The 56,213-nt window shown below is 41.4% G+C and carries 61 protein-coding genes, 2 tRNA genes and 1 pseudogene (2 of these 64 running past the window's edge); 16 read left to right on the top strand and 48 right to left on the bottom strand.

Annotation, left to right across the window (positions count from 1 at the left end; genetic code table 11):
- The 3 genes in view from AC4HAN_RS06625 to AC4HAN_RS06615 are tightly spaced (at most 9 nt apart) and all read right to left on the bottom strand, a layout consistent with a single transcriptional unit that may run on beyond the window.
- On the bottom strand, positions 1-1,384 hold the 5' portion of the coding sequence (locus AC4HAN_RS06625; protein WP_491091796.1) for an ImmA/IrrE family metallo-endopeptidase. The gene continues 446 nt to the left of window position 1, outside the view; 1,384 of the gene's 1,830 nt are visible here — the first part of the coding sequence; its start codon is at positions 1,382-1,384; its stop codon lies off the left edge, out of view.
- Positions 1,385-1,393: 9 nt separating this feature from the next.
- A complete protein-coding gene (locus AC4HAN_RS06620; RefSeq protein WP_491091795.1) occupies positions 1,394-3,619 on the bottom strand; it encodes a DEAD/DEAH box helicase in 2,226 nt (741 codons plus the stop codon).
- Positions 3,616-5,388: a site-specific DNA-methyltransferase gene (locus AC4HAN_RS06615; protein ID WP_491091794.1), complete on the bottom strand. Its 1,773-nt coding sequence runs from the start codon at positions 5,386-5,388 to the stop codon at positions 3,616-3,618. Before AC4HAN_RS06615 ends, AC4HAN_RS06620 begins: the two co-directional genes overlap by 4 nt.
- A gap of 462 nt (positions 5,389-5,850) precedes the next feature.
- Between AC4HAN_RS06615 and AC4HAN_RS06610 the strand changes: the two genes are divergently transcribed.
- The 7 genes from AC4HAN_RS06610 (at position 5,851) to AC4HAN_RS06580 (ending at position 10,355) form a co-directional block, all read left to right on the top strand.
- Positions 5,851-6,165 (top strand): hypothetical protein, encoded by a 315-nt coding sequence (locus AC4HAN_RS06610; protein WP_408536834.1) that lies wholly within the window; start codon positions 5,851-5,853, stop codon positions 6,163-6,165.
- A complete protein-coding gene (locus tag AC4HAN_RS06605) occupies positions 6,165-7,241 on the top strand; it encodes an ATP-binding cassette domain-containing protein (protein WP_491091793.1) in 1,077 nt (358 codons plus the stop codon). Before AC4HAN_RS06610 ends, AC4HAN_RS06605 begins: the two co-directional genes overlap by 1 nt.
- A complete protein-coding gene (locus tag AC4HAN_RS06600) occupies positions 7,241-7,855 on the top strand; it encodes a hypothetical protein (protein ID WP_491091792.1) in 615 nt (204 codons plus the stop codon). The genes AC4HAN_RS06605 and AC4HAN_RS06600 overlap by 1 nt, the downstream gene beginning before the upstream one ends.
- 130 nt (positions 7,856-7,985) lie before the next feature.
- Complete coding sequence (locus AC4HAN_RS06595; RefSeq protein WP_491091791.1) at positions 7,986-8,582, top strand: replication protein; 597 nt, start codon at positions 7,986-7,988, stop codon at positions 8,580-8,582.
- Positions 8,575-8,829: a DUF3173 family protein gene (locus tag AC4HAN_RS06590; RefSeq protein ID WP_027975872.1), complete on the top strand. Its 255-nt coding sequence runs from the start codon at positions 8,575-8,577 to the stop codon at positions 8,827-8,829. Before AC4HAN_RS06595 ends, AC4HAN_RS06590 begins: the two co-directional genes overlap by 8 nt.
- The gene (locus tag AC4HAN_RS06585) at positions 8,826-9,977 is read left to right on the top strand and encodes a site-specific integrase (protein WP_491091790.1); all 1,152 of its coding nucleotides are present in this window, start codon (positions 8,826-8,828) and stop codon (positions 9,975-9,977) included. Before AC4HAN_RS06590 ends, AC4HAN_RS06585 begins: the two co-directional genes overlap by 4 nt.
- A gap of 78 nt (positions 9,978-10,055) precedes the next feature.
- Positions 10,056-10,355 (top strand): YbaB/EbfC family nucleoid-associated protein, encoded by a 300-nt coding sequence (locus AC4HAN_RS06580; protein ID WP_491091789.1) that lies wholly within the window; start codon positions 10,056-10,058, stop codon positions 10,353-10,355.
- A 104-nt stretch (positions 10,356-10,459) separates the two neighbouring features.
- Here AC4HAN_RS06580 and AC4HAN_RS06575 read toward each other — a convergent pair whose 3' ends face one another.
- A complete protein-coding gene (locus tag AC4HAN_RS06575) occupies positions 10,460-11,731 on the bottom strand; it encodes a 2-hydroxycarboxylate transporter family protein (protein ID WP_491091788.1) in 1,272 nt (423 codons plus the stop codon).
- A gap of 17 nt (positions 11,732-11,748) precedes the next feature.
- Positions 11,749-13,371 carry a malolactic enzyme gene (locus AC4HAN_RS06570; protein ID WP_491091787.1) on the bottom strand — a complete coding sequence of 541 codons (1,623 nt, stop codon included), beginning with the start codon at positions 13,369-13,371 and terminating at the stop codon, positions 11,749-11,751.
- A gap of 139 nt (positions 13,372-13,510) precedes the next feature.
- On the opposite strand from AC4HAN_RS06570, the gene AC4HAN_RS06565 reads away from it, so the two are divergent.
- Positions 13,511-14,392 (top strand): LysR family transcriptional regulator, encoded by an 882-nt coding sequence (locus AC4HAN_RS06565; protein ID WP_491091786.1) that lies wholly within the window; start codon positions 13,511-13,513, stop codon positions 14,390-14,392.
- A gap of 221 nt (positions 14,393-14,613) precedes the next feature.
- Here AC4HAN_RS06565 and AC4HAN_RS06560 read toward each other — a convergent pair whose 3' ends face one another.
- Positions 14,614-15,126 (bottom strand): DUF536 domain-containing protein, encoded by a 513-nt coding sequence (locus tag AC4HAN_RS06560; protein ID WP_491091785.1) that lies wholly within the window; start codon positions 15,124-15,126, stop codon positions 14,614-14,616.
- A gap of 133 nt (positions 15,127-15,259) precedes the next feature.
- Here AC4HAN_RS06560 and aao point away from each other — a divergent pair, with 133 nt between their 5' ends.
- Positions 15,260-16,432: an aminoacetone oxidase gene (gene aao, locus AC4HAN_RS06555; RefSeq protein WP_491091784.1), complete on the top strand. Its 1,173-nt coding sequence runs from the start codon at positions 15,260-15,262 to the stop codon at positions 16,430-16,432.
- Positions 16,433-16,600: 168 nt separating this feature from the next.
- Here the strand turns inward: aao and AC4HAN_RS06550 are convergent, their stop codons facing one another.
- The 13 genes from AC4HAN_RS06550 to AC4HAN_RS06490 form a co-directional block, all read right to left on the bottom strand.
- Positions 16,601-17,377, bottom strand: a complete 777-nt coding sequence (locus tag AC4HAN_RS06550) for a DUF4931 domain-containing protein (protein WP_491091783.1) — start codon at positions 17,375-17,377, stop codon at positions 16,601-16,603.
- A 128-nt stretch (positions 17,378-17,505) separates the two neighbouring features.
- Positions 17,506-18,021: an O-acetyl-ADP-ribose deacetylase gene (locus tag AC4HAN_RS06545; protein WP_491091782.1), complete on the bottom strand. Its 516-nt coding sequence runs from the start codon at positions 18,019-18,021 to the stop codon at positions 17,506-17,508.
- Positions 18,022-18,089: 68 nt separating this feature from the next.
- A complete protein-coding gene (locus AC4HAN_RS06540) occupies positions 18,090-18,416 on the bottom strand; it encodes an AzlD domain-containing protein (RefSeq protein WP_491091781.1) in 327 nt (108 codons plus the stop codon).
- Positions 18,406-19,104: an AzlC family ABC transporter permease gene (locus tag AC4HAN_RS06535; protein ID WP_491091780.1), complete on the bottom strand. Its 699-nt coding sequence runs from the start codon at positions 19,102-19,104 to the stop codon at positions 18,406-18,408. The genes AC4HAN_RS06540 and AC4HAN_RS06535 overlap by 11 nt, the downstream gene beginning before the upstream one ends.
- Before the next feature lie 90 nt (positions 19,105-19,194).
- The gene (rpiB, locus tag AC4HAN_RS06530) at positions 19,195-19,644 is read right to left on the bottom strand and encodes a ribose 5-phosphate isomerase B (RefSeq protein WP_491091779.1); all 450 of its coding nucleotides are present in this window, start codon (positions 19,642-19,644) and stop codon (positions 19,195-19,197) included.
- Complete coding sequence (locus tag AC4HAN_RS06525; protein WP_491091778.1) at positions 19,641-20,291, bottom strand: ribulose-phosphate 3-epimerase; 651 nt, start codon at positions 20,289-20,291, stop codon at positions 19,641-19,643. Before AC4HAN_RS06525 ends, rpiB begins: the two co-directional genes overlap by 4 nt.
- 142 nt (positions 20,292-20,433) lie before the next feature.
- Complete coding sequence (locus AC4HAN_RS06520) at positions 20,434-21,171, bottom strand: DeoR/GlpR family DNA-binding transcription regulator (RefSeq protein ID WP_027975842.1); 738 nt, start codon at positions 21,169-21,171, stop codon at positions 20,434-20,436.
- A 56-nt stretch (positions 21,172-21,227) separates the two neighbouring features.
- Positions 21,228-22,598, bottom strand: coding sequence for a PTS transporter subunit EIIC (locus tag AC4HAN_RS06515; protein WP_491091777.1), 1,371 nt, complete (start codon positions 22,596-22,598; stop codon positions 21,228-21,230).
- A gap of 27 nt (positions 22,599-22,625) precedes the next feature.
- Positions 22,626-23,558 carry a sugar phosphate isomerase/epimerase family protein gene (locus AC4HAN_RS06510; protein WP_491091776.1) on the bottom strand — a complete coding sequence of 311 codons (933 nt, stop codon included), beginning with the start codon at positions 23,556-23,558 and terminating at the stop codon, positions 22,626-22,628.
- Positions 23,559-23,750: 192 nt separating this feature from the next.
- Entirely contained in the window at positions 23,751-24,761 is a 1,011-nt protein-coding gene (gene tsaD / locus AC4HAN_RS06505; protein WP_491091775.1) for a tRNA (adenosine(37)-N6)-threonylcarbamoyltransferase complex transferase subunit TsaD, read from the bottom strand.
- A 26-nt stretch (positions 24,762-24,787) separates the two neighbouring features.
- Complete coding sequence (rimI, locus tag AC4HAN_RS06500) at positions 24,788-25,228, bottom strand: ribosomal protein S18-alanine N-acetyltransferase (protein ID WP_491091774.1); 441 nt, start codon at positions 25,226-25,228, stop codon at positions 24,788-24,790.
- Positions 25,228-25,914, bottom strand: a complete 687-nt coding sequence (gene tsaB, locus AC4HAN_RS06495) for a tRNA (adenosine(37)-N6)-threonylcarbamoyltransferase complex dimerization subunit type 1 TsaB (protein ID WP_491091773.1) — start codon at positions 25,912-25,914, stop codon at positions 25,228-25,230. Before tsaB ends, rimI begins: the two co-directional genes overlap by 1 nt.
- Positions 25,915-25,924: 10 nt before the next feature.
- Entirely contained in the window at positions 25,925-26,386 is a 462-nt protein-coding gene (locus AC4HAN_RS06490) for a MarR family winged helix-turn-helix transcriptional regulator (RefSeq protein ID WP_027975836.1), read from the bottom strand.
- Positions 26,387-26,560: 174 nt separating this feature from the next.
- Between AC4HAN_RS06490 and AC4HAN_RS06485 the strand changes: the two genes are divergently transcribed.
- Together AC4HAN_RS06485 and AC4HAN_RS06480 are read left to right on the top strand one after the other, a co-directional pair.
- Positions 26,561-27,616: an SDR family oxidoreductase gene (locus AC4HAN_RS06485; protein ID WP_491091772.1), complete on the top strand. Its 1,056-nt coding sequence runs from the start codon at positions 26,561-26,563 to the stop codon at positions 27,614-27,616.
- A 19-nt stretch (positions 27,617-27,635) separates the two neighbouring features.
- Positions 27,636-27,863: pseudogene (locus tag AC4HAN_RS06480) on the top strand (aldo/keto reductase); the annotation flags it as partial.
- Between the two features lie 472 nt (positions 27,864-28,335).
- Here the strand turns inward: AC4HAN_RS06480 and AC4HAN_RS06475 are convergent.
- The gene (locus tag AC4HAN_RS06475; protein WP_491091771.1) at positions 28,336-28,512 is read right to left on the bottom strand and encodes a hypothetical protein; all 177 of its coding nucleotides are present in this window, start codon (positions 28,510-28,512) and stop codon (positions 28,336-28,338) included.
- A gap of 717 nt (positions 28,513-29,229) precedes the next feature.
- On the opposite strand from AC4HAN_RS06475, the gene AC4HAN_RS06470 reads away from it, so the two are divergent.
- Both AC4HAN_RS06470 and rnjA read left to right on the top strand, forming a co-directional pair.
- A complete protein-coding gene (locus AC4HAN_RS06470) occupies positions 29,230-29,460 on the top strand; it encodes a DNA-dependent RNA polymerase subunit epsilon (protein WP_491091770.1) in 231 nt (76 codons plus the stop codon).
- Position 29,461: 1 nt separating this feature from the next.
- Positions 29,462-31,144, top strand: coding sequence for a ribonuclease J1 (gene rnjA, locus AC4HAN_RS06465; protein WP_491091769.1), 1,683 nt, complete (start codon positions 29,462-29,464; stop codon positions 31,142-31,144).
- Between the two features lie 255 nt (positions 31,145-31,399).
- Here the strand turns inward: rnjA and AC4HAN_RS06460 are convergent, their stop codons facing one another.
- The 18 genes from AC4HAN_RS06460 to rsgA all read right to left on the bottom strand — a co-directional run bounded on the left by AC4HAN_RS06460 (position 31,400) and on the right by rsgA (position 49,557).
- Positions 31,400-32,056 carry a COG3942 and LysM peptidoglycan-binding domain-containing protein gene (locus AC4HAN_RS06460; RefSeq protein WP_491091768.1) on the bottom strand — a complete coding sequence of 219 codons (657 nt, stop codon included), beginning with the start codon at positions 32,054-32,056 and terminating at the stop codon, positions 31,400-31,402.
- A gap of 165 nt (positions 32,057-32,221) precedes the next feature.
- Entirely contained in the window at positions 32,222-33,565 is a 1,344-nt protein-coding gene (glnA, locus tag AC4HAN_RS06455) for a type I glutamate--ammonia ligase (protein WP_491091767.1), read from the bottom strand.
- A 47-nt stretch (positions 33,566-33,612) separates the two neighbouring features.
- A complete protein-coding gene (locus AC4HAN_RS06450) occupies positions 33,613-33,984 on the bottom strand; it encodes a MerR family transcriptional regulator (protein ID WP_491091766.1) in 372 nt (123 codons plus the stop codon).
- 88 nt (positions 33,985-34,072) lie between these two features.
- On the bottom strand, positions 34,073-34,591 hold the full coding sequence (locus AC4HAN_RS06445) for an FUSC family protein (protein ID WP_491091816.1): 519 nt from the start codon (positions 34,589-34,591) through the stop codon (positions 34,073-34,075).
- Between the two features lie 393 nt (positions 34,592-34,984).
- Complete coding sequence (locus AC4HAN_RS06440; protein ID WP_491091765.1) at positions 34,985-36,181, bottom strand: phosphoglycerate kinase; 1,197 nt, start codon at positions 36,179-36,181, stop codon at positions 34,985-34,987.
- A 217-nt stretch (positions 36,182-36,398) separates the two neighbouring features.
- On the bottom strand, positions 36,399-37,241 hold the full coding sequence (locus AC4HAN_RS06435; protein ID WP_491091764.1) for an aldo/keto reductase: 843 nt from the start codon (positions 37,239-37,241) through the stop codon (positions 36,399-36,401).
- Between the two features lie 14 nt (positions 37,242-37,255).
- Complete coding sequence (locus AC4HAN_RS06430; protein WP_491091763.1) at positions 37,256-38,452, bottom strand: iron-containing alcohol dehydrogenase; 1,197 nt, start codon at positions 38,450-38,452, stop codon at positions 37,256-37,258.
- A 13-nt stretch (positions 38,453-38,465) separates the two neighbouring features.
- Positions 38,466-39,125 (bottom strand): GntR family transcriptional regulator, encoded by a 660-nt coding sequence (locus AC4HAN_RS06425; protein WP_491091815.1) that lies wholly within the window; start codon positions 39,123-39,125, stop codon positions 38,466-38,468.
- Positions 39,126-39,332: 207 nt separating this feature from the next.
- Positions 39,333-40,346 carry a type I glyceraldehyde-3-phosphate dehydrogenase gene (gene gap, locus AC4HAN_RS06420; protein WP_491091762.1) on the bottom strand — a complete coding sequence of 338 codons (1,014 nt, stop codon included), beginning with the start codon at positions 40,344-40,346 and terminating at the stop codon, positions 39,333-39,335.
- Between the two features lie 241 nt (positions 40,347-40,587).
- Positions 40,588-42,669 (bottom strand): elongation factor G, encoded by a 2,082-nt coding sequence (fusA, locus tag AC4HAN_RS06415; RefSeq protein WP_491091761.1) that lies wholly within the window; start codon positions 42,667-42,669, stop codon positions 40,588-40,590.
- A gap of 311 nt (positions 42,670-42,980) precedes the next feature.
- The gene (gene rpsG, locus AC4HAN_RS06410; protein ID WP_027975824.1) at positions 42,981-43,451 is read right to left on the bottom strand and encodes a 30S ribosomal protein S7; all 471 of its coding nucleotides are present in this window, start codon (positions 43,449-43,451) and stop codon (positions 42,981-42,983) included.
- Between the two features lie 17 nt (positions 43,452-43,468).
- The gene (gene rpsL / locus AC4HAN_RS06405; protein WP_057489967.1) at positions 43,469-43,882 is read right to left on the bottom strand and encodes a 30S ribosomal protein S12; all 414 of its coding nucleotides are present in this window, start codon (positions 43,880-43,882) and stop codon (positions 43,469-43,471) included.
- Between the two features lie 386 nt (positions 43,883-44,268).
- Complete coding sequence (gene purR / locus AC4HAN_RS06400) at positions 44,269-45,084, bottom strand: pur operon repressor (protein ID WP_491091760.1); 816 nt, start codon at positions 45,082-45,084, stop codon at positions 44,269-44,271.
- Positions 45,085-45,176: 92 nt separating this feature from the next.
- Positions 45,177-46,121, bottom strand: a complete 945-nt coding sequence (locus AC4HAN_RS06395; RefSeq protein ID WP_491091759.1) for a 3'-5' exoribonuclease YhaM family protein — start codon at positions 46,119-46,121, stop codon at positions 45,177-45,179.
- Complete coding sequence (locus tag AC4HAN_RS06390; RefSeq protein WP_491091758.1) at positions 46,111-47,385, bottom strand: DNA recombination protein RmuC; 1,275 nt, start codon at positions 47,383-47,385, stop codon at positions 46,111-46,113. Before AC4HAN_RS06390 ends, AC4HAN_RS06395 begins: the two co-directional genes overlap by 11 nt.
- Before the next feature lie 6 nt (positions 47,386-47,391).
- Complete coding sequence (locus AC4HAN_RS06385) at positions 47,392-48,024, bottom strand: thiamine diphosphokinase (RefSeq protein WP_491091757.1); 633 nt, start codon at positions 48,022-48,024, stop codon at positions 47,392-47,394.
- Positions 48,017-48,676 carry a ribulose-phosphate 3-epimerase gene (gene rpe, locus AC4HAN_RS06380; protein WP_491091756.1) on the bottom strand — a complete coding sequence of 220 codons (660 nt, stop codon included), beginning with the start codon at positions 48,674-48,676 and terminating at the stop codon, positions 48,017-48,019. The genes AC4HAN_RS06385 and rpe overlap by 8 nt, the downstream gene beginning before the upstream one ends.
- An 8-nt stretch (positions 48,677-48,684) precedes the next feature.
- On the bottom strand, positions 48,685-49,557 hold the full coding sequence (gene rsgA / locus AC4HAN_RS06375; protein WP_491091755.1) for a ribosome small subunit-dependent GTPase A: 873 nt from the start codon (positions 49,555-49,557) through the stop codon (positions 48,685-48,687).
- A gap of 117 nt (positions 49,558-49,674) precedes the next feature.
- Here rsgA and AC4HAN_RS06370 point away from each other — a divergent pair.
- Positions 49,675-49,758, top strand: a tRNA-Leu gene (locus AC4HAN_RS06370).
- 92 nt (positions 49,759-49,850) lie between these two features.
- A tRNA-Ser gene (locus tag AC4HAN_RS06365) sits at positions 49,851-49,939 on the top strand.
- A gap of 387 nt (positions 49,940-50,326) precedes the next feature.
- Here AC4HAN_RS06365 and AC4HAN_RS06360 read toward each other — a convergent pair.
- Positions 50,327-50,614, bottom strand: coding sequence for a hypothetical protein (locus AC4HAN_RS06360; RefSeq protein WP_491091754.1), 288 nt, complete (start codon positions 50,612-50,614; stop codon positions 50,327-50,329).
- Positions 50,615-50,652: 38 nt separating this feature from the next.
- Positions 50,653-50,835: a ComC/BlpC family peptide pheromone/bacteriocin gene (locus AC4HAN_RS06355; RefSeq protein ID WP_491091753.1), complete on the bottom strand. Its 183-nt coding sequence runs from the start codon at positions 50,833-50,835 to the stop codon at positions 50,653-50,655.
- A gap of 264 nt (positions 50,836-51,099) precedes the next feature.
- Between AC4HAN_RS06355 and AC4HAN_RS06350 the strand changes: the two genes are divergently transcribed.
- Positions 51,100-51,294 carry a hypothetical protein gene (locus tag AC4HAN_RS06350; protein ID WP_491091752.1) on the top strand — a complete coding sequence of 65 codons (195 nt, stop codon included), beginning with the start codon at positions 51,100-51,102 and terminating at the stop codon, positions 51,292-51,294.
- 56 nt (positions 51,295-51,350) lie between these two features.
- On the opposite strand, the gene rsmA is transcribed toward AC4HAN_RS06350, so the two are convergent.
- From rsmA to AC4HAN_RS06310, 8 genes are all read right to left on the bottom strand, one after another.
- Positions 51,351-52,223, bottom strand: a complete 873-nt coding sequence (gene rsmA, locus AC4HAN_RS06345; RefSeq protein WP_491091751.1) for a 16S rRNA (adenine(1518)-N(6)/adenine(1519)-N(6))-dimethyltransferase RsmA — start codon at positions 52,221-52,223, stop codon at positions 51,351-51,353.
- 302 nt (positions 52,224-52,525) lie between these two features.
- Positions 52,526-52,726 carry a CsbD family protein gene (locus tag AC4HAN_RS06340; protein WP_491091750.1) on the bottom strand — a complete coding sequence of 67 codons (201 nt, stop codon included), beginning with the start codon at positions 52,724-52,726 and terminating at the stop codon, positions 52,526-52,528.
- Between the two features lie 78 nt (positions 52,727-52,804).
- On the bottom strand, positions 52,805-53,044 hold the full coding sequence (locus tag AC4HAN_RS06335; protein ID WP_491091749.1) for a GlsB/YeaQ/YmgE family stress response membrane protein: 240 nt from the start codon (positions 53,042-53,044) through the stop codon (positions 52,805-52,807).
- A gap of 242 nt (positions 53,045-53,286) precedes the next feature.
- Positions 53,287-53,811: a DUF1697 domain-containing protein gene (locus tag AC4HAN_RS06330; protein WP_491091748.1), complete on the bottom strand. Its 525-nt coding sequence runs from the start codon at positions 53,809-53,811 to the stop codon at positions 53,287-53,289.
- Between the two features lie 276 nt (positions 53,812-54,087).
- Positions 54,088-54,462: a hypothetical protein gene (locus AC4HAN_RS06325; RefSeq protein WP_491091747.1), complete on the bottom strand. Its 375-nt coding sequence runs from the start codon at positions 54,460-54,462 to the stop codon at positions 54,088-54,090.
- Between the two features lie 18 nt (positions 54,463-54,480).
- A complete protein-coding gene (locus tag AC4HAN_RS06320; RefSeq protein WP_491091818.1) occupies positions 54,481-54,822 on the bottom strand; it encodes a hypothetical protein in 342 nt (113 codons plus the stop codon).
- 16 nt (positions 54,823-54,838) lie between these two features.
- Positions 54,839-55,411, bottom strand: coding sequence for a ribonuclease M5 (rnmV, locus tag AC4HAN_RS06315; protein ID WP_491091746.1), 573 nt, complete (start codon positions 55,409-55,411; stop codon positions 54,839-54,841).
- 187 nt (positions 55,412-55,598) lie between these two features.
- Positions 55,599-56,213 carry the 3' portion of a TatD family hydrolase gene (locus tag AC4HAN_RS06310; protein WP_491091745.1) on the bottom strand. 159 nt of this gene lie beyond the right edge of the window, so 615 of the gene's 774 nt are visible here — the last part of the coding sequence; its start codon lies beyond the right edge, outside the window — the gene reads right to left on this strand; it ends in the stop codon at positions 55,599-55,601.

The raw sequence follows: 56,213 nt of genomic DNA, 5'->3' as shown, positions 1-56,213 counted from the left end.
TAAATTGAATATCAGAATCAGCATCTCGATTAAGTAACAGAGTCAGGGCAGTTGAATTTCCTGTTCGGTTTATTGGAACAATATTAAACACTATACAGCACTCATCCATATGATGCCGTGCATAAAGAGTTAAAAACGGATTACCTGCAATGTCATAAGAAATATACTTCGCATCATTTATGCAGAGATGCGACTCTACACAAAGTAATTCACCCTTATCAACACGTTCTTTCAAATTTGGCTGGGATAACAGTTGTAAACCAAGCTGAATCAGATTTATTGAAAATGTCTGTGTATCTTCTAAATAGCCGTTTTTCCATTTATGAGTTGGAACATATTTATCATCTAGGTAGATGAATGTTCCCTTTACTAAATCAAAACCACATTCTGCTAACCGAACTTTGGCAGATAGGCGTGACACTCCAAAAAACAAGGCTAGCTCATCAATCCACTTCTCAACAATTTCAAGTTCATCTTGCGTTTCACTAAACTCAAGGAGCCTTTGCTGTCTCACTCTTGCTTCTTGAACGAACATCTCTTTGGGCATCAAGATTTTGGGGGCTATGGATTCAGCATGCCACTCCATCCAACTAATCATATCGGACGAGTTTTCCTCTTTTATATCTTCGGTAGTGGAAAGAACAGATAGTTCTTCTTTCTCAGCTCGTGCTAACTCTAAAGCATAGCGGTGCAATTCCCAGTGAACACATTCGTGAATAATCGTATTTCTAACAACCCCAGCATTCCGTAGTTGGGATAACTTTTTTTCAATGACTACTGTCCCTGCTGGAATCCCATTTTCAAGATTATCCTGAAAATAGATTTGTCCGAAAATCGAATTATCTGATGTGATAGTTTCGTACTTGATTTGCAACCCCATCTGTTTGACTATGGTTTCGGGTTCAATTCTAGTCGGAGTCAACAAGGCACTGGGTTCATATTTTTTCAACATTGCTTCGGCAACCTTATCCAAATCATCTTTCCAAATGAATGGAACCAGTTTATCAGAAAGAGGATATTTGAAGGTACTAAATGTTCCTTTCTCGTAAGCATCAACTTTTGCCACTCTAAAGTTTTTGATTCCTGCATCAGGTTTTCCTGCGCATGAGACACGAAGCCAACGATTCTTTTCGACCTCATCTTCACGGTAATAGGTAGTTTCAGAAACAGTTGCATAAACATTGGTTAAAATATCTATATCAATTTCACCGTCACCACGGTGACCTGCATAAACATTCCTAACTTCAACATCTATAACTTCTACCTCACCATCATAATTATTAGTGATTCCCAAATCTTCAAGATGGTCTAAGAAGTAATTCTCGCTTGCTTCATAGATTTCATTATAGAATGTTTTCTCAATATACTTACTAAAAGAAATCAAATTTTCCTCCTAAAATCCAAACAATTCATCAATAGGGTACCAGTCGGCTATATCATCTCTCCATTCACCCTCGTTCAGATATCGGAGAGTTCCAGCAATATCACGAACAAAAGCACCTTTCAGATGATACTTTTTAAGATAGGCTTTCAATGCTTCATATTTCAATGGTGCATAATCATCAATATTCTTATCCTTACCTTTAGCATCTTCTCCCCCCTTAGTCTCAACAATATAAACATCACCATTCTTCATTTTGATGATATAGTCAGGGTAGAAATGATGAGAAGAACTTGCTGTACGGTAAACCAAAGAAAAATACTGACTTCCTTTATCACCGTTCTTATAAAGAAAATCAACAACATCCTCATGTGATTCAATATAGTCCTCAAAGATTCGCTCTGCTTCACTTTCCTTAATAACACTGCTCGGATAACCATCATACACATTGGTTACTGTATCAGTATATTCCAACTTCGGATTATATAAATAGCGTTCCGTCATCGGAATGTAGAAATCATTTTCCTGAATATTTACCCGTCGCATACTGGTTTCTGGCTGAATATCTGCCTGTCTGAAAACTTCACGAAATACTCTCCAGTTATTCAAAATGAAGGCTGTCCACTCATTAGCTTCCAATTTCAAGAGCTTCTGTTTATTTGGCCGTTTATCATCCATAAAGAAACGTTTCAATAAAGCCTCAACTTGACTCATTCTTAAGTGAGCCACTCGGTCAAGTTCATGAAAAGCATGAAGTAAATCAATACGATTACCGTGATAATCAGCTTCTACTCGTCTTTCTCTATCTTGAAGACGGTCTGAATGTTCCAGCGTATCAAAGCGACCTTGTTTATAGGTGTTGACAATGGAACTTCCAAATTGAAGCCCCTGATTCTCTAACTTTTGTTTATTAGATTCCACGTCATCTGTCAAGTTCCATTCACGAACCAATCCTTGATAAAGATTTTCACGCAGGCCTTTTTCGCTTTGTCCCTCATGTAAGTCCAATTTTCGCTCACTGATTAGATGAAAATCTTTCGCGACCTCTTTGCGTTTCAAGAGTGGCGTTGGTACTCCAACTCCTTTTTGTGCAAATGCGCCATTCAGGAAGTCTACATCAAAGGTATAAAGGTAAGCATTATCCAATACATCAACATCATAATGACCTTTGAAAGGTTCGGGCATCCTACGGATACGACCAATCGTCTGAATGGTAAAAGCTTCACCCATGTTTTCACGAATCTTAATTAGAATTTTAGCTCGTGGGGCATCCCAACCTGTGGCAATTGCCTGTTTGATAATGAGATATTCTACTTCATTATCAAGTTCTTGCACATTGAGATAGTTTCGTTTCTGGTCTGCCAACCAAATACCGAGTTTTCCATCCTCATAAGTTTTATGAAGTTTTTCTTGGATATAGGTTTCAATACGACTTACTAACTCGGGCTCTGAATCTGATTTATCAGGCAATTGAACCAACACTAAGGGATTGACTCCAGTTACACCATGTTCAGCATAGCTCTGAACAATTTCTTTCCGTTTTTGCTCTGCACTTTCAAAGAGAAGTTCAAATTCTGCACTGATATTCTGATTGTCATCAAGATAATTTTCAAGCCCTTCATTAACGACCACTGATTTTGTAATCAAACCTGATGCAATAACTTCCTCTTCGGTAACTTCATAGAATTCTACCTTATCAGGCATATTGGGGTCTTCAATGGTCGCTGACACTTTGACGGTCTTATCAGCCTTAAAGCGTGAAATAATTTCCTTGGCTTTAACTGTGTCATTACTATGTGCTTCATCAATGATGAGGATAAAATGGCGGTCTGCTTCAAAGGCTTTGTCAATCTTGTCAATAAGATTATCTCGCTCACTATCCGTCAGCATCGCTTTTTTATTTTTACCTACAACCGACTCGTAGTTGATAAAAGTTGCTGTACCTTGGTCGAATCCTTGACTAAGTGCATCTGACAGTGATTGTACCTTGATAGAAGAGAAATTCCTCGCTTTATCCTGACTCTGTTCTTCCAGCTCTCCTGCACCAGGCGTAAACCAGACAAAAGCAACATTATCATGAGTACTTGCAATATAGGTATTCACCCAATCAAGAAGTGTAATAGTTTTACCTGAACCTGTTGGCGATTTAATAATTAGTTCATCAACACCATATTCAGGGGCTGTAAATTTTAATAGTTTATCGACCAGATTTTGTTGAAAATTTTTTAATTCAATCATGACCAAATATCCTTTCCAAAGTAGTAATCTGGAATCTCTTGTTTTGTGATGTTTTTCTCACGAAGAATGCGTTCTTGCTTGCTATCAAAGAAAACCTCAGGGTGAATAAAGAGGGTAGAATTTTCAATGAAGTCTGATTCCTTCATATTATCTAACTGTTCTTCTGACAAGATAACCTGTACTTTAGGATTAGAAATATCCACTCCAAATTCTAGCTCCACAAGTGGAGTCACATAGTTAAGCAATTCATATTCAAGCGTAACATCAGGAAATTCTTCCTTAACCACAAAATCTGTCTTGAAGTATTTAAGGTTATGAGGTAGCTCTTCCTGAATATTGATTAAACGCTTGTATGTCACCTCTTCACAGATATTATTTTCATTATTGGTGCAGAGAATGTACTTGCGATTACCTCCGTCCTCTTTATTGAGTTGGGCAACGGCGTGACCAGTCGTACCAGAGCCAGCGAAAAAATCAAGGATGGAGGCATTCTTATTTGTCAGCATCTTTATAATGCGCTTTACAAGTAGTATTGGTTTTTTACCGTTTTTGAAGATAATATCACCTTGTTTATCAAGCCTCCCCCACGAGATATCTGCCCATAAATTACCTAATTGACTTATTTTATATATGCCGTCTTTGGTTTTAACAGCACTGTCTGAAAACCAAACAACCAGAGTTTGATTCCAAACAAATTTACTAATTTGTTTCCCTTTAAACTTCCCTGATTTAGGAACATAGTCATAAGAAATTAACTTTCCTTTCTCTGAAATTATATTATTTACTTTAGTCAGCAGCGATGTCTGAGCATTAGTAACCATGAAAATCCTATCAAAATATTTATAATACACTTCATCTAGACTAAGTTTTTCGCTTGTCATTTTCTCCTTTACTGTAGAAAATTTGAAATTTCTATGCTCAAAAACTTTCATATTTTCATCATTGCTTACCAGTAACCTATCTCCAAAATCCTCTACAATTCTTGTGTAATAAAAACCAATCTTATTTTCTTTATGTTCCCTTATATACTCTGATATTTTTACACTGAAAGTTGGTGTTTCAAATACAGTCTGTTCTTTAGATTTAGAATATAGCAAAAGAAACTCAGTATTTTTCTTAAGACGTTTATCCTCACCACCTCCACTTGCCCCTGAGCTAGTTTTGGCTTTTATCACAATGGTGTTCAAATAATTTCTAGCACCAAAAATTTCATCCATTAAAAGCTTTAATTGACTTTGCTCATTATCATCAATAGAAACAAATATTAGACCAGAATCACTTAAAAGTTCTTTAGCCATTTTAAGCCGCTTACTCATAAAACTCAGCCATTTTGAATGTGAGTATCCGTCTTTTTTATCTACAATCTTATCATTATAAACAAAATCCTTGTTGCCTGTATTATAGGGTGGGTCAATGTAGATAACATCAATCGCCCCCGCATGGGTCTTCTGGAGAAGGTGCAAACTATGAAGATTGTCGCCTTCCAAAAGGAAATTATAATCTTCTGACTCTGGATTTCCCACAATTTTCTTGGTCTCGTCTTCAATGAAAACCGGAATCTTGGTTTTCATCTCTTCCTCGACCAATTCAGCATGTTCCTCCCAAACAAGACCATACTTTTTGGTATTAAGCAGACGGATAAGATTGTCCAATTTCTCAACATCGTCATTCCGTCTATCCTCACGAGCCTGTTTTAGAAGTTCCTGCACATAGGCAATCGCCCCTTCCTTCTCATTCTTATGAGGGCGTTCAATAAAGTTTTGAGACATTACAAAACACCCCCATTCTCAGCAACTGAGGGTGTTTTTGTGCACGCAGAAAAGAGGTAGAAAACTACCTTATCGTTGCTCGTTGCTCGTTGCTCGTTGCTCGTTGCTCGTTGCTCGTTGCTCGTTGCTCGTTGCTCGTTGCTAATGGTATCAAGTTCTAAATCTCCTTGTCAAGTGGTTTTATTCACTATTCTATTATACCACGAACGACTGCTTAAAAAATTTAATATTGTAAAAAAATGTCCCATCAAGTCTTTTTTTAGGGTGTTTTAAGTCATCATTTCAGAGCAAATAGCTAAAAAACGTTAATATATCAATCTTAATTATAGTGACTTGGTAAGTTATATATTTATATCTTAATCGGGATTAGAATGAGAATGTACTTAGCTAAGACAGTCCAGCTCATGACTAAAACCGAGCTACTTCACCTAACTCAATAGCAAACAATGAAAGGTAATTGATATGAAAACACATAACCGTAAAGGCGGCTATTCAGCCAATACTGCAAATGAATACATTGACAATAAGCAAGCTATTTACTGCTTAAGCACAGAACTCGAACCACAGCTTAAGTTTGAAGACAACCAGCCAACTGGAGAGATTATCGCTTATAAAGCTTGGTTTACTCAAAAAGGACTTCCGCCATTTCAAGTAAAATTTGAATCAGAAGTAGAATTGCCTGCTTATATGACAATGGTGCAATTTGATAATCTTCAAGCCTGCGAGGTAGGCTTCAATGTTTACTTCAAAGCCGACAATCTCAAGGAGGTCAAATAATGACTAAGCAAGAACTGGCACAATACCTGCTTCAAAGCCTCAATATGGGGCTTGGAGCACTGATGCAGGGAGAGACCAGCTATACCAATAGTTTTGATGTCAAGATTATGTCTGATGGTTTTCTCTTTATTCCAAGGCTTCCAGCAGGTTATATTATTGATGACGACCTCTATCAGAAAATCTTCTTAATTGCCAATGCTGCACTCTATCCACGTTACACACTTTTAAAACAAAATTCTGCCTATTTTATGGCACTTGATACTGATGACATTCATGTACAGCGTGGACTCTTCTTCCCTTGGAAAAAAGGTGTTTCTGAACGGCTGGTTATTCCGGATTTGGAAGAATTCACAGTCTCCCAAAAGGACACCTTCATTCCCATTATGAAGAATCTAGTCCTTGATTATAATAAGGTGACCTCTCTAGCTATCGCTGGGAACAGCGGTTCTGGGAAGTCCTATGCTTTGACTTACTTCTTAAGTCTTTTGCAGCCTATTTCTGATCTTATCATTGTAGACCCTAAGTTTGACACCCCGTCACGTTGGGCTCGTGAGAAGGGCATCGCCGTGATTCATCCTCAGAAAAACCGCTCTAAGTCAGATTTTGTTTCAGAAGTCAATGAAAATCTTAGCGCCTGTTTAGGACTCATTCAGCAGCGGCAAGAGATTCTCTATGATAATTCTGAACATCAATTTGAACATCTGACAATTGTCATTGATGAAGTCTTAGCACTCTCAGAAGGAGTCAATAGGGCTATTAAAGAGTCATTCTTTTCTCTCTTATCACAAATTGCTCTGCTTGGACGAGCTACCAAAGTCCATCTGCTCTTAGTGAGCCAGCGTTTTGACCACAACACCATTCCTATCTCAGTTCGTGAACAGCTCAATTTCCTCATTCAGATTGGCAATATTAACAAGAAAACAACGCAATTTCTTTTTCCTGACCTTGATCCTGAAGGAATTGTCATTCCAATAGGTAAAGGAACAGGGCTGATTCAGATTATTGATAATGAACACCCTTATCAGGTCTTACCGCTGCTTTGCCCAACCTACTTCACAAAGAAAGGCATTCTATAATGAAAAGAACTTTCTTTCAAAAAACATTTAATCTCAATGTCACTCTTTTAGTGCTTAGCTCCTTGTGCTTCTTCTTGAAATTTAGCCTGAGTCTCCTTATTCAATTGCTCGAAACTTCTAGACTAGCAGCTGCTTATGATGTCTTTAGCTTTATTAGTGAGAAGTTAAGTCTCCTTGCACACTATATTCAGCTAGGCGCCCTCTGTCTTGTCCTAATCCCAATCTTTTTGATTGGCATTGAACTCATTCAGCGGCTGACGAAAGATTCACTTTGGAACTATGTCAAGTCTATTTATCAGACCTTTCGCATGCGACAATTCCTCAAACAATCTAAACAGTCTGAACCTATTATCACTGTTGAAAATCAGACCGTTACCTGCTTCAACCCGATTTTGAAGGGCTTTAATCAAGCAGTTTCAAAATGCACTGTGGACGTGAGGAAAGAGTCTGTCAATCTCTTTATCAAGATGCCAAGAACCCAGCAGGCACAGAAACTTTTAAAAGAGATGGAAGGGCATATCAAGGAAGAAATTGCCAGCCGTAATCCGAGCTATTATTTTTCATCTGCTCATCGGGTCAAACAGACGCTTTGGTTCACAGGAGCTAAACGCTAAGGAAAAGGCGGTGCTTGGCTCACGCAGTGAGAGCCAGAAGTACCGCCTTTTTAAACCCTATCGCAACCATGTAATGGGGTTACTACGACCCCCATTACACCAATAATCACCAATCAAAGAAAGGAAGACAATGACAAAAGAAAGACGCTCAAATAAATGGGCATTCCTGCTCTATCAGGAAAGTGCCCCTGATAACTATTTAGAAATTTTGGAAAGCATGCACGTGCCATTTGTACTCAGTCCATGGCATGACAAAGATATCAATAAAGAAACAGGAGAATTTAAAAAAGCTCATAAACATGGAGCACTCTTCTTTGAGTCACTCAAAAGCTACTCGCAAGTCTCAGAATTATTAACTGAACACTTGAACACTCCAGCACACGTGGAAATCGTCATGAGCCCTAAAGGCATGTACGATTATTTCACCCATGCGGAAAATCCAGAAAAGACCCTCTATGACATCAATGACATTGAATTCGGCTGCGGGTTTGAATTAGATAAATTTCTCCTCAGCAATAACAATAATCAATTCCTCACAACTGTTATTGACATCATCGAAGAACATAACTTTACAGAGTTTAATCATTTAGTCAGGTATGCAAGAACTGAGAATCCTCAACTCCTTAATTTAATTATGAATAAAACTTATTTCTTCGCTAAGTATTTGGACTCACGGCGACATAGCTCTCAGCAGAAACAAGCAATTAAAGGAGAGTATGATGATTGATATTGTAGACAAAAACGACCTAATGACATTAACCGGCTATTCACAAAGTCAGTGCGCGAAATTGATTAGAACCGCAAAAATCAAGTTGGTTTCAGAGGGTTTCTCTTGGTATGATAATAAGCGTGTTGGACGTGTTCCACTCAAGACTATTGAAGACATTCTCGGCTTTCGGTTATCTCAGAAAAATGATATAATTTATGATGTACTTCAAAATGCTGGTCTACATGATACAGGAGAACAGCAATGACAGTTACAAAACTTAAAAACGGAAAATGGCTTGTAGATATAAGTGATGGTTACAGTCACTTAACAGGAGACCGCATTCGTCACCGTAAAAAAGGATTTAGGACTCGCAAGGAAGCTGAACGATATGAAGCCGATTATCGAATCAATCAGCTTCATCAGTTTAAAACGAAAGACCGTCTGAGTATCGACTACCTCTATTCTCTGGTTCGTCAAGAAGATGAATTGAGAGGAAACAAAAGAGGAACAATTGATACACAAGAATCCTATTATACCCAATATGTTTCCAAATTCTTCGCTAATGCTGATATGAAACTGGTCACCGTCAACGATATTAAGGAATATCGTGACTGGCTCATCCAGACACCAAGCGTAAAAGGAGGAACATTGTCAAACAGTCATATCAATCAACAGATGATTTTCATTCATAAGCTGTTTGAGGTAGCGATTGCTAAACGATTCAGAAATGATAACCCTTGTAGTGGACTCAAGCGTTTGCCTGAGCAACACAAGGAAATGTCCTACTACACACCTGAACAGTTTAAAATCTTTGATAGTTGTTTTACCGAAGGTGAATATCGCTATCAGCTACTTTATCGGGTATTGATGTTCACAGGTGCACGGCTTGGTGAAGCCTTGGCTCTTACTTGGAATAATGTAAATCTTACTGAACATTACATTGATATTGTTTATAGTGCATACTATCGTAAAAATCAAGTTCATATTGGAACAGTGAAAACAACTCAATCACGAAGACGGATTTACATTCATTCTGCCTTTGCTGAAGAGTTGAAACAATGGAAAGAGCAACAAGGAAAACTCCTTTCAGAGTTCACAGAGGACCTTGAAAGTCTTCAAATCTTTCAAGACTCTCCTGAAAGCCTGACTTCTGCCAATGTCACCAATTTCAAGACAAAACTGAAAAAGCGACTACCTGAGAATATGAATATGATTCGCAATCATGACTTCAGACACTCACATGCAGCGTTTTTAATCAGTCAAGGTCTACGAAATGGAGAAGGAAAAGATTATATCTTCTTCACTCTCATGAAGCGTTTGGGACATTCATCCATTAACACAACCATCAATGTTTACTCCCATCTTTTCCCGTCACAACAAAAAGAGGTGGCCAATGCCTTTGACAACTTCTAAAAAAGTGGTCACGATTGGTCACCGTTTCAAAACAAACAAGGTCTAACCCCTTGATACGAAAGGAATCTAGAAAATCTTATGATGAATATGCAAAACATGATGAAACAGGCGCAAAAGCTGCAAAAACAAATGGAAAAAAAGCAGGCTGAACTGGCTGAAACGACTTTTGTCGGAAAATCAGCTCAAGAGCTCGTTGTGGCTACCTTTACAGGTGATAAAAAGCTGGTTTCTATTGATTTTAAAGAGGCTGTTGTTGATCCTGAGGACATTGAAACGCTGCAGGATATGACCGCTCAAGCCGTAAATGATGCTCTCAGCCAAATTGAGGATGCTACACAGAAAACGATGGGAGCCTTTGCTGGTAAACTGCCATTTTAAAAAGACCTAACAAAAACTGATAGGTCTTACAATACTTTATTGATAAGTCAAGCTTTTCTAAGATACCTTGGAAAAGCTTTTTTTATTAAGTAAACAAACAACATTTAATGCAGAAACTGGATAAGAATCCCGCCCAAAATAAGAACAATAGCGCCGCCCAAACGGTTAGCCATTTGAGCAAAGGCAATCATCTCCATGCGGTCTGCGGCTGAAAGCACTGCAATATTACCTGTCCCGCCCATTGAGTTATTGATCATACCGGCACCGATAGCCGTTTCAACGGGATACATTCCAAGAAAGCGCCCAAGAATCCAGCTGGCAAGTCCCATTGAGACAACAGATGTCAAGCTGATGAGAACAAACTGCCATGTCATAGCTTGTGCTAACGAGGACAAGTCAATCATGGCAAGCCCGATACCAGCAAGGACAGCATGAGTCAAGTTGGTCATAACAACTTGATTGAACATAACGACTGTCTCCTCCAAGACTTTGGGAACAGTATTGGTCGCTTTAAGAATAAAGACAATGATAATCATGAAAGCATAGCTATGCACCTTTGGAATAAAAGCATTAAGAATCACACCGATAAGAAAGAGCATAAAAGCAAGCATGAGACCAACACCGATTTTCGCTGAGTCCAAGGTCGGCTTTGCTTTTTCCAAATCTTCTTTATTAACCGGAATAAGAACACCGTGCCCATTGTATTTCGTTTTGGCAAATCCACGCGCTAAGACAATGGCACCAATAATAGCAAAGATATTTCCCAAGGTTGTTGCAGGAGCTAATTGCGATAAGATATTGCCTGCATCAGTATGAAGACCAGCAGCATAGATTTTAGACAGAGGAACAATCCCTGCCCCCATACCGCCAGCCATCTGAGCAAAGGAAATATACATGACAGAATGTCCAAATCCTTGCCCCAAAAGAGCACCTACTGCACCGGTTGCAAAGAAACCAATAACCATGGTCAAAAGCGATACAGGAATAAATTTAGCTGAGGCTTTGACCAAGAGTTTACGGTTCATTCCTAAAATAGAACCACATATAAGGGCAGCGATATAAAAATCAAGAAAGCCCCAGTCACTCATAAATGTAGAAGTGGCTGCTACAATATTTTTAGGAACAAGACCAGTCGCCGCAAGAACAGCAGCTGCCAAAAGGGTAAAGACTGAACCGCCGCCAAGGTATGTGTTCCAAAAAGGCAGTTTTTCACCGATGAAGTAAAATAGGTGGCCTAAAACAACCAGCATGAAGGTAATCCCCAGCATGTTGAGCGGTAATTTCCCCATAACAATTGTGATCATAAGAACTACCACAAATGCGGCATAAAGCCGCAGGGAGACCCCGGCAATTTTTATTTCATTACTTTTTTTCATACCAAACTTGTCCCTTCTTAGTATTTTGGATACCATTTGAGATCACGGACAGCTTTAGTCATATCAGCTTCATTAACCTGTGCTAAGCCTTGTTCTTGGGCTTTCTTAGCAACAGCTTCAGCTACCTTGATAGATACATCAGCCACATATTTGAATGGAGGAAGGACAGGTGCACCCGGCTGTCCTGAGTTGACAATACCTGATAATGAATGTGCAGCCGCTCCAATCATCTCATCCGTCAAGAGCGAAGCTTCAGAAGCCAGCATACCAAGTCCGAGACCCGGGTAGATCAGGGCGTTGTTTGCTTGACCGATTTCATAGTCAACACCCTTGTAGCTGACAGTTCCTGATGGAACACCAGTAGCGACGAAGGCTTTACCGTCTGACCATTCGATAACATGTTCAGCAGTCGCTTCCAATTTTTTAGTAGGGTTGGAGATAGGAAAGATAACCGGACGTTCAGTATTTTCACACATCGCCTCAACGACTTCTTTGGTGAAGGCGCCAGCATCTGTAGATGTTCCGACAAGAATAGTTGGTTTCACTGTCTTGATGACTTCAAGAAGGCTGGTCATATCGCCGGCATTTGCAAAATCTGAGCGCTTTTTAGCAAATGGTTTTTGAGCCGGCGTCAATTCTTCCATATCGTCAAAGAGAAAGCCTTGTTTGTCAATCATGTAGAAATGACTATAGGCTTCTTCTGAAGAAAGTCCTTCTGAAACCATTTCAGCATGAACGCGGTCAGCAATCCCAGCACCTGCAGAACCGCCGCCGTAGCAAAGGTAAACTTGGTCTGTTAATTTTTCACCAGTAATGTCCATAGCACCAAAGATACCGCCAAGGACAACGATCCCTGTACCTTGAATATCATCGTTGAAAGTTGGAATTTCTTTCTTGTATCGATTCAAAATATCAGCAGCTGTTGAACGGCCAAAGTCTTCCCAGTGCAGATAAAGTTTAGGGAAAAGTCTTTCAGCAGTTTGGACAAATTGATCAATGAAAGCATCGTACTTTTCACCGCGGATACGCTCGTGGCGGTTGCCGAGGTACATTGGGTTGTTGAGAAGTTCTTCACGGTTTGTGCCAGCATCAATAACAAGCGGCATAACGCAGGCTGGATCGATACCAGCAGCAGCCGTGTAGACCATGAGTTTACCAACAGAGATATCAACCCCTTGCACACCCCAGTCACCGATACCAAGGATTCCTTCGGCATCTGTTGCTACAATCAAACGAATATCACGATTCCCCGCCGCATTTTTGAGCGTTTCTTCGATATTTTCCGGATGATTAATATCAAGGTAAGCGGCATATTGCGGATCAACAAACAATTCAGAATATTCTTCTATTGTTTCAGCAATAACGGGATCATAAACGATTGGGTTAAATTCGACAATATGCTGACTGAAAAGATAATAAAACAGTGTACGGTTTGTATTGAAAATCTCCATCAAAAAATGACGTTTCTCAAGATTAGATGGTTTACGCAGGAAATGCTGATAGGCTTGTTCAGCTTGCTCTTCCAGCGTTTGTACATAAGGCGGCAGAACACCAACCAAACCAAGCTCTTTACGTTCTTCCATAGTAAAGGCTGTTCCCTTGTTAAGAAAGGGATCATTTAAAATTTCATGAGCTTTCATATTTTTCTCCTTTTGATGAATCATTTAACAGACATCAGTATAAAACTTTGGGAAAATTATAGTCAAACCTTACAGTTTTGATAAATATTATTTATAACAGCTCTAAAATTATGTTAAGATGGACGTAAAAGGAGAATATATGAATTTACGAGATTTAGAATACTTTTATCACTTGTCTCTTATAAAATCCTACACAGGAGCAGCCCGGCACTTTCATGTCAGCCAGCCGACTGTATCTTATGCTGTTAAACGTCTGGAGGAAGAATTGGGCTGCGATTTAGTTATCAAGGACAGCTCCCATCGGACAGTTGTTCTAACTGTTCAAGGCGATATTTTTGCTCATCATATTGAGGAGGTTTTGCTGCATGTCCGTTTGGGAATCAATGAGGTTAAACAATCCCTCAAACCACAGCTGACGATCGGCTTTCCTCCGATTATCGGAAATTATCTTATGAGCAAACTCGTCAATGCATCAAAAGATTTGTCGGTATTTTCCCACTTCAAAACCATTCGAGGAGGTTCCAAGTCCTTACTCATCAAACTGCTAAACGGGCAGCTGGATTTCAGTCTGCTGGGATCACTCTCGCCGCTCAGCTATGAACAATTAGACATAACGCCTCTGTTTAAACAACCTCTCTACCTTGTTTTGTCCCCTGAACATCCTTTAGCAAATGAAAAAGAACTGGCTTTCAAAGATGTTGTCAGCGAAAAATTTATTTTATTGGATGAGCACAATACCCATTTAGCAGCTTTCAAGGAGCTCAACCAACGCTATCAGAACAAAGCCGTTCCCTTCTTTGAAATTGACGATGTTTCTATTATTAAACAAATGGTCTCTGAAAATCTGGGAATCTCACTGCTTTCAGATATCGCTTTAGGTTCAGATAACCATCATTTGATCAAGATTCCTCTTGCCAAACAGGATCGTATTGATTTTCATGTCAGTTATGCCTACTCCAAGCATTCTGTATTAGCAGAGCCTGTTAAAAAATTGATTAAACTGCTTGACGCTGTTGATTAAAGCCTCCCTTTGTTTGAAGCTGAGCATAAAATGAAGAGGAGAATCGCTGTTGAGATGCTCAATACAATCTTTTTGACAATTTCCGGATTATTGAAAATCGATTTTCACACTGTCCTGATTTCTTAAATGTCTAAGCAGAAAACAAAAAAAGACTTAGTTTCTGTTTTCTACAGAACTAAATCCTTTTTCACATATGGCAGACAGCGCACTGAAAATAACTGCTATTTCCCAAACAAACGGGCAAAGAAACCTTTTTTGACACCCTCTTGCTGATTTTGAATCTCTTCGACCTCTGCTTTTGCTTCATCCAGTTCCAGCTTGAGCTGTTCCTTATCCTGCATAGCTGTCAGGGTCAGCTGCTGCTGCTGGTCTAACTGTTTATCTTTTTCAGCAATCTGAACATCCTTAATCCGCAGCTGCTCATCCTTTGAATCCAGCTGGCTGTCTTTAGCCTTCAGCTGCTCATAAAGACGCGTAATTTCCGTATTTTTTTCGTCAATTAAAATTTCAAGAAATTCCCGCTGCTTTACTTCTTCACTGACAGGTTCGTCTTCAAAGATTGTTTTTTTATAAATTTCCTCTAATTTGATAAGACCGGCACGATTGACAACCGTAACCCCCTTATCATTTTTTTCAACGTATTCTTCAGGAAAAGATTTCACACGGTTATTAACTGCTTGCCGGCTCACTCCCAGAATTTCAGCCAATTCACTGACTGTCTTTTCAATTGCCATAATATCCTCATTTTTACAGAATTTATACTATGAAAATAGTATCATATCACCCTTAATCTGTCAATTTACGGCAGGAAAAGCAATGTTTTTCAAAAGCCTGTCAAAGCTGTCAGATTTATGCTAGAATGACAGTATGATACATTTTGATACGATTATTATCGGCGGCGGACCTGCCGGTATGATGGCTGCTGTTTCTGCTGGAAGTTACGGGCAAAAAGTCCTCCTCATCGAGAAAAACCGCAGGCTCGGCAAAAAGCTCTCCGGTACCGGCGGCGGCCGCTGCAATGTCACCAATAACGGCAGCCTCGATGACCTGATGGCAGGCATCCCAGGCAACGGGCGCTTTCTCTACAGTGTCTTTTCCCAGTTTGATAATCATGATATTATCCATTTTTTCGAGGAAAATGGGGTAGCCCTGAAAGTTGAAGATCATGGGCGCGTCTTTCCAGTAACGGATAAATCACAGACAATCATCCGCGCTCTGGAGGCAAAAATTCAAGAAACCGGCGGCACTGTGCTGACTAATACAGAAGTCACCTCAGTCAAAAAAAGAGATGACCTCTTTCAGGTCAAGTCAAAAGACCAGACCTTTACCTGTCAAAAACTGATTGTCACAACAGGCGGCAAATCCTATCCCTCAACCGGATCAACAGGATTTGGCCATGAAATTGCCCGCCATTTCAACCTTAGTCTAACGCCTCTCGAAGCAGCCGAAAGTCCTCTGCTGACAGATTTTCCTCACAAAGCTCTGCAGGGGATCTCACTTGATGATGTGACACTTAGCTGCGGCAAACACCAAATCACGCACGATTTGCTCTTTACGCATTTTGGTCTGTCCGGTCCTGCTGCGCTTCGGCTATCCAGCTTTGTTTCCGGCGGCGAAACAGCTCATCTGGACTTTTTGCCGCAGATGACATCTGCTGATCTGCTCAGCTATTTTCAGGAAAATCGTGAAAAATCCTGCAAAAATGCTCTTAAAGGTTTGGTTCCCGAACGTATCGCCGACTTTCTGACTGCCGAACTGCCCGACAAAATTAAACACCTGTCCCCAAGCCAAACACAAGAACTGGCAGACAAGCTCAAAAAACTGCCGATTAAAATTACCGGCAAGATGTCCTTGGCCAGATCTTTTGTCACTAAAGGCGGGGTTGAACTCAAAGAAATCAATCCTAAAACACTGGAAAGCAAAAAAATTCCGGGACTCTTCTTTGCCGGTGAAGTTCTGGACATCAACGCTCACACAGGCGGGTTTAATATTACTTCTGCACTGTGCACCGGTTGGGTCGCCGGCAGCGTTGCTCTGTGAAAATTAGCTTTTTGCATTTCTTCCACACAAGACGACGGCGATTGGAAATTTCGATTTTTATAGTTAATGGATAAATTTTAAAAAGCTGAGATTCTCTATTGATCTCAGCTTTTTAGCGCTGTCATCAAGATATTCTGCTAAACTGTTTTTTCTTGCAAAGCTGCTTCATTACTGTTTCATTTTATCAAGGAATTTGGCCCTGATATCATCTCTGACAGCCTCTAAACTTTTTAGCTGATTGACCTGATGAATGCCATAAGCAATATTGTAAGCTGACGTCACAAAACGCGGGACGACCTTGCAGCAAATTTCTCCCCCAAAACGATAAAAGAACAAATTATAGGAGCTGCAGCGGCCGCCCGCAAACTCATTGAGGATATAGCTGCTGAGCAGCTGAACACTGTCTGCCAGACAATCCAAGTCACTGATATCAGAAATTCTGACATTAAATTCTGTAAAATCCTGCAAAGGATAGGAAGATATGGTAATTTCAAGCCCATGCTTAGATCCTTTATATATCTCCAAACCAGCAAAAGTTTTCTTATCCAAAGCTGCATAGGCATCTATATTTTTAAAGCCCACAAGCTGCGAATGCGGGTGTCTGAGGCTTCCGCCGGACAAGGGGCCAAAATTACGAAAGAGAACAACACTGCGGTAATCCTTGCAAGCTTCAAGCTCTGCCCATTTTTCAAACAGAAAGTCAAAAAGCTGACGGTTGACTGTTAGATCATAAGCTGAGATGTCTCCTTCATGCCAGTCGGACTCAATGATTAAGGTTTGATAGCTGTCTTGCAAGACAGGAAATTTATTTTCCACCCAAATCATGTCTTTTTTACTGTCTAAAATTTTGCCCAGCTCCGTCTGATCACAAAAGGGACAAGTGTCCTTGTTACTGGGTTTTTGGCTGGCAATATTGGAATTAAAAGTAAGCTTACGGTAAGTCATGGCAATGTTTTCCTCTCTGACTTGTTTATGAGATTATTCTAGCATAATTTTTGGTGATTGAAGCAAAAAGAACCGGCTTTTCGCCGGAACTTGTTCAAAAATCAGCTATAAATAATTTGCCTGCTGCTTTACTGTATAGAATTATTAATGCAGCTGTCATAGGCAGCGTAAGTTTTCTCATCAAACAAGACCCATTCGATGAGATCAAAAGTATCCGGATGTTCTCGGATATAACTGCTGACCTCGGCACAGGCAATTTGAGCAGCCTTGTCAACCGGGAAGTGATAAACTCCTGTTGCTATTGACGGAAAAGTAATCCGGCGAATCCCATATTGAGCTGCCAGCTTCAAAGACTCACGATAGCAGGAGGCAAGCAGGTCGGCTTCCTTTTCTCTGCCGCCGTGCCACACCGGACCAACCGTGTGAATAACGTAGCGGCAAGGAAGATTATAAGCCTTTGTCAGCTTGGCCTGACCGGTCTTGCAGCCGCCAAGCTTTTTACATTCTTCCAGCAGTTCTTTGCCTGCAGCCCTGTGAATAGCACCGTCTACACCCCCGCCTCCCAATAAGGTCCGGTTGGCTGCATTGACAATAGCATCAACATTTCTGATCTTGGTAATGTCTCCTTGGATAATTTTCAGCATAAGCAGTACCTCAATAATGATTCTCCGACAAATCGTTCATTTATATCCTCTTGGCAGTCTGCTGTCTATTAAAACAGCAGGCGAACCGCAGCCATAGCCGCAATTCCTGTTAAAACAGCATAGAGTAAATTTTTGGACTTATAGGCAATATAAAAAGCAGGAAGACTGGCTAACACTTCCAGCCAGTGCACGTGCGGTAAGTGTCCGATTTTTTCATCAAGAAGGCTAGAAAAAGTCAGGGCAAAAAGGATAGATACCGGCAGATATTTCAAAAAACGCACCACAATATCAGGCAGACCCTTATATTTGACCAGAATAAAAGGAGCAATCCGGGGCAGCCAGCTGACCACAAAACCTAATAAAATAGCGGTTAAGACATAAGAATCAAGACTCATCCAGCATCACCCCCACTCCGCAGCCAATCAAAGTTGAGCAGAGCACTGCCAAAGCTTCTGAAATCAGCATCGAAAGCAGCAAAAAGCTTCCTGCAACTGCTGAGAGAACAAGAAAAATTTTTTTGGTGCCTTCTGTCAAAGCCATGGCATCAAACTGACTGACCAAAAGCCCGATAAACATGGCAATCAGAGCAAAATCAAGACCGAAATTTTCCGGATTTGGAATGGTGTTGCCCAGTAAAGTTCCTGCAACGCTAGCCGAAACCCAGGCTGAGTAGCTGAGAAGATTGTTGCCGTGCATCCAGCTTGTTTGAATATTTTTGTTATGGACATTTTCTCCCAGCAAAACGCCGTAGCTTTCATCAGTAATCAGTGTGCCAATGCCGATATTTTGCCAGAGGCTGGACTTGGTGAAGATGGTTGTTGCATGCAGGCTCATGAGCATATTGCGCAGATTAACCAAAAAAACAGTCAGTGTAATTGTTCCTAAATCCGCACCTGAAACAAACATCGCAACCATAGCAAACTGAGCAGAGCCTCCGTAAATCAAAAGGCTCATCAGCCCGACTTCCAAAGGAGACAGACCGGCAGCAGCTGCCACAATGCCAAAAGCAAGGCCTATGGAAATGTAACCTAAAGCTGTCGGCGCAGCATCTTTCATTCCTTCCCGAAATCCTTTTTCTTGCATCAAATCCCTCACATTTTCTATAATATTTTCATTATAGCACACAAAAATGCTCTTGAACACGGGAACAAGAGCATTTTTATCTGTTTGCTTTTATAAATTGTCTGCTTCTATCGCCTCAATCAGATCCAGCCTTTTTTGATGGCGGCCGCCCTCATATTCTGCCGTCAGCCAGCTATCTACAATCATCTTCGCCAGTTCAATCCCTACGACACGCGCTCCAAATGCAAGAACATTGGTGTTGTTATGCTGGCGGGAAAGCTTAGCTGAATAAGGCTCACTGCAGATAACACAGCGCACACCCTTGACCTTATTGGCTGCGATACCAATACCAACGCCTGTCCCACAGATTAAGATTCCTTTGTCAACCCGGCCCTCAGCAACCGCTTGAGCAACTGCCCTGCCCGACTGAGGATAATCAAAACGTTCCCTACTGTCTGTTCCAAAATTAACGACTTCATAGCCGTAGGCTTCTCTGATGTAATCACTGATGGCTTTTTTGTAGCTAACAGCAACATGGTCATTGCCAATTCCGATTTTCATAATTTTTGCAGCTCCTTTATTAATTCCTGATAGCTTTTTTCTTTGCCAAAAAGCGCACTGGTTCCCAAAACAAATCCATCACAGCCCATTTTTGACAGTTCAGCTATGATTTGCGGACTGCAGGCACCGTCAATGATGATCTTGTAATGATAGTTTTCTTTCATATCAAGCAAAACTTTGATTTTTTCTTTGACTGTTGGCAGAAATGCCTGACCGGCAAAGCCTGGGTTAACTGTCATTACCAAAAGATAGTCGCACAGCCCCAAAACTTCCTTTACAGTCAAGGGATTCGTATCAGGGTTAATAGCCAGACCGGCCAGCTTTCCTCTGCTTTTGATGTAGGCCAGCGTCTTTGAAACATAGCGCTCACTCTCAGGATGAATGTAAATCAAATCAGCACCGGCATTGATGAACCAGTCAATCTTACTGCCGGGATTTTCAATCATAAGATGACAGTCCACTATTTTATTGGTATGCTGCCGGACAGCGTCAATATCCATGACTCCCATTGCTATATTTGGCACAAAACTGCCGTCCATCACATCGCAGTGAAAACTATCTGCCCCGGCCAGATCAAGCTCTGTCACTTCTTTTTTGAGGTTCCCAAAGTCAGCACACATCATACTTGGACACAATAATTTTGCCATACTACTCTCCTTTCCAAAGGATAACTAAGGATAATCAAACACCGACCTGGCGGCAAAGCAGTGGTTTGATTGTCAAAGTGTATAAAAAATCCAATTCCCGAAAAATATCAGAAATTGGATCTTGACCATTACTAAGCAGCTATCATTTTACCTTTAAAGAGACAATATCATTAATGGAAGCATCAAACTGATCAGAAATCACTGTCAGGTGCTTCAAATCAAAGGCTTTAACATTGGAGGTCTTGTGGAATTTTGAGCTGTCACACAGCAGAAATAACTGGTTGGAATGTTCCTTAACAATCCTCTTTTTAACAGCTTCTGCCAGTGTCGGTGTTGTTCCGCCGCTGGCTTTTGACAGACCGTTTATCCCTAAGAAAGCCTTGTCAAAATACAAATTTCCTAAATTTTCCTCGGTCAGGCTTCCTTTCAAAGAAGATGTTTTGGGATTGTATTCACCGCCCAGCAGAATAATTTTAGCTGCAATCGGTTCATGAAAAGCCAAAATATCCGTGTTGGTCGTATAAATCGTTATCTTCTTGTCAAAAATCTGCTCAAAAAGAGCTGAGCAGGTCGAACCTGAATCCAGATAAATCACATCACCGTCTGTGATTTCTCTGGCAGCCAGCTGAGCAATTTTCGCCTTTTTATCACTGTTGAGAGTGCTTTTTTGCGAAATCGGTATCTCTCTGACTGTCGAATTAAGCTTCACCGCTCCTCCTGACAAAGCTTCAATCTTGCGAGCTTTCTCCAATTCTTTTAAATCCCGTCTCAAGGTTGACATTGATACGCCGCTGATCAATTCTTGCAGCTGGTCAATTTTTACAATTTCCTTATCTTCAATAATTCTTAATATCTTTTGCTGTCTCTCATATGGAATCATTATAGTCACCTTCACTTTATAGTAATAATGATACCATATTTACCCTACATTTTCATTTAGGCTAATTTATCTTCCCTCGTCGTGAAAATATAGCCTAAAATACCGCCGACAACTACCGAAATGGCAAGGCCGATGATTCCATTGATAACATTGGCATTGCCTGCAATGAAAGCTGGAAAAGTTGTTACACTGCCGAAAACAAAGGCATTCGTCACCACTTTGGTAAGGCCTAAGTACGCTCCGCCGACAGCACCGCCGATAATTTGAGCCAGAAACAGTTTTTTATTTTTGACCAAGAGACCAAATAACGTTGGTTCAATGATAGCCGATAAAGCAATCGTTACCACACCGGTCAGAGCAAAATTTCTCAAATTTTTGTCTTTTCCTTTGAGGTAAACGCCGATTGCTGTTCCAATAACGGCAAAATTACAGGCAAAGGTAAGAGGACAGATATAGTCAAAACCATTTTGAGAGATATTATTGATCATAATCGGATTGACCGCCCAGTGAATACCAAAGCTGACCAGCACACTCCAGCCGCCGCCGATGACAATTCCTGTCAGAAGGCCGCTTCTTTCAATCAGCCAGTTGACGCCATTAGCAATCAATTCGCCGCCATATACACCCACTGGTCCAATAACAATAACCGTTAAAGGCACCATAATTAAAAGAGAAATCAAGGGAACAACAACCAGTTTCAGTGTTTCAGGGATATGTTTATCCAGCCATTTATAAAGATAAGAATAAGCCCAGATGGTTAAAATGATTGGAACAACCGTTGAATTATAATTCATCAAAACAACCGGAATACCAAAGAAATTGGTCATTGCCCCATTCCCTGTTTTTCCCAGCAAGGCGATAAAATCAGGATGCAGCAGTGCAGCCCCGATCAAAGCTGAAATATAAGGGCTGGCACCAAAACGCCGGGCAGAGGTAAAGGCCAGCAAAACAGGCAGGAAGTAAAAGACGCTCATTGATGCAGCAAATAAGATAGCGTAAGTTCCGCTTTTTTCACTGACCAGACCCAGCTGCACTGCAAGAATAAGCAGACCTCTTAAAATACCGGAGCCTGCTAAAGCCGGCAAAAGAGGAGCAAAAATACCAGAAATAGCTGAGAACACTTTACTGATGAGGCTGCCGCCTTCTTCTCCTCCTTCATCCAAGCTGTTATTCTCATTTCCCTTAACCAGAATTTCAAATTCATCGTAAACATGGGGAACCTCTGTACCAATCAGGATCTGATACTGGCCGGCCTTGTTGATGACATCCACAACACCATCAACATTTTTAACAGCTTCATCATCTGCTTTGGAGCTGTCTTTTAAATTTAAACGCAGTCTGGTTGCGCAGTGCGTCATATTCAAAATATTTTCAGAGCCGCCGATGTGATTTAAAATCTCTTTGGCTGTTTTTTTGTAATCGACCATTTTATTCTCCTTTAATTGATGGAAAGTTTAATTTCCCTTAAAAAACTCAAGCATCAGCTGACTTGCCGCTACCGCGTCATTCTTATCAATAACAGACTGTATGTACTCCAGTCCTGTTTTATCAATCAAATGTTCCAGATACTGAATCATCTGTATATTTTGCTCGCATTCCTTTGATGCATCCTCAATAACGGGGAAGGTATCAAAATAGATAACCCCGTCATACTGGTGCTTCTTCAGATAATAAAGCAGCTCAAGCGTCTTAAAAGGTGAAGAAGTCCCAATCATAAGCCCGTCATCATTAAGACCGTAGCCATCATTGAGGTGGATACCGTAAAGCTTATTTTGGCTGCCAAAAAGATCCGCAGCAAAAGCCGGATTCTCGTGCTTCATCAGCATGTGACAGTAATCCAGTGTTACACCGACGTTTTTTCTGTTGACATCATGCAGCATCATACCAGTCACACCCATGCTGTCAATAAAGGCATAAGCCCGTGGCTGAAAAGGCTTGTATTCAATGCTGATATGCAAGTCAGGTGCATAGTCTGCAATCGTCTGATAGGCAGATGTCAGCTGCTGCCAAACTTTTTGATAGTTTATTTGAAAACTGTAGTCAAAGCCATCAAAACCCAGCCAAATGGTGACAACTTTCCCGCCTGCCTGACGGCAGTAATCAGCAGCATCCTTACACAGCTGCAGAGCTTCCTGGGCAACCTGAGGGTCTGCATTCCCCAATTCACCATTGATAAAGTCTTCCCTAAAACGCAAGGCAACTCCGTTTAAAGCTAAATTATTGTCCGCCAGCAGGGACTTCATCTCTTTTGCTTCATAGCCTTTGACATGCTCCGGATAGTTGAGGTCAACATATTCCAGACCCAGCTCTTTGAAACGTTTAAAAACCTCCTTGATATCATTGTTATTGACAGGTAAAAATGAATTGATGCGTGTTGCTAATTTCATAATATTTCCTTTCTGTGTAGCTACAACTGTATTATAATCTTTTTGTTAAGCGTTTTCAATCATTTTTTATCATTTTTTTTAATATTTTTTCAATTATTTTCGGATTTTTCCGCTTTGAGGCCAAAAAATAGAAGTAAGACTAAAACAAAACCTTTAAAAATTCCGTTTTAGTCTTACTTCTTGATGACACATCTATTCTAAACTGTCAAAAGCTAAGCTTGGCCGAGCATTTAAATCCAAATCTGCAAAATGCCCTTTCTGATATTCTACAGCAGCAGCATAGGCTATCATGCCGGCATTATCTCCGCAAAGCCGCAAGGGCGGGATAATAACATTAACATCTGATATTTCCTCTTTCAGACGTTCCCGCAGTCCCTGATTAGCCGCAACTCCTCCTGCTACCACCAGCGTTTTGACAGGATATTGCTCCAAAGCTTTTTTCGTTTTTGCCAAAAGAATATCTAAGACAGCAGCCTGAAAAGATGCACACAGGTCTTCAACAGGCAGCTCTTCTCCCTTTTGTTTGGCATTGTGATGAAGGTTAATAAAGGCCGATTTTAATCCGGAAAAAGAAAATTCCAGATTGTCTTCCTTAATCATCGCTCTTGGAAAATCATAGATATCCTGCCCTTTATGAGCCAGTTCATCAATCTCACGCCCTGCAGGATAGCTCAGCCCCATCACTCGTCCGACCTTGTCATAAGCCTCTCCTACCGCATCATCCCGCGTTTCCCCGATAATCTTGTACTGGCCTGCTTTTGCTACATAGACCAGCTCGGTATGGCCGCCCGATACCAAAAGCGCCAAAAGCGGATACTGCAAATCAGCAGTGCTCTGGGCTGCCATCAAGTGCCCTGCCATGTGATTAACCGGAATTAAGGGCAAACCGTGCGCCCAAGCAAAGGCCTTGGCTGCTGACATTCCAACCAGCAGTGCTCCAACAAGCCCCGGGCCGTAAGTCACCGCAACAGCTGACAAATCTTCTGCTTGAATACCAGCCTCTTTTAAAGCATCTTCTATGCACAAGGTAATAACCTCTACATGATGCCGGCTGGCAACCTCAGGTACGACGCCGCCAAAGCGCTTGTGACTTTCCACCTGACTGGCAATAACGTTACTTAAAAGCTGATTGTCATTTTTTAAAACGGCCACACTGGTCTCATCACAAGACGATTCAATGGCTAAAATATATCTGTCTGTCATTATCTTACTTTCTTTTTTTACCTTGTTTAAAAACCTGCAAAGCGTCCTTCCCGCTTCATCAAAATAGCATCTTCAGATGGATTGCGATAGTAGTTTTTTCGCTTGGCAACAGCTTTAAAGCCAAATTTTTGATAAAGACTCTGCGCAGCCTGATTGGAAGCTCTAACTTCCAAAAAGACAGGCAGCTGTTCATCTTTTATGAAGGTGCTCATAAGCTGACTGCCCAGCCCTTTCCCCTGATAAGCATTCTTAACAGCAATATTAGTGACTTCAAGCTCCCCCACTAAGTGCTGTATGGATAAAAAACCAACAATCTCCCTGCCTTCATAGGCAAAAAAGTAATCCGCCTCTGCTCGGTTCATATCCGCCAAAATCTGATTTTGACTCCAAGGAGACTGAGTATAAACATCCTCTAAAATGGCAAAAACAACCGCGGCTGTTCCCAGATTCTTTTCATCTCTCATCATTATACCCGCTTGATGTAAGAATCCGATGTTTCCTTATGATCTTTGAGCCATTTCTCTTCTGCTTCCACCCGCTTCAGATAGTTAGGAACAAAAGCGTTGGCATCAACTGCTGGCAGGTGCTGACCGACCTTACCGATTTCAAGAGCAGACGGAAGCACTTCAATTACCCGAGCCTGCGGGAAATTCTGTAAAATTTCCTCATGAAAAGCTGCCACTTCTCCGGCAAAGGTCAGTTGTTCTTTCCCCTGCAAATGTTCCAAAACATCTTGAAATGCTGCATGCTGGTCAGCTTCTACTGCTTTGCCATTTTCATAGAAACCAACATAGACATTGCGGCGTCTGGCATCCATGATAGGAATAACCAAGCCCTTCGAGTGACTGCTGAGAGCAAGTGCCTGCAAACTGGAGACGCCCACTAGGTCAATAGCAAGTGCATAAGCCAGCGTTTTAGCGGTAGCTGCAGCCACACGCAGACCCGTGTAGGAACCGGGTCCTTCCGCAACCACAATACGGTCTAAATCGGCTGGCTTCAAATCTGCTGACTGCAGCAGAAAATCAATCGCAGGCATCAGACTGACACTGTGATTTTTTTTAATATTTAAGGTCATAGATGCCAAAAGATGCTCCTCCTCTAAAAGAGCAACGGACATCGTTTTACTTGACGTATCAAATGCTAAAATTTTCATAACTTTTCCTTTATTTCTTCTCATCCCAGAGCAAACGGCGCTTGAGTTTTTCTTCGTAAGAGCTGCCTGTAATATAGGATTTTAAGGCTTGATTGAGTATTTCAATTTCTGGATAGTCTTTCTCTAATTTTTGATCAAAGACACTCTCGCATTCTTCAATTTTAGGAAGCAATTTTTGACCTGCCATCGTTAGAGATAAGAGAGAACTGCGGCCATCACTGGCAGATTTTTCTTTAGTTACCAAGCCCTTTTTAATAAGTGATTGCACCAGCCTACTAGGGCTCTTTTCTTCACAGATAAGCAAATTTCCTAACTCTTTCAAAGACAAGGGAGCGTGCTTTCCTAATACAACAATAACTTCTCCCTGATTAGGCGTTATTCCCAAAGGATCCAGCAGCCTGCCCAACTCCTTTGTTGCACGTTTTTCAGCACTTCTAAATAAATACCTAAATTGAGAACCTTTTAATGACATTATGTACTTCCCTTTTAAAAATCAGATTAATCTCTTTTCTATTTTACACTAGTTTAGCTAAATTGTTGACAATTAACTATTAAAAATAGAAAATATCTACAAAATAGATGACATGTCATCTATTTTGTAGATAACTAGTTTTATAAGTCATTCAATTAAGAAAAGGAAGCTATTATGACAGATATCAATACTGCTGCATCAAAACATCAAAGAACTGTTAAACACGCCTTTGTAACCGGCGCTACAGGACTTTTAGGCAATAATCTTGTTCGTGCTTTGCTTGATCAAGGTATAAAAGTCACTGCTTTAGTGCGTTCCGAGGAAAAAGCTAAGCTGCAATTTAGGAATTTACCAATCCGATACGTCAAAGGAGATATGCTTGATCCGGAAAGCTACCGATCCTACTTAGCCGACTACGACAGTCTTTTTCATACAGCAGCTTTCTTCCGAGACAACCACAAGGGCGGAAAACATTGGCAGGAACTTTATGATACTAATATTACAGGAACTATTAATCTGATGCAGGCTGCTTATGACGCCGGTATCCGTCAAATAGTGCACACTTCGTCTATTGCCGTACTAAAAGGTGAACGCAATCAGCCCATTGATGAGACTATGTCACAAAATCCTGATACTAAGCTCAATTACTACCGCAGCAAAATTTTAAGCGAGAAGGCTGTAAATGATTTCCTTAACAAGCATCCCGATCTTTTTATTTGCTATGTTCTACCCGGTTCGATGTATGGTCCGGGAGATATGGGACCAACAGCTACCGGACAGCTGATTTTGGACTACATGCAACAAAAATTACCGGGTATTATCACCAAAGCCAGCTACAGTGTCGTTGATGCCAGAGATGTTGCCGCCATTCATATTTCAGCCCTAAAATACGGACGCAGAGGTGAACGCTATTTGGCAGCGGGGCGTCATATGACTATGGAAACGATTGTCAAAACCTTGGAAAAAATCACAGGCATTCCTGCTCCAAAACGCCATATTCCAAGTTTTCTGGTTCAAATGTTAGCACAATGGAATGAGCTTTATCACAGGGTAACGGGTAAGCCTGTTCTAGTCAGTAAAGAGGTAGCAGACATTACAGCCGAAGAATATCTTCGAACATATTTTAACCATGAAAAAACTGAGCAGGAACTTGGCGGACATTTCAGACCCTTTGAAGAAACCTTGTTAGATGCTGTCCGCTGGTACCGCAATTACGGCTATTTGAACTAATATTAAAAGGAGCTTTTCTATGGAAAACTTAAGACCTTTAGATCACTCAAACCTTCTCCTATCTCCTATCGGACTAGGAACTTGGCAATTCAGCAATCAAGGAAAAAACTGGTGGAAAACAGTCACCAGTCATTCTGTTTATGATATCATTAAGATTTCTTTGCAAGGCAGAATTAACTGGCTTGATACCACTGAATACTATGGGCATGGCAACTCAGAAAAATTTATTGGCAGTACTCTAAAACTGCACCACTCATCCCTCAGTAACACCACCTGCAATAGCTCCGAAAGTATCCATTCCTTCGCCATTTCAATAACTCTAAGATAAGACAAAATTCTTCTTGCTTTGAGTAGTAAAACGACTTGACAGCTGTTCATTTTAACTTGTCGCCTAAAAACTCAAGAATGACAGCACGAGGGAGCTATGATTCTCTCTCGTGTTTAGCTTATTTTGACACCCTTTACAGTTGACAAAGAGTCAAAATGATGTACTTCATAACTATTTTATAAAGTACAAAATTATTGACCTTAGTTATCTGAGCCCTTTACTGCAAAAAAGGCAAGTAGATTGACAGCTGTAATTGCGATAAAAGATAAAACTGCAAACAGTTTACTATAGGACCAAAAAGTTATCGCCCATATTATAGCTACTACTAGAAATAGGAATAGCGTATACCATCTTCTAAACTTAGTATTAAATAACATATCAGTTCCCGTGCTTATTCTTCGAATGCATAGGCTGCAGCTGATTCAGCGCATTGCTCACCAAAACCAAGTGCAGTACCTGTTGCTACAAGACCTTCCCCAAGATTCCCACCATCAGTACTCAGCAGACAATCCATGTCCGCCACTTCAAAGTTATCAACTGCCATCGAATCCAAGCTTACTGTGGTCATAAAAAGTTTTCCTTTAATTATGCAATCATTATAACGCTTAAAATTTAATTAAACAACGAAAATCTGAAATTATTTTGTATTTTTAACACAAATAATAATCATTTGAAAATAAACAACAAGCTTTCTGATAATTATTAGTTACTTTTCTTCGTAAGTAACTAAGTCAATTTTGCTATTTTCACAAGACGGTCACTGACCAAGGACAAAACCCACTTCTCTTCACTATCAAATCCTGCGATAATGATTTCCATGACGAAGAAAACCTGCTTAAGAAAGAGCGCATTGCTCAGCTTTTTTCTACTAATGTTAAAATTATTCAAAACAAGGAAGTCTTCAGCTATTCTGTCGACAGCATCCTGCTGTCATGCTTCTCAAAGTTTCTTTTTGGTGTATAACAGTCTTGCATCTCAGACTCTTTCTAATTGTTCTTGTGGTGATTACAATTCTATCTCTCTGAGATGTTTTTTCATACTTTCAACTGGCTAACTTCATTTTAGAACTTTCAACTTGAATTTTAACATCTGACGGATTGAGAATTTTATCCTAATGCTTTTACTAACGTCTTAAATTATGGTATAATTTTAATAATTGCAACGAATTAAGATTAAATCTATTACTCATAAAAATTTCATAATATCCTGTCAAATATAGCAAGGTTCTGTATTTGACCGATTTTTTGTAGTTTGGATTAATCATGATATAGCAGAAAGGATTAAAATGATTTACAAAGTTTTTTATCAAGAAACCCAAGACCGCAGTCCGCGCCGCGAACAGACAAAAGCTCTCTACCTCGATATTGATGCTAAGGATGAACTTGAAGGACGCATCAAAGCCCGCCAAACAGTTGAGGAAAAAACAGCTTATAATGTTGAATTTATTGAGCTTCTTTCAGACAGCCACCTGGAATACGAAAAAGAAACAGGTGCCTTTGAACTGACGGAGTTCTAAGATGGCAAATATTAATTTAAAAACCGAAGAAGTCGGTGTTTATGCTATTGGCGGACTGGGAGAAATCGGTAAAAACACCTATGGCATTGAATACCAAGATGAGATTATCATTGTTGATGCGGGGATTAAATTTCCCGAAGACGATCTCCTTGGTATTGACTATGTGATTCCAGATTATTCTTATATTGTGGACAATATTGACCGCATCAAGGCGCTCGTCATCACACACGGTCACGAAGACCATATCGGCGGCATTCCCTTCCTTTTAAAGCAGGTCAATATTCCTATTTATGCAGGTCCTTTGGCACTTGCATTGATTCGCGGGAAATTGGAAGAGCATGGCCTTTTGCGCGACGCTAAACTATACGAAATTAACCATAACACTGAGCTGACCTTCAAAAACCTCAGTGTCACTTTCTTTAGAACCACCCACTCTATACCGGAACCCTTAGGAGTTGTTATCCACACCCCGCAAGGAAAAATCGTTTGTACCGGGGATTTCAAATTTGACTTTACACCAGTTGGTGAGCCGGCAGACCTTCACCGTATGGCTGCTCTTGGCGAGGATGGAGTGCTCTGCCTTTTGTCAGATTCGACCAATGCAGAGGTTCCGACCTTTACTAATTCTGAAAAGGTTGTCGGGCAGTCCATCATGAATATCATTGAAGGCATTCACGGACGGATTATTTTTGCCTCTTTTGCCTCCAATATTTTTCGTTTGCAGCAGGCTGCCGATGCTGCTGTCAAAACGGGACGTAAAATCGCCGTCTTTGGCCGTTCCATGGAAAAGGCCATCGCAAACGGAATTGAATTAGGCTACATCAAGGTCCCTAAGGGAACTTTTATTGAGCCCAACGAAATCAAGGAATACCATGCCGGTGACCTTATGATTATGTGTACCGGCAGTCAGGGTGAATCAATGGCAGCTCTGTCACGGATTGCTAATGGAACACACAGACAGGTTCAGCTGCAGCCCGGTGACACCGTTATTTTCTCATCAAGTCCGATTCCCGGCAATACAACCAGTGTTAACAAGCTGATCAATACTATTCAGGAAGCCGGTGTTGAGGTCATTCATGGCAAAGTCAACAATATTCATACATCCGGACACGGCGGACAGCAGGAACAAAAACTGATGCTGCGCCTGATTAAGCCAAAATTCTTCATGCCTGTTCACGGCGAGTACCGCATGCAAAAAGTCCATGCCGGACTGGCTATCGATACAGGTATTCCTAAAGATAATATCTTTATCATGGAAAACGGTGATGTCTTGGCCTTGACGAAAAATTCTGCCAGAAGAGCCGGACACTTCAATGCTCAGGACATTTATGTTGACGGAAACGGTATCGGCGACATTGGTGCGGCAGTTCTGCGTGACCGGCGTGACTTATCTGAAGACGGTGTCGTTTTAGCCGTTGCAACAGTTGATTTCAAAACCAAAATGATTCTGGCAGGTCCCGATATCCTCAGCCGCGGTTTCATATACATGCGAGAATCAGGTGATCTTATTCGCAGCAGTCAGCGTATTCTTTTCAATGCCATTCGCATTGCTCTGAAAAATAAAGAGGCCAGTATCCAATCTGTCAACGGAGCTATTGTCAATGCACTCAGACCTTATCTTTATGAAAAAACTGAGCGCGAACCCATTATTATCCCTATGATTTTAACTCCTGACAAACAATAAGCTATCAAAAAACACTTAAGCTTCAGACCTTAAGTGTTTTTTTAATAGTATTTTGCAAAAAGAAAAGAGAGGTGGGACAAGGACTTCCAATTAGCAGTGCTTCATTGGTGCTAAAGCACCTAATGAACTGTGCAGGGGTAAGACTAAGTCGGCTAAGCCAACAAGCCTTACTCCCAACCACTGCGTTAAATATGTGATGCTTCATAAATTGAAAGAGTTTGAGACTTTTGTCCCAAACTCTTGAATGTTTGATTTTTAATTGGCATAAATATAGCTGACAGTTCCCGGCGTACCGCTGTTATTAGGGTCAAACCAGCCGCGGTAGTTATCAAGCCATTGTTGATCTTTATAATTGGATTCCAGAACTTGAATTTTCCCATCTTGACCAACAGCTGTTACATAGGCAACATGGCCATAACCGCCATCTGTCCAGCACATGATAGAACCTACTGCAGGAGTGCTGCCGACGCTGTAACCCTGTGCTGCTGCGCTGGCAGCCCAGTCACCGCCGTTGCCCCACCAGTCACCGGCCCAAGTTGCTACTTCCTTAACTCCCCAAGTGCATTGACCAACAGGATAAGTATTGCCATCAGCTGCCGGTGCTGCTTCTGCAGGAGCTGCAGCCGGTGCTTGTGCCTGACTATTGTCTGCAGACGCAGGCGCTGCAGGACCGTTAACGGTTAAGGTTTGCCCTGGTAAAATGAGACTGGTAATGTCTTTCCCGTTAAGTGCCGCTAATTCATAGGCATCCATATTATACTTTTGGGCGACACTAAAAAAGGAATCTCCTTCTTGAAGAACATACTCATCAGCTTTAGTTACTTGATCTCCTAAAAAGCCTGCCGCTGCTGTCACAGCTACTGCCAAGGCAGCCTTTCCTAAAAATTTAGCTGTTGTACTCTCTTTTATCATGACAATATATAACCTCCGAAAAGTGATATAATCATGATAACCTACAAATATTTCAGCTGTTTTAAGCCTAAGTTAAGAAAACAACAATTCTTATCGTCGAAAAATGACATTTCCCGCAAAAAAAGCCAGAAATACTCACTCTGGCTTTTAATATATGGTTTTTTCTTAATAAAGATCAAGGTAATTATCTACTTCCCACTGTGAAACAAAGGCCGCATAGCTTGACCATTCAATACGTTTTGCTTCTAAGAAGTTGACATAAATGTGCTCACCGAGAGCTGCTTTCACGACTTCATCTTCCTGCAGAGCCTTGAGGGCGTTGTGAAGAGTTGACGGAAGATCGAGTATCCCTGCTTCTTTACGCTCCTCAGCCGTCATGATATAAATATTAGATTCAACAGGTGCCGGTGCTTCAATTTTATTTTCAATACCATCAAGACCTGATTCCAAAAGCACAGCAAGCGCTAAGTATGGATTGGCTGTCGGATCAACTGAACGCAGTTCCAAACGTGTGCTGACTCCGCGCGATGCAGGAACACGAATCAAAGGCGAGCGGTTGCGTCCGGCCCAAGCGATATAAACTGGTGCTTCATAACCGGGAACCAAACGCTTGTAGGAATTAACCGTCGGATTCATGATAGCCGTGTAGCTGTAAGCATGCCTCATCAAACCGCCCAAGAAATAATAAGCATCCTGTGACAGCTGCATGCCGCGCGGATCATTCGGATCAAAGAAAGCATTGCCGTCTTTACCAAACAAAGACATATTGCAATGCATACCGGATCCTGCGATACCGTATTTTGGCTTAGCCATAAAGGTAGCATAGAGTCCGTGTTTACGAGCAATCGTTTTAACAACTAATTTAAAGAGCTGAATTTTATCACAAGCAGTTAAGACATCGGCATACTTAAAGTCAATTTCATGCTGTCCGACAGCCACTTCGTGATGGCTGGCTTCGACTTCAAAGCCCATCTTGGTCAGAACATTTACAATTTCACGGCGTGTATTATCGGCAAGATCGGTCGGCGCCAAATCAAAATAGCCGCCCTTGTCATTGACCTCAGTTGTCGGATTGCCGAGATTGTCCATTTTGAAGAGGAAAAATTCCGGTTCCGGTCCCAGGTTAAATGATTTATAACCAATTTCTTCCATGTGGTGCAGCGCTTTTTTAAGATTACCGCGCGGATCACCCGGGAAAGGTTCACCTTCTGATGTGTAAATATCACAAATAAGACCAGCAACAGCACCGTTTTCATCTCCCCAAGGAAAGACGGTCCACGTATTCAAATCCGGATAAAGATACATATCAGATTCATTGATACGGACAAATCCCTCAATTGAAGAGCCATCAAACATTGCCTTATTTGAAAGTATTTTTTCTAGTTGTTCGTCAGTAGCTGGAATCTCCACATTCTTCATAGTTCCCAAAATGTCGGTAAACATTAAGCGAAGGAAGGTAACATTTTTCTCTTTAACTTCACGACGAATGTCAGCTGCTGTGATTGCCATAAAGGCCTCCTTTTAAATATGAAATAAAAATTATGCTACGCATGCCACTACATACGTAAACCGCCAAGGGGTTGCGTCGGGTTGGAAAAGCGACCCTGATTTCGGAGTTCATCATGCAAGATACGGCGAACGTCCGCATCCGTAAGAGTCTTCTTTTTCTTCAAAGCCCTGTCTTTACGATCAGCATATTCTTTCTTAATAGCTGCAATATTTAAGCCTTCATCTAAGAAATCCTTAATTTCAAGCAAAGTATCCATATCATTTAAAGAATAAAGCCGACGATTGCCCGAACTACGATCTGGTGTCAGCAGCCCTTGATCTTCATAATATCGAATTTGACGAGCCGTCAAATCTGTTAATTTCATAACGGTACCAATAGGAAACACTGCCATTGACCGTCTCAGTTCTTTTTCTTTCACGATTTCCCTCCTTTCATTGTCTATTATATTCTGAAAATAAAAGAGTGTCAACCCTTATGTCATATTTTCTGACACAAAAAAACTGAAATCAGCTTTTCTCTTTGAAAAATATCTCCCGCAGCTTGTCAATATCTGTGTTTACCGCGGTAGCAATGAAAACTCCCACAAAAGTTTCTGCTATTCTGGCACAAACATAAAAAATCGTTTCATCTTTGGGAATAGAAAGGGTAATGATAAGTAAGGCTGCAACACCGCCGATAATTCCTGTTTTATTATTCATGGCAACATTGGTCATAATTGTTAACATGGTAAAAATAGGAACAAAAATAAGTGTCACCCAAAACTGATAATGCAGCATACCGTTCAGCAAGAAAAAAATCATTGAATAAAAACCGCCGATACTGTTCCCTACAATTCTCGATGTTCCGAAGTGAACACTTTTATCAAAATCCTCACGCAGGCTGAAAACAGCCGTTAAAGTCCCGATTTGAAGTCCTTCCCAGCCAAAAAAATGAAATAAGAGAAGAACTAAAAAGACTGCGGCTCCAGTCTTTATAGTGCGCATGCCCAGTTTAAAGTTATTCGTTTCAAATTTATAAGACCTCAAAAGGTGCTTAAGCTTATTCATAGGTTCATTCACCATCATTTTATGATTTGAAAGATTAACGGGAGTTTACCAGTCAGCCTGCATGAGATGCAGATAGCTTCCCAGAGCCTTCTCCAGATTAATTTTCTCTTTCATTTTACCATATTATAGGGGCTTCAGCCATCTGCTTCTGATTTCAATACGGCAGAAAAATGCCTGACTTCAGCTGAAACAAGCTTAAAATCACAAGCGGCTGTTAGAGGTCAGATTGAGTCAGCTTATCTGTCAGTGCTGCCAAACTCGAAAGTCTTTTCCCGTGCTGCTGTCTTACACTCACTATCCTTCAAAAATCTACGAATGCACAAAAAAGAGGCAATGAGCCTCTTTTTCTAATCGTCTTTAAAAAACGAAAGCCTATTTTTCTGTAAGCGCTGCTAAACCTGGCAACACTTTACCTTCAAGGAGTTCCATTGACGCGCCACCGCCTGTTGAAATCCATGAGAATTTATCTGCACGGCCAAGGTTGATAGCTGCAGCAGCTGAGTCACCGCCGCCGATGATTGATTTAACGCCTGGCTGTTTCACGATAGCATCCATGACACCAATTGTACCAGCTTGGAAGTCAGGATTTTCAAAGACACCCATAGGACCATTCCAAACAACTGTTTTGGCACCAGTCAATTCTTCATCGAACTTAGCAATAGATTTAGGGCCGATATCAAGACCGAGGAACCCCGAATCAATAGCTTCACCTTCAGTATCACGCACTTCAGTGTAGTCAGCAAATGCGTTTGCTTCTTTAGAGTCAACCGGCAGGATCAATTTGCCATTTGATTTTTCAAGAAGAGCCTTAGCAATATCCAATTTGTCTTCTTCAACAAGTGAATCACCGATTTCAATTCCTTGAGCCTTAAGGAATGTATAGGTCATACCGCCGCCGATAAGAACTTTGTCGGCTTTTTCAAGAAGATTTTCAATAACACCGATCTTATCTGAAACTTTTGAACCACCGAGAATAGCGATGAATGGACGGACTGGGTTGTCAACAGCTTCTTGAATATAAGCAATTTCGTTTTCAAGAAGGAAACCGGCAACTGCTTTTTCAACGTTTGCTGAGATACCGACGTTTGATGCGTGAGCACGGTGAGCTGTACCAAAGGCATCATTTACGAAGATACCGTCGCCAAGGCTGGCCCAGTATTTACCAAGTTCCGGATCATTTTTTGATTCTTTCTTGCCGTCAACATCTTCAAAACGAGTGTTTTCAACCAAGAGAACCTGTCCGTCTTCCAAAGCATTGATAGCAGCTTCCAATTCAGCACCGCGTGTGCTGCCTGGGAAAACAACATCCTGACCTAATTTAGCAGCCAAATCCTTAGCTACAGGAGCAAGTGATTTACCTTCCTTGTCAGCTTCTTCTTTCACACGTCCAAGGTGAGAAAACAGCACGGCACGGCCGCCGTGCTCAATGATATACTTAATAGTAGGGAGAGCCGCAGTAATACGGTTATCATTAGTGATAACGCCATCTTTCAAAGGTACATTAAAGTCAACGCGAACGAGAACTTTTTTACCTTTTAAATCAACGTCTTTAACAGTCAATTTAGCCATGAATGTAGACTCCTTAAAAAATTTTTATACATGCTAATTATATCACAAATTTTCCCAAAGTGGAATCCGTAAAGCCGTTTCATTTCTTAATTTGCAAAATAAAATGTCATTCTCACAGCAAAGACCTGCAGGCATAAAAAAAGAGTAAGGGCATAAAACATTGAAGAGATATGCCTTACTCTTTTGCGGAACAAACAGCTGATTGCAGCTGTTTTAATTAGAAGTTAACCTGATCAGGATTTTGCTGGGTTTTAAGTCCCTCAAGCTTGTCTAATTTGCTGACATCTTCTTCGTCCAAATCAAAGTCAAAGATATGCAGATTAGCTTCAATATTTTTAGGAGTCACCGATTTTGGCAGAGGCAGGAATCCTTTTTGCAGCGACCAGCGCAGAGCCACTTGGGCAACTGACTTATCATATTTATCAGCAATTTCTTCCACCACCGGATTGCCAAAGATTGTTCCGGTTCCCAGCGGACTGTAAGCTTCTAAAAGGATATCATTGTCTCTGCAAAAAGCAACTAATTCTTCCTGAACACAGCCCGGGGCTAAAAGCACTTGATTGACATGCGGCTTAACTTCAGCTGTTTCAAACAGTGCTTCCAAGTGATGAATCATAAAGTTTGAGACACCAATTGCACGAACTTTTCCTGCTTGATAAGCTTCTTCCATAGCCTTCCAAGCACCGGCATTCCCAGCTTTCCAAGCGTCATTCTCCCGCAAAGCTTTAGGATTAGGCCAGTGAATCAAAAGGAGATCTAAATAATCAACACCAAGTTTTTCAAGCGATTCGTCAATAGAAGCTTTAGCCAGTTCATAATCATGTTTGTCATTCCAAACCTTTGTTGTTAAAAAGATATCTGAACGCGCTATACCGCTGTCTGCAATTGCTTTTCCGACACTGACCTCATTGCCGTATGCCTGTGCAGTGTCTACATGACGGTAGCCTACTTTAAGAGCATGACGAACACTGTTATAAGCCTCATCGCCATCAGGAATCTGCCAAGTTCCAAAACCAATCTTTGGGATTTCAACACCATTATTTAAAGTATAAACTTCCATATTTCTCCTCCATTTTAAAATGTTTCCATTGGATTGTAAGATGCTTTGATAATTTCTTTCACATCATCCACTGTTAAATTAACGAAGCGATTGCTGGACAGACCGCCATGCAGAACTGCCTGTTCGCTCATTTCCGAGAGTAAATCCTGATTTTCAATTCCTACTTCTGGCAAGGTCATCGGTATTTCAAGCTGTTCCTTGAAGAACTCATACGTTTTTTGAACCGCCTGTCGGGCTAATTCTTCATCATTTCCCTTGGTTAATCCCCAGACATTACGGGCATAGGCTGCAAATTTTGCATGCGTCGTGCTGTCTTTATCAAGGCAAAATCTCATCCAGCGCGGAGTCAAAATGGCAAGTCCGATACCATGTGTAATATCATAGTAGGCCGACAATTCATGCTCTATCGGGTGGCAGCTCCAGCCGCCCGTGCGGCCTTGTCCGACTAAACCATTCAGCGCAAGCGTTGAACTCCAAAATAGATTTGCCCGTGCGTCATAATTTTCCGGCTCTTGAATAGCAACCGGTGCATGCTTGATAATCGTTTTCAGCAGTCCTTCTGCAATGCTGTCTTGGACATCAACAGCTTCAGTACGGTTAAAATATTGTTCAAACAGATGGCTCATCATGTCTGCTGCACCGGCAGCTGTCTGCCATTTTGATACAGTATAGGTTAATGTCGGGTCTAAAAATGATGCCTGCGGAATTAAATTCCAGCCGTTCGTTCCTAATTTTTCATTTGTCTCAGGATTAGAAATAACAGCATTGCGGTTCATCTCTGTACCAGTTGCAGCCAAAGTTAAAATATCAACAATAGGTACAGCCTTATCAACCTTGCTTCTGTCTATCACCAAATCCCAAGCATCACCATCATAGTAAACACCGGCAGCAATTACTTTACTAGCATCAACAACAGAACCGCCCCCAACAGCCAAGATAACATCCAGTTGATTTTCCTGAATTAAGCGCACGCCTTGACGGACGGAATCAATTTTAGGATTGGGTTCAATTCCTGATAATTCTACAAAACTAAAACCGGCATCCTTTAGAAGTGTCACAACTTTATCATAGAGACCCGATTTCTTTATAGATCCTCCCCCATAAGCCAGCAAAACACGTTTACCATAAGGAGAAAGTACCTCAGGCAGCTCCTCTAGCCGATCTTTTCCAAAACGAATGTCAGTCGGAATGTGTAAGCGAAAATTTTCCATTGTTCACTCCTTTCTACTGGTTAAACATAACTGTTTCAAAATCAAAAACATCAGGAAGATGATGAGAGATGGAATATTCGAACACACGGCAATTATCCAGACTGCCAACTTGTTCGATTTCCATTAAAAAGTCAGTTTCTGCAAGATTCATCTCTGTTTGCTCCAGTTTGGTGGGACGCACACCAGAAACCTTGACGAAGGCACTGTGTACCTTACGCTTTAGTTCCTTAGTAATATATTCGTAAATGGAGCGCTCAAGATGCTGCCGTTTTAATCCCGGAATAACTGCAATCGGCATAAAGGTATACTCAATGATAATCGGCCGTCCTTCCAAAATACGTAAGCGGATAATCTCATAGACAAAATCATCTGCTGTTAAAGACAGCTTTTCAGCCACAGTCGAAGAAGGATGAGTCACTTCAAACTTCAAAATCCGAGACGTTAATTTATCCTGATAATCATGATAGGTCCCCTTCAAGGAATAGAGATGCGCAAGCTCCTCCACCTTCCAGTCTCTGACAAACGTACCGTCTCCCCTGCGCCGAATAATATAGCCTTCAGCTACAAGCAAATCCAAAGCCCTTTTTAAAGTCATTAAACTGACTCCGTAAGCCTTAGCCAAACTAATGCCGTCAGGCAAATACTCATGAACAGGATAGGTACCATCTTGAATTTTTGAACGAATGTCATGGCAGATACTGAGATATTTAGGTGTTACTTTACCTATAAAATCACCTCCCTTTTATCTATGAAACAGCTTTCTTTTATTATAGCACCAGCTTTTTTAAAAGTCTATAATTTTAAAATAACAGATATAGCTTTTTAATTTTTTTAAACAAAATAAAAAGAAGGCCGGAGCCTTCTTCTTTTACAATCACTTTTATTTAGCGATTTTTGCAAAGTACTCAAGCGTACGAACAAGTTGTGAAGTGTATGACATTTCATTATCATACCAAGAAACAACTTTAACCAATTGTTTGCCGTCAACAGTTTGTACTTTAGTTTGAGTAGCATCGAACAATGAACCAAATGACATACCTACGATATCTGAAGAAACGATTGGATCTTCAGTATAACCGTATGATTCATTTGAAGCTGCTTTCATAGCTGCGTTAACTTCATCAACAGAAACTTCTTTATCAAGAACTGCTACCAATTCAGTAACTGATCCAGTTGGAACAGGAACACGCTGAGCAGCACCGTCAAGTTTTCCGTTCAATTCAGGAATAACAAGACCGATAGCTTTTGCAGCACCTGTTGAGTTAGGAACGATGTTAGCTGCAGCAGCACGCGCACGGCGAAGGTCACCTTTACGGTGTGGTCCGTCAAGAACCATTTGGTCACCAGTGTAAGCGTGGATAGTAGTCATCAAACCTTGTTTTACACCAAAGCTGTCATGCAAAGCTTTTGCCATTGGTGCAAGACAGTTTGTAGTACATGAAGCACCTGAGATAACTGTTTCAGTACCATCAAGCGTATCGTGGTTTGTGTTGAAAACAATTGTTTTTACATCGCTTCCGCCAGGAGCTGTGATAACAACTTTCTTAGCACCGCCGTTAGCATGCAAATGTTTTTCAGCAGCTTCTTTAGTTGCAAAGAAACCAGTTGCTTCAAGAACGATTTCTACACCGTCAGCAGCCCAGTCAATTTTTGTAGGATCAGCTTCAGCAGAAACTTTAACGAATTTGCCGTTAACTTCAAATCCGCCTTCTTTAACTTCAACGTTACCATCGAAGCGACCTTGAGTTGAATCATATTTCAACAAGTGTGCAAGCATATTTGGATCTGTAAGGTCATTGATGCGTGTAACTTCAACACCTTCTACGTTTTGGATACGACGGAAAGCAAGACGTCCGATACGACCGAAACCGTTAATACCAACTTTAACTACCATTAGTGATTTCCTCCTTATGAAAATCAAAAAAATTTATTTTAAAAGGCAGAGCCTTTTAGACAATTGTGAAAAGATTAACTTACACAAGTATAAACCAACCTTTTAACACCCTTATTATATAATTATTTTAAGAAAATTGCAAACGATTTTCCCTAATGAAAAGAAAAAAGGAGAACGAAAAACCAGCCTTTGTCAAGCGGAATTTCGCATTCTCCTTTTTGAATCAAGACTATGAAGCAGCTTAGGCTTGTCCTGCGTTTTTCTTGATGATTTCTTCTTGGACGGATTTTGGAACATCTTCATAGTGGTCAAATACCATCATGAAGGTACCGCGTCCTTGGGATGCTGAACGAAGAACAGTTGCATAACCGAACATTTCAGCAAGCGGAACATAGGCACGCACGATTTGGCTGTTGCCGTGTGCTTCCATACCGTCAACACGGCCGCGGCGGGCAGTAACGTGTCCCATAACATCACCGAGGTTTTCTTCAGGAACTGTGATAGTTACCAGCATCATTGGTTCAAGAATAACCGGCTGTGCTGTTTTAGCTGCTTCCTTAAGTGCAAGTGATGCAGCAATCTTGAAGGCTGTTTCAGATGAGTCGACATCATGGTATGAACCATCATAAAGTTTTGCTTTAATGTCAACCATTGGATAGCCGGCAAGAACACCGTTAGCCATAGACTCTTGAAGACCTTTTTCAACAGCTGGGATGAATTCACGCGGAACGACACCGCCGACGATAGCGTTCTCGAATTCAAATCCTTTACCTTCTTCATTTGGTGTAAATTCAATCCAAACATCACCGAATTGACCTTTACCACCGGATTGACGTTTGAAGAATCCGCGTGCCTGTGTTGGAGCACGGAAAGTTTCGCGGTAAGATACCTGAGGGGCACCAACATTGGCTTCAACCTTGAATTCACGTTTCATACGGTCAACAAGGACATCCAAGTGAAGCTCACCCATACCGGAGATAACTGTTTCACCGGTTTCTGCATTTGTTTCAACACGGAAAGTTGGATCTTCTTCAGCTAATTTTTGCAGAGCGATAGCCATCTTATCTTGGTCAGCCTTAGATTTAGGTTCAACCATCAATTGGATAACCGGTTCCGGAACTTCGATAGATTCTAAGATGACCTTAGCTTTTTCATCTGTCAGTGAATCACCGGTCGTTGTTTCTTTCAAACCAACAGCTGCCGCAATATCACCTGAGTAAACCGTTTCGATTTCGTTACGGCTGTTAGCGTGCATTTGCAGAATACGTCCAATACGTTCACGTTTGCCTTTAGTTGTGTTTAAGACATAAGAACCGCTGTTCAAAACGCCTGAATAAACACGGAAGAAGGTCAGACGTCCCACAAATGGGTCAGTCATAATCTTGAAGGCAAGTGCTGCAAATGGTTCATCATCTGAAGCAGGACGTTCTTCTTCTTCATCTGTATCTGGGTTTACACCTTTGATTGCAGGGATATCAAGCGGACTTGGAAGATAATCAATAACGGCATCCAGCATCATTTGAACACCCTTGTTTTTGAAGGCTGAACCGGCAAGAACAGGGAAGAATTCAACATTGATTGTTGCTTTACGGATAGCAGCCTTTAATTCTGCTTCTGTAATTTCTTCACCTTCAAGATATTTCATCATAAGGTCTTCATCAGTTTCAGCAACTGCTTCAATCAATTTTTCACGGTATTCATTAGCTTGGTCAACATATTCAGCCGGAATATCTTCAATCAGAATGTCTGTACCAAGGTCATTGGTATAGATTTCCGCTTTCATTGTTACCAAATCGATAATTCCTTGGAAATCATCTTCTGCACCGATTGGCAGTTGAATTGGATGAGCATTTGCCTGAAGGCGGTCGTGAAGAGTGCTTACTGAGTAAAGGAAGTCGGCACCGATTTTGTCCATTTTGTTAGCAAATACGATACGCGGAACACCGTATTCAGTTGCTTGACGCCAAACGGTTTCTGTCTGAGGTTCTACACCTGATTGGGCATCAAGAACGGTAACGGCACCGTCAAGAACACGCAGTGAACGTTGAACTTCGATGGTAAAGTCCACGTGCCCCGGGGTGTCGATGATATTAACACGGTGATCATGCCATTGCGCTGTAGTAGCAGCTGACGTGATTGTGATACCGCGTTCTTGCTCTTGTTCCATCCAGTCCATTTGTGAAGCACCTTCGTGGGTTTCACCGATTTTATGGATTTTACCAGTATAGTAAAGAATACGCTCTGTTGTAGTAGTTTTACCGGCATCAACGTGAGCCATGATACCAATATTACGAGTTTTTTCAAGTGAAAATTCGCGAGCCATTATGGTTTTCTCCTATAATCTATAATTTTTGGAAAAAACGGATAGGCAGGGACCTACCCGTTCTCAAGTTTATTATCTTAAATGGGTTGGGACTAAGCATTCGGAAAAAAAGATAATTCTTCCTAGAGCTTGAAAGCTCGGCGTCACATTTCCTATTTTTTCCAGAATTTTCTTAACGTCCTTACATCCTGTTCTTAGTTGAATTTTAGCTACAAATGTCTGCCAAAAAGATAAAATTTCCTAGAAACTGAAGTTTCTGCGTCAATTTTCCTATTTCGGCTAGCATTTGTTTAACGCTAAAATATCCTGTCTTACCAGCGGAAGTGTGCGAAGGCACGGTTAGCTTCTGCCATACGGTGTGTGTCTTCACGTCTCTTAACAGATGCACCAGTGTTGTTTGAAGCATCTAAGATTTCTTTGGCAAGACGGTCTTTCATTGTATGCTCACCACGGGCACGTGATGCTGTTACCAGCCAACGAAGACCAAGTGTCGTACGGCGTTCCGGACGCACTTCAACGGGAACTTGGTAGTTAGAACCACCAACACGGCGGGCACGAACTTCAAGGACAGGCATGATATTTTCCATAGCTGTCTCAAAAACTTCGAGGGCATCATTTCCTGTTGCTTCTTTAATTTGTTCAAAAGCTCCATAGACGATACTTGCAGCTGTACCGCGCTTACCATCAAGCATAACGCGATTGATAAGACGTGTTACAAGTTTTGAATTGTACAATGGATCTGGCAATACTTCGCGCTTAGGCGCACGATTTTTACGACTCATTTCTTAATCTCCCTTCCTTATGCTTTAGGCTTTTTAGCACCGTATTTAGAACGGCCTTGTTTACGGTCAGCTACACCTGCGGTATCAAGTGCTCCGCGGACAATATGATAACGCACACCCGGAAGGTCTTTAACACGTCCGCCGCGAATAAGAACAACACTGTGTTCTTGCAGGTTGTGGCCGATACCCGGAATGTAAGCAGTTACTTCAATAAGGTTGCTCAAACGCACACGGGCAAATTTACGAAGGGCTGAGTTAGGTTTTTTAGGTGTCATTGTTCCGACACGGGTAGCAACGCCGCGTTTTTGCGGTGAAGATACATTTGTTTGAACTTTTTTATGGCTGTTATAGCCGATATTCAAAGCCGGTGACTTAGATTTTTCTACTTTAGACTTACGTGGTTTACGTACCAACTGGTTAATTGTAGGCATCTACATTCTCCTGTAAAATTTTTATTTTGGTTGGCATAGCACTTGGTGACAGCCTATGCCTGTGTGTACTTTGCAACATTTGTCAGCACGTCTCTGTACACTTTTGAGAGACCAAAAGTAAAAAGTACCGCTTATCATAATAGCACAGCGGCACTGTTTTGTCAATAGTTTTTTACGGTTCTTAATCCTTTAAATTAAATAATCCAAACAGGATCAGAAAAGCAAAAATTAAGATTTTTTCAAAATCGATTCCAATCCTAATATACTGGTGCAGCAGTGAAACAAAAACAGACAGACAAAAGCCCTGCTCTCAAAGGGCCAGCCTTTTTTACCGCTGCTGGTGAAAAATCAGCAAGTCCTAAATTTATTAATGTCAGCAGCCTGGCCTACTCATCAAAAATATTTCCCAGCTGAACATCAACCCGGTTTTCTTTAACATCAATATCGGTCACTGTCAAAAGAGATTTATAGTTCAAGCGGTCATGCTTTCTTTGGGCATTGTCAGCAAAAACGGCTACACCGACCAGCTCGCAGTCAAATTCACTCAGGAGACTAACCATGCCGCTGACTGTGCCGCCTCCTTTAAGGAAATCATCCACAATCAAAACCCGGCTGTTAGGTTTAAGGCTTCGTTTTGACAGGAACATCTTTTCAATGCGATCGCTGGAACCGGAAGCGTAGTTGACCGATACCGTTGATCCTTCTGTAATTTTTAAATCCCGCCGAACAATGACAAAAGGGACATTGAGAATATTGGCAACAGCATTAGCCAAGGGCACTCCTTTAGTAGCAACCGTCATGACGGTATCAATTTTTTCACCCTTAAAAGCATTGGCAATAATTCGGCCGACATTCTTTAAGATACTGGGGGTACTCAGTAAGTCAGACAGGTAAATATAACCTCCGGGCAAAATCCGATCGCTCTCTGAAAGGCGCTGGCAAAGTTCTTTGGCAATTGCTTTGCCTTCTGCGCCAGAAATGCTCGGCGTAAAAATAACACCGCCATTAGCACCGGTTACCGTCTCAATATGGCCGATACCGCTTTCTGAAAAAGCCTTTTTGATGATGGCAATATCTTCCGAAATAGATGATTTTGCCGCTCCGTATTTTTCTGCAAAGGTGTTAAGACTGGTTAATTGATAGGGATTGTTGACCAGATAATTGGAAATAACAACCATCCGTTCGCTGCGTCGTAATTTCATAAACTCACCATTCATTAGTTTACTTTTATTATACCATATAAAAAAGCAAAAAGACGAACATTACCGACCTAATATTCATCTTTTTTCGTCTTTTAGTGGTTTGTTTTTGGTTTATAGAAGGAACGATTGTCCATGGCAAAAATGCGGCCCGTCATCTCGCCTTCGGATACCCGCGACAGCGCTGAGGTCATCATCATCATTTCAGCATCAAGATTATCAATCATGTGGATGATCTCTGCTTCCATAATTCTCGGCCTGACCGGACTTCCGTATTCCAAGAGTCCGTGGTGGCTGAGGATAACATGGCGCAAAACGATAACATCTTCTTTGGTATCATCGATGTTTAGTTCAGCTAAGGTCTTAGTAATTTCTTCATCGATCAAGGCAATATGGCCAATCAGATTGCCGCGAACCGTGTATTCCGTGTTTTCAGGACCGGACAGCTCAAGAACCTTAGCTAAATCATGGAGCATAATCCCCGCAAACAGCAAACTCTTATTAAGTTCCTGGTAAATATCTCCGATACTGTCTGCCAAGCGAACCATGGTTGCCGTATGATAAGCCAGGCCGACTTCAAAAGCATGGTGGTTGGTCTTTGCAGCAGGAAAACTGAAAAATTCATGGCTGTACTTACGGTAAAGCGCCCTGACAATCCGCTGCCAAGTGGCATTTTCAATTTTGAAAAGCATCTGTTCCAAATAATCTTTGATTTCCTTGACATCAACCGGCGGCTTTTCCTTAAAATCTTTAGGATTATCAGGTTCTCCGTCTTTAGGATGGCGCAGACTGATTTGATTCACCTGCGGCATGCCGTTGTAAACCTCGCGGCGGCCTTTCATAAAGACAACTTTGCCAGCCGTGAATTCTTCAACATTATAGGGCTGAGCGTCCCAAAGATTACCGGAAATTTCCCCGGTATCATCCTGAAAAGTAAAGGCAAGATAATCCTTACCGGCTCTTGTTTTTCTAAGTTCTGCTGACTTAATGAGGTAAAATCCTTCAAAAAGTTCATCTTTTTTCATTTGACTAATTTTCATTTGCTTCCTCATCTTCTAGCGGTGCTATATTTAAGAGCAATCGAGTATTGTCATCTTCATAGAGTTCAATATTTCTAAGCACCCGGTCAATGGCGTTGGTCCGCGTTGTCAAAAGCTTATCAATATTGTTGCTGGCTCGGTGCAGCTGTTTCTGAGTTGTTTGCAGAAGGCCGCCGAATTTATTAAACTCTGACTTAACATTGCCTAAAATTTTACTGATATCATCCGCATTCTTTTGAATATTCAGAGTCTTAAAGCCGACAGACAGCGAATTGAGAAGTGCTGACAGAGTCGATGGACCTGCAACCACAATATTCTCGTCGCGGCGCAGGCTGTCAAAGAAGCCGGCATTCCTGACAACTTCTGAATAAAGACCTTCGGTCGGCAGGAACATGATCCCAAAATTAGTCGTTTCCGGCGGGTTAAGATATTTCTTTTGAATATCTTTGGCAAACCGCTTAATACCAGCTAACAAAGCCTTGCGATGGAGCTCAATCTGCTCTTTGTCTCCCGTGTCGTAAGCATCTTCCAAACGGTAGTAATCTTCCAGCGGAAACTTGGAATCAATAGGCAGGTAAACATACTCGTCCTGATGACTCCCCGGCAGTTTGATGGCATATTCCACACGTTCTGCCGATCCCTTAACCGTCGCAAATTCCCGTTCATACTGACTTTCAGTCATAATGTCTTCAATGATTTGCCCCAGCTGCAGCTCTCCTAAAATTCCCCGTGTCTTGGTATTGGAGAGAACTTTGTTCAGGGTGCCGACATCACGCGCTACTGTCTTCATCTCACCCAAACCTTGGTTGACACTTTCCAGCTGTTTGGACACTGTCTCAAAGGATGTGCGAAGACGGTTGTGCAGAGTTTGATCCAGTTTTTCTTCAACGGTCTGCCGCATTTCCTCCAGACGTTTTTCATTTGAAGCCTGCATTTCTTTGACAGACTGCGTTAATTGAAGATTAATCTGTTCTAAACGCTTATCGGAACGGTCTCGGCTGTCAGTGAGATTTTGATACAAGACCTCTCTTAGATCTGTGAGCTGCTGTGACAGGTCGGTTTGCAGACGCGTCAGCTGCGTATTTATTTCAAGAAGCTGGTTTTTATCCGCCATTTCTAACTGATAGGACACCTGATCTGACAAATTATCAGCATTATCATCCAGCTTTTTTTCTAAGTCTGACTGATTTTTATCGAGTTTCAAAAAAACCGCAGCGCTGACAAGGCAGGCGCTCAGAGCCAGCAATAAAGTGAGAATATCCATTATTCATTAAATCCTATCTTTGGTTTGAATCACAACGACATAGCCTGATGAAACAGAAAAACAGATGGGCTTGCCAACAAATTCGTTGCTGCCGTAGATCTTCTTCTGGAAGAAATTTTTTTCCGACAGTTCATATTTGGCACCCTGAATTGTCAGCGGAGCATCATTGTCAGCCATAAAAGAAACATAAGCCATTCCGGTTTCCTGCTCAATCCGGTGCTTACCTGGCGGAAAAAACTGCACCAGGTTTTGCCTGTCACGCAGATGAAAATGCTGCATAAAAGGGGCTAAATCCGGATTGCTCGGCAGAAAAATGTTTGCCAGAGTATGGTCAAGACGTCCGCCAAAAGCTCCAAAAACGGTTACCTCAGCTTTTTCAAACTGCTGAAAAATCACTTTGAGAGCCAGTTCAGTATCCGTGTCCTCTTTTTCTGCCGGAGCTGTGAGCAAGTGTTTCGCTGAAGTCTTGATTTTTTGCAATTCTTGATGAGACACCGAGTCGAAATCGCCAACAGCCAAATCCAGAGGCAGATGATTTTGGAGGAGGACAAAACAGCCTCTGTCAATTCCTACAAAATAATCAAAATCCGTCGTGAAATACTCCAAATCACCTCCGGTAAAGAGAGCTACTCTAGTCATTTAAGGCCGCTTTCAAGGTTTCAACTCGGGCTGACAGATTTTCCTTGAAAAGGTAAGAACCTGCCACAAAGACGTTAGCTCCCGCTTGAGCACAGGCACTAATCGTTTGGTTATCTACGCCGCCGTCTACTTCGATGTCATAGTCAAGACCGCGCTGCTTACGCAGCTGAGCTGCTAATTTTACTTTTTCCAAGCATTCAGGAATAAAGGCTTGTCCGCCAAAGCCCGGATTGACAGTCATGATTAAAACCTGATCAACCAAATTCAGCACCGGCTCAATCGCTGTTAAAGGAGTTCCCGGATTGATGACAACGCCTGCTTTCATACCTGCAGCTTTGATTTTTTGCAAGGCCCCGTGAATGTGGGTAGTCGCCTCAGCATGAACCGTCATAATGTCAGCTCCTGCCTGGGCAAAATCATCAACATAGCGCTCGGGATTGACAACCATAAGGTGGCAGTCAAAGACTAACTTACTGTGCTTGCGCATACTGGCAACCACACCTGCACCAAAGCTGATATTGGGCACAAACTGACCATCCATAATATCAATATGGACATACTTAACGCCTGTTTCTTCAATACGTTTTAATTCTGTTTCAAAATTGGCGTAATCCGCAGCTAAAATAGAAGGGGCAATTTTGTATCTTGACATAAAAGGGCCTACTTTCTCTTAATTGTTTTTTTATAAATCTCCCGACGGTTTTCAATCTCGCTGAGAAACTGCAGATAATGCTGGTAGCGTTCCTGCCAGATATCGCCATGATCCAGCGCTTCTTTAACCGCACAGTCCGGTTCATGGGTATGGGTGCAGGAACGAAACTTGCAGGCTGAACTCAGCTGTAAAAATTCAGGAAAAGCAGCGTTTAAGGCTTCACTATCTGTTATTTCGTAATCCAGCGAACTGAATCCGGGCGTATCAGCAATTTTCCCACCGTGCACATTATAAAGTGTTACGGCACGTGTTGTATGCCGGCCGCGGCCCAAACTGTCTGAAATCTCGGCGGTTTCAAGCTCCAAATCCGGCGCAATCTTATTGAGCAAGGTTGATTTACCAACCCCTGTCTGCCCCATAAACACAGTGATATTGTCCTTTAAAAGCGGCAGCAGATCCTCTAAACAGCAGATAACCTGATAGCCGATCTTTTGGTACTGCTCCTTGACGACAGTCAAACAGCTTAAATCCTCCAGCAAATCAAGTTTCGAAATATAGATCAAAGGCTTGATCTTTTTATGCTCCAAAAGAATTAAAAAACGGTCCAGCAGATTGGTGTTCAAATCAGGCTCCTTGGCTGACATGATAACCACAGCTTGATCAATATTAACTATCGGCGGCCTCGTCAAACTGTTTTTTCGCTCATGAATAGCCAGAATATAGCCTTCAGAATGTTCTTCTGCCGAAAAATCAACCTCATCGCCAACATAGGGCCGATGTCCTTTTTTTCTGAAATTCCCACGTGCCCGTGTCTGATAAACCTGTCCTTTTGACTCCACATAATAGAATCCGGCCAAAGACTTAATAATTTTCCCTTGCAAACGCTCTCCTCGCTAAACTTATTAATCTCATTATATCAAAAAATTAATCTTTTTTCTTTTTAGGTATTGGCAAATGAAAAAAAAAGCGTATAATAGTATAATGTATTATAAAGTTATGCGGAGATGGTGGAACGGCAGACACGCATGCTTCAGGCGCATGTGCCCGCAACGGGCGTGAGGGTTCAAATCCCTTTCTCCGCATTTTTCGAGCTCTTTAGCTCAGTCAGCTTTCCTGCTGGCTCTTTTTTAATCTCTTTACAGCTCTTTAAAACAATTTTTAAAGAGCTGCATTTGGAAAGGTGGCCCAGCCTGGTACGGCACCGGACTCGAAATCCGGCAAGTGGACTTTGTTCATGCGCGGGTTCAAATCCCGTCCTTTCCTTTAACCAAGTACAAAGGGACGATTCGCTTCAGCGAAAATTCCTAGTAGAGAAATAGGGACTTGGCGTTGAGTGCTTGCACTCCAGAGCAGCCACAGCTGTAAACGCTAAAGTGCAAACAGCAGGCATCTCTTTTTCCCAAGAATTTAATCTGCGTTCAGTCACAGCCTAAAAAATCTCTCACCCTTAATCAGGTGAGAGATTTTTGCGTCTATACAGCAAGAACAGACTGAGCAAAAAAGCTAACAGTGTGATTGAGCCTGTCACATACTTTTCAAAAAAGCTCCTACTGATAAAGAAATTAAAGAAAACAGCCAAGCCTTAAAAAAAATGGAATAAATTTCTATGATAAAAGCTGGCACTCAGACCAACTAATGTTTTTCTGCCATTTAAAAATTTTCTATGCGATAGTCTCTTTCAAATGTGGATTGGCTAACAAGCTTACCATTGGTTAAATCAATAACATCTCCAATATTCCCAATAGCATACATTCCATAGCCATAATTGCGATCATCCTTCGCCCACTTTGGATACAAGGCCGGCATCAAAATGCGCAGCCTGTCATCTAGCCAGACAAGTTCATTTTTGTCAAAGGCATCGGAGACCCACTGCGGCCGACTGCCTTCTTTGGTAATTCTCCAAACTTCTACTTCTTGATTTTTGTAAAAAGCTTTCAAAATAGTTCCTCCTTTATTTTGTAAGCTGGAGTAATTTATTAAAAATTACAAGAATTAGGTGTTCCTCCTATTCCATAAGGTGAACATGATTTTGGAGCTGGACGATCAATGTCGTTCAACTGTTCTAGAGTAACGCCTCCTCCATCAAAAGCACTAATAGCTCCTCCTAGAAAGAGGCCTAAATAACCACCTTCAACTGTAGAAAGCTGTTCCTTTGTCATTGTTTAAAATTGTTCAAATACTTGTGTATTCATAACAAAACTCTTTTTCATTTTTTAATCTTATCCCTTGGCCAAAAAACACCTATAGTATAACTTATTTTGATCCCTTTGTGTGACGATTGTCGTAAATGGTATCAAATAAGTCGTGAATGGGAAAAATGGCTCTTGAATTCTCAATAAAATATCCATTCACGACATATTTTGGGCCGTTCATGACATTCACTCTAATTCTTTTAAATTTTTAGGCATAATGAAGGCAAAATTATGAAAGAAAAAGTAAAAAGAATCGGTCAAACGCTCCCGACAAACAAAAAGACGCCAGACTTGAAGCAGCTAATAAACTTATCATCAAGCATCAAGGCTTCAGCTATTGCAATTTCCCTAGCCTTCAAGAAACGGATTTATCTTATCTTGAACAGCAAAAAGAAGAGAACCAGCTGGGTTCTCTTTAGAGTATAGCTTTTCGGCACCCACTACAGTTGACAAGGAAGCAGTTTGAGCTGGTTTTGTTTATTTTATAATCCTACTTCTTTTAAGGCATCAGCTAGTTTGGCAAAGTCTGCTATGGAGAGCGCTTCTCCACGAACAGACGGTTTGATTGCTGCCGCTTCTAGGGCTTTTTCGAGTTTAGCTTTGGTTTCATCCGTTTTTCCAAAACGGTTGGTCAGGTTATTCCAAAGGGTCTTGCGGCGGTGCACGAAACTGGCTTTGGCAATATCAAAAAAGAAATCTTCATCCTGAACCGCAACTAACGGCTGATCTCTGCGCACCATTTTTAAAATTGCACTGTCAACATTGGGTGCCGGCACAAAGACCGTGCGGGGCACAATAAAGGCGACCTTAGCGTCCATGTAATACTGCACCGCGATAGACAGAGAGCCGTAAGCCTTGGTATTAGGTTCAGCCGAAATGCGATCCGCCACCTCTTTTTGCATCATGACCACAAACTCAGCAAAAGGAATCCTGCTCTCAATCAAATGCATAAGAATCGGTGTCGTAATATAGTAAGGCAGATTTGCAACCACCTTAATCGGCAGGTCAGGATTTTTAAACGCTTGAATCTGCGTCTGCAAGTCTGCTTTCAAAATATCCTCATTGACTACCTTGACATTATCAAAATCACGCAGCGTATCTGCCAAAATCGGAATCAGACGATCATCAATTTCAAAGGCCATGACCTCTGCAGCCTTCTCTGCCAGAAACTCGGTCAATGCCCCGATACCCGGTCCAATCTCAATCACATTGACATTTCCGTCAACCTCAGCAGTGTCCACAATTTTCTGTAAAATATTAGTATCAGTCAGGAAATTCTGACCGAAAGACTTCTTAAAAGTAAACCCGTGACGCTCCAAAACAGCGCGGGTAACGGAGTAGTCTGCTATTCTCATTTTTGTTCCAATCTTGTTTTTTACTATTTTACCACAAAAAGGAGATGAATAGACTCATCTCTTAGCAGTGGTTTTATGATTAACTGCAAAAAGAGCGGGAAAAAATCATCCAAGGGATAAGGACTTCCAATTAGCAGTGGTTCATTGGTGCTAAAGCACCTAATGAACTGGGCAGAGGTAAGACTAAGTCAGCTAAGCCAACAAGTCTTACTCCCAACTACTGCATCAAATATGTGATGCTTCATCAATTGAAAGAGTTTGAGACTTTTGTCCCAAACTCCTTTTGCTTTTTATGAATACGATTAGTTGTCGTCCTTTTTTAAGCTTTTCACTGCACCTTCGACAGTGTCTTTAGCATCTTCAAATGCTTCTTTAGCTTTGCCGGTTATTTTATCAACTTTACCTTCAGTTTCAGTTTCTTTATCACCTGATAATTTACCAAAACCTTCTTTGATTGAGCCTTTGGCTTGTTCTAACTTTGCATCAAATTTTTCTTCTGACATATCTCTAACCTACTTTCTTTACTTAGATGACATATAAGTTCATCCGTTAGCATTAAACGAGCAGTATGCTTTGCTGTCTTATTTGCTGCGGCCCAGGAAGAATGAAACAACAGCAATAACAATAACAGCACCTACAATAGATGGAATCAGCGCCATTCCTGCCAGACTTGGTCCCCAGGTTCCCAAAAGAGCCTGACCGACAGCTGATCCGACTAAACCTGCAAGAATATTAGCAATCCAGCCCATTGAGCCGCCTTGTTTAGTAATCGCACCTGCAATTACACCAATTAATGCACCGATAATAATTGACCATAACATAATTTTATCCTCCAAAGATTCTAAAAAACTTGCAATCAGATATCTTAAAGTGTCAATTATAAAGCAAAGACATCTAATATAGGTTACATCTCTCATTATACTCAAAATAATGCATTAAGCCAAATATTATATTTTGATAATATAAATCTTAAAGTGAAGGAATTACTGGGTGCAATAAATATCAGGACTCTCATAATTTAGCAGGTAGAAATCAGTCAGGCGGGGCAGCCACATTATCCCTACTAATAGGAACTGAGTTTTTTAACCACACTGACCTTACGCATCGTAGCTCTAATCCCCAGCCGCTTTTCCAAAAATTTGGTGTTGAGACGTTTCTTCCGTGCATCACGCGGCAAGTAAAGGTAGAGACACTCATTGCCAATGTAAAATTCTTCATCTCCAAAGTCGGTTTGAGACAAACTTTTTAGCATTTCACTGTCTAAGCCATCATTCGTAAACACCAAGTGAATGCGAGACAAATCATAAGTCTCATCAAAAGGATTTTCCTGAGCAGCCTTTGCTAGTTGTTCAGAGCTTTTGATAATGACGGATAAATCTACACCGATTTTCTCCAAAATCGTATCATGGACGAGATTTTTGACGTCTTTATCGGCTAAATCCGTCTTGCAGACAATATTGCCACTCTGGATGTAGGTCCGCACATTTTCAAACCCAGCTTCTGTCCAAATTTCCGCCAGATAAGCCATCTTGGAAATGCGATTTGGCCCTGTCGGTGTGACACCGCGCAATAGAATAATTTTCTTCATGTATTTTACCTAATGTAACTTTTTTTATTTTGGAAAAATTCCTGGCATTTGAGCAACTGTTAATCCTACTGCTCCTGCATTAAGTTTTAAGTATCGACTCGGACAATATCCGTCAGTGCTTGGTCACGATAGATTAGATTATCTCTTGCTGTGAAGCCGCACTTTTCCCAGAAGGCACATTATCAACCTGTCAAAACAGCGATAGCTGAGAGACCGCGTCCTAGTCATCTATCCGCATTGTTCTAATTCGCATGGCCGTTTCCTATGCTTTAGGCTTCATTCAATCATCAACTTTACAAAACCGTCTTCTTCAACATTGTAAACATGTTTTCCAATAATAGAACGAAGATTTTGGATATCTGCTAAGTCAGGACTGGCAAATTCCAGATAGTTTTTTTCAGAATACGCTGCATTCATATCCCTATAAAAATCGCTAATATGACAGTAAAATTCCTCTAAAATATCCTCCAGAGGATACTGCGAAATCGCCTCACCAGCTCCCTCACCCAAGTCGGGCTCCTGTACAAAAGACAACGAAGTCACATACAGAAGTTCTCCGCCTTCATCTTTGGTCTGGTAAATTCCTGATTCAACTTCTTCGTAATCAGTTTGTTGATATTTTTCTGCCTGATAATTTTCAATAGCCTTCATATTTGCACTCCTTTATACCTAGTTCTCTATGATTGGTGACCTGCTATCAGGGTTTCCAAGTAAGGATAAGGTAAGGTATTTATCTCTGCCGTCGTCAGGATTAAGACTTCTTTCAGCGGACTCTCTAACTCCTTTGGAATTAACAAGCAAATCAACACCTGCAGCCGGAACTTCTACTGCGATTTTATTGCTTTGTTCCCAGTCAATCTGACAATAAACTTCATGCATACCTTCTTCTACTTGAAATTCTAATTTCCCTCCGCGCTTAATCTTTCCGACACATTCATCATCAATGAAAACTTTGAATTTCCGAAACATGTTAGCACCCTTTGTGCCTCTTTCTAATCTGATTGCAGCCATTTGCTTTCCTCCAAAATTAACTTTCCTGATAATCCGTTAGCGCTCTTTCAACCTCGCTCAAGGTCACGCCGAAGAGTTCCAAGCGTTTGAGGAGCTGTTTGCCGTTGGTATAGCCGATGCGCAGTTTCTCTCCCAGATATTCCCGGCGCTTGCGGCTGTCTGCTCCCATCAGCAACCCTAGACGCATAAGGTCTGATTTGGTAATGTCAAAATGATTAGCATCATCGTAGTGACCCAGCACACCAGACAGAGCCTTTTGTAAGTCCTCAAAGCTGGCGTGCTCGACACCGAGCGAGCGCCCTTTTGTTTTTGATTTGGGAACGGCTTCTCCGCGATTGAGGAAGGCATGCTTAGCTGTCGGCACGGCTTCCATGATAATCTTGCGGATACGCTCTCCGTTGTAATCGGGATCTGTAAAGACAATTACCCCGCGCAAGTTATTGAGTTTTTCAATGCGCTCCAGATCTTCATCCGTGATGGCAGAGCCGCGGGTTTCATAGGTATCCACATCATAAAAGCGGCGGAGATTAGCGGTATCGTCTTTACCTTCGACGATGAGGACTTCTTGTATTTTGATTTTATTTCCCATAATTTTGTTTTTTGATAGTTTTCTTAAGTGATGGGGACGTCAGCGACCGCCTTCGGCGTTCCATGACTTATTTTTGAACCTAAAGTTTCAAAAATCCCTCGTCACAGCATGTTATGCTGTGACTTTCATCACGGCGAAAACTATCGGATTGGGCGACCTTTGGTCGCCATTCTCTATACCATTAGTTTTAATCTTCCAAGCCAAATAGTTTCATGGCATTTGCGGTCGTTGCTTTTGCCACTTCTTCGCTCGTTAAACCGCGCAGCTCTGCGATTTTATCAACGACGTAGCGGGTGTAGGCTGTCTTGTTTTCCCGGCCGCGTTTAGGCACTGGAGCTAAGTAGGGCGCATCAGTCTCAACCAGAATTTTATCCAACGGCAAAGCTGCAGCTGCTTCCTGCACATCCAGAGCCTTTTTAAAGGTCACCACACCTGAGAAAGAAATCATCATTCCCAAATCAACAAAACGCTGAGCCATTTCCAAAGACCCCGAATAAGAATGCATAATGCCGCCGCGTGGGCCGACACCGGCATCCTTGATGACCTCATAAGTATCGTCAAGTGCGTCACGAGTGTGGACAACAAAAGGCAGGTCATGCTCCTTAGAAAGCTGAATCTGACGTTTAAAAACCTCTATCTGAACTTCCTTTGGATCTTCCATCCAGTGATAGTCAAGGCCAATCTCACCCAGAGCGATAACCTTGGGATCGTGCAGGTGTGAGACAATCAGGTCCTCCACCTCTTGAGTGTAAGAACCAGCCTCAGTCGGATGCCAGCCGATGGTTGAGTAGATTTCAGGATA

The sequence above is a fragment of the Streptococcus sp. ELY_86 genome (assembly GCF_058314495.1).
Note: the sequence above shows the minus strand (reverse complement) of the source record. Positions and strands in the feature narration are given on the sequence as shown.

Excerpts from the sequence above, each read along its gene's own strand:
- AC4HAN_RS06605 (WP_491091793.1), top strand. The coding sequence starts at position 6,165 with ATGACTAAGCAAGAACTGGCACAATACCTGCTTCAAAGCCTCAATATG.
- AC4HAN_RS06485 (WP_491091772.1), top strand. The coding sequence starts at position 26,561 with ATGACAGATATCAATACTGCTGCATCAAAACATCAAAGAACTGTTAAA.
- AC4HAN_RS06355 (WP_491091753.1), bottom strand. The coding sequence starts at position 50,835 with ATGACAAAGGAACAGCTTTCTACAGTTGAAGGTGGTTATTTAGGCCTC.
- AC4HAN_RS06620 (WP_491091795.1), bottom strand. The coding sequence starts at position 3,619 with ATGATTGAATTAAAAAATTTTCAACAAAATCTGGTCGATAAACTATTA.
- AC4HAN_RS06585 (WP_491091790.1), top strand. The coding sequence starts at position 8,826 with ATGACAGTTACAAAACTTAAAAACGGAAAATGGCTTGTAGATATAAGT.
- rnmV (WP_491091746.1), bottom strand. The coding sequence starts at position 55,411 with ATGGGAAATAAAATCAAAATACAAGAAGTCCTCATCGTCGAAGGTAAA.
- AC4HAN_RS06435 (WP_491091764.1), bottom strand. The coding sequence starts at position 37,241 with ATGGAAGTTTATACTTTAAATAATGGTGTTGAAATCCCAAAGATTGGT.
- AC4HAN_RS06575 (WP_491091788.1), bottom strand. The coding sequence starts at position 11,731 with ATGAAAAAAAGTAATGAAATAAAAATTGCCGGGGTCTCCCTGCGGCTT.
- purR (WP_491091760.1), bottom strand. The coding sequence starts at position 45,084 with ATGAAATTACGACGCAGCGAACGGATGGTTGTTATTTCCAATTATCTG.
- AC4HAN_RS06490 (WP_027975836.1), bottom strand. The coding sequence starts at position 26,386 with ATGTCATTAAAAGGTTCTCAATTTAGGTATTTATTTAGAAGTGCTGAA.
- AC4HAN_RS06335 (WP_491091749.1), bottom strand. The coding sequence starts at position 53,044 with ATGTTATGGTCAATTATTATCGGTGCATTAATTGGTGTAATTGCAGGT.
- glnA (WP_491091767.1), bottom strand. The coding sequence starts at position 33,565 with ATGGCAATCACAGCAGCTGACATTCGTCGTGAAGTTAAAGAGAAAAAT.
- AC4HAN_RS06320 (WP_491091818.1), bottom strand. The coding sequence starts at position 54,822 with ATGGCTGCAATCAGATTAGAAAGAGGCACAAAGGGTGCTAACATGTTT.
- rpe (WP_491091756.1), bottom strand. The coding sequence starts at position 48,676 with ATGTCAAGATACAAAATTGCCCCTTCTATTTTAGCTGCGGATTACGCC.
- AC4HAN_RS06325 (WP_491091747.1), bottom strand. The coding sequence starts at position 54,462 with ATGAAGGCTATTGAAAATTATCAGGCAGAAAAATATCAACAAACTGAT.
- AC4HAN_RS06560 (WP_491091785.1), bottom strand. The coding sequence starts at position 15,126 with ATGGCAATTGAAAAGACAGTCAGTGAATTGGCTGAAATTCTGGGAGTG.
- AC4HAN_RS06525 (WP_491091778.1), bottom strand. The coding sequence starts at position 20,291 with ATGGCAAAATTATTGTGTCCAAGTATGATGTGTGCTGACTTTGGGAAC.
- AC4HAN_RS06595 (WP_491091791.1), top strand. The coding sequence starts at position 7,986 with ATGACAAAAGAAAGACGCTCAAATAAATGGGCATTCCTGCTCTATCAG.
- AC4HAN_RS06395 (WP_491091759.1), bottom strand. The coding sequence starts at position 46,121 with ATGAAAATTAGTCAAATGAAAAAAGATGAACTTTTTGAAGGATTTTAC.
- AC4HAN_RS06430 (WP_491091763.1), bottom strand. The coding sequence starts at position 38,452 with ATGGAAAATTTTCGCTTACACATTCCGACTGACATTCGTTTTGGAAAA.
- aao (WP_491091784.1), top strand. The coding sequence starts at position 15,260 with ATGATACATTTTGATACGATTATTATCGGCGGCGGACCTGCCGGTATG.
- rnjA (WP_491091769.1), top strand. The coding sequence starts at position 29,462 with ATGGCAAATATTAATTTAAAAACCGAAGAAGTCGGTGTTTATGCTATT.
- AC4HAN_RS06340 (WP_491091750.1), bottom strand. The coding sequence starts at position 52,726 with ATGTCAGAAGAAAAATTTGATGCAAAGTTAGAACAAGCCAAAGGCTCA.
- AC4HAN_RS06385 (WP_491091757.1), bottom strand. The coding sequence starts at position 48,024 with ATGACTAGAGTAGCTCTCTTTACCGGAGGTGATTTGGAGTATTTCACG.
- rimI (WP_491091774.1), bottom strand. The coding sequence starts at position 25,228 with ATGATGAGAGATGAAAAGAATCTGGGAACAGCCGCGGTTGTTTTTGCC.
- tsaB (WP_491091773.1), bottom strand. The coding sequence starts at position 25,914 with ATGAAAATTTTAGCATTTGATACGTCAAGTAAAACGATGTCCGTTGCT.
- tsaD (WP_491091775.1), bottom strand. The coding sequence starts at position 24,761 with ATGACAGACAGATATATTTTAGCCATTGAATCGTCTTGTGATGAGACC.
- rpiB (WP_491091779.1), bottom strand. The coding sequence starts at position 19,644 with ATGAAAATCGGAATTGGCAATGACCATGTTGCTGTTAGCTACAAAAAA.
- AC4HAN_RS06440 (WP_491091765.1), bottom strand. The coding sequence starts at position 36,181 with ATGGCTAAATTGACTGTTAAAGACGTTGATTTAAAAGGTAAAAAAGTT.
- AC4HAN_RS06535 (WP_491091780.1), bottom strand. The coding sequence starts at position 19,104 with ATGCAAGAAAAAGGATTTCGGGAAGGAATGAAAGATGCTGCGCCGACA.
- AC4HAN_RS06515 (WP_491091777.1), bottom strand. The coding sequence starts at position 22,598 with ATGGTCGATTACAAAAAAACAGCCAAAGAGATTTTAAATCACATCGGC.
- rsmA (WP_491091751.1), bottom strand. The coding sequence starts at position 52,223 with ATGAGAATAGCAGACTACTCCGTTACCCGCGCTGTTTTGGAGCGTCAC.
- AC4HAN_RS06460 (WP_491091768.1), bottom strand. The coding sequence starts at position 32,056 with ATGATAAAAGAGAGTACAACAGCTAAATTTTTAGGAAAGGCTGCCTTG.
- AC4HAN_RS06390 (WP_491091758.1), bottom strand. The coding sequence starts at position 47,385 with ATGGATATTCTCACTTTATTGCTGGCTCTGAGCGCCTGCCTTGTCAGC.
- AC4HAN_RS06565 (WP_491091786.1), top strand. The coding sequence starts at position 13,511 with ATGAATTTACGAGATTTAGAATACTTTTATCACTTGTCTCTTATAAAA.
- AC4HAN_RS06590 (WP_027975872.1), top strand. The coding sequence starts at position 8,575 with ATGATTGATATTGTAGACAAAAACGACCTAATGACATTAACCGGCTAT.
- AC4HAN_RS06510 (WP_491091776.1), bottom strand. The coding sequence starts at position 23,558 with ATGAAATTAGCAACACGCATCAATTCATTTTTACCTGTCAATAACAAT.
- AC4HAN_RS06570 (WP_491091787.1), bottom strand. The coding sequence starts at position 13,371 with ATGAAAGCTCATGAAATTTTAAATGATCCCTTTCTTAACAAGGGAACA.
- AC4HAN_RS06350 (WP_491091752.1), top strand. The coding sequence starts at position 51,100 with ATGAAAGAAAAAGTAAAAAGAATCGGTCAAACGCTCCCGACAAACAAA.
- fusA (WP_491091761.1), bottom strand. The coding sequence starts at position 42,669 with ATGGCTCGCGAATTTTCACTTGAAAAAACTCGTAATATTGGTATCATG.
- AC4HAN_RS06545 (WP_491091782.1), bottom strand. The coding sequence starts at position 18,021 with ATGCTGAAAATTATCCAAGGAGACATTACCAAGATCAGAAATGTTGAT.
- AC4HAN_RS06580 (WP_491091789.1), top strand. The coding sequence starts at position 10,056 with ATGATGAATATGCAAAACATGATGAAACAGGCGCAAAAGCTGCAAAAA.
- AC4HAN_RS06540 (WP_491091781.1), bottom strand. The coding sequence starts at position 18,416 with ATGAGTCTTGATTCTTATGTCTTAACCGCTATTTTATTAGGTTTTGTG.
- AC4HAN_RS06550 (WP_491091783.1), bottom strand. The coding sequence starts at position 17,377 with ATGACTTACCGTAAGCTTACTTTTAATTCCAATATTGCCAGCCAAAAA.
- rpsL (WP_057489967.1), bottom strand. The coding sequence starts at position 43,882 with ATGCCTACAATTAACCAGTTGGTACGTAAACCACGTAAGTCTAAAGTA.
- AC4HAN_RS06470 (WP_491091770.1), top strand. The coding sequence starts at position 29,230 with ATGATTTACAAAGTTTTTTATCAAGAAACCCAAGACCGCAGTCCGCGC.
- AC4HAN_RS06330 (WP_491091748.1), bottom strand. The coding sequence starts at position 53,811 with ATGAAGAAAATTATTCTATTGCGCGGTGTCACACCGACAGGGCCAAAT.
- gap (WP_491091762.1), bottom strand. The coding sequence starts at position 40,346 with ATGGTAGTTAAAGTTGGTATTAACGGTTTCGGTCGTATCGGACGTCTT.
- AC4HAN_RS06600 (WP_491091792.1), top strand. The coding sequence starts at position 7,241 with ATGAAAAGAACTTTCTTTCAAAAAACATTTAATCTCAATGTCACTCTT.
- AC4HAN_RS06615 (WP_491091794.1), bottom strand. The coding sequence starts at position 5,388 with ATGTCTCAAAACTTTATTGAACGCCCTCATAAGAATGAGAAGGAAGGG.
- AC4HAN_RS06520 (WP_027975842.1), bottom strand. The coding sequence starts at position 21,171 with ATGATTCCATATGAGAGACAGCAAAAGATATTAAGAATTATTGAAGAT.
- AC4HAN_RS06475 (WP_491091771.1), bottom strand. The coding sequence starts at position 28,512 with ATGACCACAGTAAGCTTGGATTCGATGGCAGTTGATAACTTTGAAGTG.
- AC4HAN_RS06610 (WP_408536834.1), top strand. The coding sequence starts at position 5,851 with ATGAAAACACATAACCGTAAAGGCGGCTATTCAGCCAATACTGCAAAT.
- rpsG (WP_027975824.1), bottom strand. The coding sequence starts at position 43,451 with ATGAGTCGTAAAAATCGTGCGCCTAAGCGCGAAGTATTGCCAGATCCA.